This window comes from Falsibacillus albus, assembly GCF_003668575.1.
GTDB classification, from domain to species: Bacteria; Bacillota; Bacilli; order Bacillales; family DSM-25281; genus Falsibacillus; species Falsibacillus albus.
Genome location: NZ_RCVZ01000014.1, coordinates 1 through 57671 on the forward strand (window position 1 = coordinate 1; position 57671 = coordinate 57671).

A 57671-nucleotide genomic window follows, 5' to 3' on the forward strand; every position below is an offset into this window, starting at 1 on the left:
TTTGGAAAGTTAGTTACAACAAAAAAGCTTGTAGAGAAGAAATACCTCTTTCTCTACAAGCTGGGCATGCAGGATTTCCTGCATGCTTTTATTATGGATTTTCACACAGTTACTGTTTTAACTTTGGGGTGGCGGCAATAGCCAGGGAAGCATCAGGCGGATGATCGATTAAGTTCGGCACTTCCTCGAAATATGCTAGGAACTTTTCTTCGTGCGGTGTGCTGCTGCATACGTTTCCTTGTCCTGTGCCAACATCGAGCGACCTAACTTCCTGTATGGCCCGCGGAAAGTGAAGAATGACACGGAAATCAACAGCATTGTTTATCATAGCCTAAAAAAATATAGGTGAATTGTTCAATTTTCTGGCAGATCGAAGGGGAAACATGATTCAGGGGTGACTGGACGGCGCGGGCATAACTAATATCAGCCGAATTTTCAGATATATCGGCCGGCTTTCGGATATATCAGCCAAAATGATGACTATATCAGCCGATTTTTCAAATATATCGGCCGATCGACACCACGCGACATATTCCGCGGCTGCACCATTCGCAAAGCCATCATTAATAAGGGTAATTCCTCAGTTCAAAAATATTTTCATACTAGTGGTAGGATGGGCGAATAATAGGGTAAAGCGGTAATGCTGGATGATTCAAGCCGATGGCGTCAAGCTGGATTCGGAAAGAAAGTCGTGGAGGGTGCCTATGTCGCTGCAATTGATCGAAGCATATATTCCAAATAAATACCTTGAGCAGGTCGATGAAAAAGTCCAATCCTTTGATCATGTTTCCTATTGGAAAGGAGATCGTGCAGACGACAGAGTCCTGATAAGGCTGCTGGTCAACTCCCAGCAAACTGAGGAAATACTCGATTATTTAGAGAGTGTATCCAACCTCATTGACGGCTTCGAAGTGATTTTATTTCCTGTCCAAGCCTATATCACCAGGGAAACGGCAGAGAAAAAAGAAGAGGAAGAGGAAGATAAAAGCAAGGTAGAGAGGGCGAGCAGGCAAGAGTTGTATACGAAGATCGAAGCGAACTCCCATGTGGACATCGGTTATTCCATCTTTGTGGCCATTTCTGCCGTGGTCGTCACCATCGGACTGATTAAGAACAGTTCAGCGATCGTCATTGGGGGAATGGTGATTGCCCCGCTTTTGGGTCCAGTCATCGGAGTGGCATTCGCTTCTATTTTGGGAGATTTCAAACTGCTCCGAAGTGCCTTATTGACCGTCTTGACCGGGGTGATTTTATCCTTGATCGTTTCGATCGGGCTCGGCCTGTTCTTTGGAATCCCCACTCACAGCCAGGAGTTCATGTCGCGTACGAAGGTGTCGATCGAAGATATTGTCCTTGCCCTTGCATCCGGTGCTGCGGGCTCCCTGTCTACATTAAGGAAATTTCCAAGTGCCCTTGTGGGAGTGATGGTGGCGGTTGCCCTATTGCCGCCGATTGCAGTGATGGGGATGTCAGGGGCAGCGTTTCTATGGCCAGAAGCGATTCATGCCACATTGCTTCTTCTTGTCAATATCAGCTCCATCTTATTGTCTGCCGTGGTTGTATTTTCGCTGACAGGAATCCGGCCGCTTAAATACGATGAAGTTCAAAAGGCAAACAATTCACGGAAATATTCATTGATCTTTGTAAGCCTGATCGTCCTGTTGCTTTTAGTGGCAGTGATTTATAGCAACCATCTCTTGTAACTGTCCATTTAGTATAAACAACTTCAAAAAAATATGTTACATTAGTTGTATATAAAGGTTTTATAAATAACCATTGTCTTTCTCGGGAGGACAATTGTTTTTCAAACATTTTTATAAAAAATTAATCTGGAGGGATCAAACATGTCAAGTAAAGCATTAGATCAGTTTTTGAATGAGAATTTGAATGATTTAAAAGAAAGAGGACTTTACAACGAAATCGATCCTGTTGAATCACCAAATGGCCCTGTCATCAAGATCGGCGGGAAAGAATTGGTGAACCTATCTTCAAATAACTATCTTGGTCTTGCCACCAACGAGAGATTGAAGGAAGCTGCTGTGGAAGCAGTGAAAGAATGGGGAGTTGGTGCTGGCGCTGTCCGGACAATCAACGGTACCCTTGCATTACATACAAGACTGGAAGAAAAAATTGCAAAGTTTAAGTCCACCGAAGCTGCAATTGCCTTTCAATCAGGCTTCAACTGTAACATGGGTGCGATTTCAGCTGTCATGAACAAGCATGATGCGATTCTTTCCGATGAACTGAACCATGCATCCATCATTGACGGATGCCGCTTATCAAAAGCTAAGATCATCCGTTTCAACCATTCGGATATGGAAGACCTTCGTCAAAAGGCAAAGGAAGCGAAAGAATCAGGACAATACAATAAAATCATGGTCATCACAGATGGCGTCTTCTCAATGGATGGAGATGTCGCGAAGCTTCCTGAAATCGTGGAGATCGCAGAAGAATTCGATTTGATCACATATGTTGACGATGCACATGGTTCAGGTGTCCTTGGAAAAGGCGCAGGAACGGTCAAGCATTTCGGTCTTTCCGATCGTGTCGATATGCAGATGGGGACATTGTCCAAAGCGATCGGCGTAGTGGGAGGATATGTCGCAGGCAAACAAAACCTGGTTGACTGGCTGAAGGTCGCTGCCCGTCCATTCTTATTCTCTACTTCCTTGACACCTGCTGATGTGACAGCTTGTACAGAAGCTTTGAATATCCTTATGGAAAGCACAGAGCTTCATGATCGCCTTTGGGAAAATGGGAACTACCTGAAAAAAGGCTTAAAGGAGCTTGGTTTTGATATCGGTGACAGTGAAACACCAATCACGCCATGCATCATCGGCGAAGAAAAAACAACACAAAAATTCAGTAAGCGCCTATATGAAGAAGGCGTATATGCAAAATCCATCGTATTCCCGACAGTTCCAAGAGGGACAGGGCGTGTGAGAAATATGCCGACGGCTGCCCATACTAAGGAAATGCTTGATAGAGCGATTGCCATTTATGAAAAAGTAGGCAAGGAAATGGGCATTATCTAATTTTGTAACAGCATGAACGGTTTTTTAATACAGGAGGAAAAATGAAATGAAGAAAATTTTAGTGACCGGAGCACTTGGCCAAATCGGATCCGAATTGGTCATGAAATTGCGCGGAGTCTACGGCTCCGATAATGTATTGGCGACAGATATCAGGGAGACCGACAGTGATGTTGTCAAAAGCGGCCCTTTCGAAATTTTGGACGTAACGGATGCTGAAAGAATGCATGCATTGGCAAAGCAGTATGAAGTCGATTCCATTATCCATTTGGCTGCGCTTTTGTCCGCAACAGCGGAAGCAAAACCACTGCTTGCGTGGAATTTAAACATGGGTGGCTTGGTGAATGCACTCGAAACAGCACGTGAATTGAATTGCCAATTCTTCACACCGAGCTCGATCGGCGCCTTTGGACCGTCTACCCCGAAAAATAATACACCACAGGACACGATTCAGCGTCCTACAACGATGTACGGTGTGAATAAAGTATCTGGCGAGCTGTTGTGCGATTATTATTATCAAAAGTTCGGCGTCGATACGCGCGGCCTTCGTTTTCCTGGGCTTATCTCTTATGTAGCACCTCCTGGAGGCGGTACGACGGACTATGCAGTAGAAATTTATTATGAAGCGATTAAGAAGGGAAGCTATTCCTCATACATTGATAAAGGGACATATATGGATATGATGTACATGCCGGATGCCCTTAATGCGATCGTGGATTTAATGGAGGCAGATCCCGCCAAGCTCAAGCACCGCAATTCCTTTAACGTAACAGCGATGAGCTTTGAACCTGAAGAAATTGCACAGGCAATCAGAAAGCATATCCCATCTTTTGAAATGAGTTACGATGTCGATCCGATCAGGCAGGCAATCGCCGACAGCTGGCCGGATTCCATTGATGCATCGGCAGCCAAGGAAGAATGGGGATTCCGAACGGATTTCGATTTGGCAAAAATGACAGCAGATATGCTTGAAAAATTGAAAGCGAAGTAATAGGGAAGCCACCTTGTTTTGGTTTGTAGACAAAAGGGATCGAGAGAATGTCGTCTTCGATTCCTTTTGTCATTTTTTTAGCTCTCTTCTCAAAGATTGTTGTTTTTATCAGTTTTTCTTTGAAGCATCCTGCAGCGGACATTATGTTATATCGTTCTTTGGCATATTTCGACATATCTTATACAACAGAAGAGCTGGTTATTTTGAAATTTATTACCCGGAAAATGTGGTGGGCAATCCTTTTTTATTTCCGTTGCCGATAGGTTAAATAATTTTTCAGAATAATAAATAAAAATATTATCCATTGAACTAAAGTGTAACCTTACTTACAATGATAAATGTGGCTAATGTATGCACGATTTTATTTCAGTATTTCAATATACCTTATCTAGGGCGAGGAAGGATATTTGCCTAGCAAACCCTTTTCATTCCAATTTAGTGACGAATTAATGAAATATATGTGTCGAATTAGTGAGAATTTGATGATAAACCTTTGACACTTTTGTGAGATGCGTCACATAAAGTTTGTCCTCTGCTAGTATGGGTATAGTCGAAATAAAAAAGTATTTCACTCATTACTTATTTATATACAAACAAAAAGGTAGGTGACAAAATTGAGAAAGTTAGTCAAGCCTTTGGTGCTGCTTTCTATACTCATCACATCGGTATTCCTAGGCGGATGCAGCAAGATGACAATGTTCAATCCACAGGGACCGGTTGCAGAACAGCAGAAAGATCTTATCTTTTGGTCAATCGGCTTTATGCTTTTCATTGTTGCAGTCGTATTTATTCTCTTCTCAATTATCATCGTGAGGTATCGCGAGCGTAAACAACCGGAGGGCTATGAGCCGCCGGACGATCACGGAAATACGTTCTTGGAAATCATCTGGACCGTCATTCCGATCATCATCGTCATTGCACTTTCTGTGCCTACGGTGAAAACCATATATTCTTTGGAAAAACCTCCGAAGGCCACGGCTCACAAGAAGCCATTGGTTGTCAACGTAACTTCCGTTGATTGGAAATGGATCTTCAGCTATCCAGAGCAAAATATTGAAACGGTTAACCAATTGATCATTCCTGAAGATCGCCCTGTCAAATTCAAATTGACTTCTGCCGATTCCATGGCAGCATTTTGGGTTCCGGCACTTGGCGGCCAAGAATATAACATGGCAGGAATGCAGACTGACCTATATTTACAGGCTGACCACCCTGGCGTTTATAAAGGGCGGAATGCCAACTTTAATGGTGAAGGCTTCGCTGACCAGAAGTTTGACGTGAAAGCCGAAACTCAGGAGGATTTCGACCAATGGGTAAAAGATACTCAGAAATCGGCTCCGAAGCTTACCAAAAAACAATATGATCAATTAATGCTTGCAGGACATAGTAAACCAATGACGTTCTCTTCCACTCATTTACAATGGGTTGACCATGCGAAGATGAGTAATTCTGACTACGCAGAAAAAATAAGAGAACAAAACAAACAATCAAACGAGGCTAACTAGGGAGGAGGCACACAGCATGACTTGGGACAAATTTTTTGTCACTGGCGATCCATTGATCTATGGTGCGGATGTATCGATCATCATGACGAGCATCGCCATTGTGGCAGGCTTGACCTATTTCAAAAAATGGAAGTGGCTATGGACGAACTGGCTTACGACCGTTGACCATAAACGTTTAGGCGTCATGTACATTATTGCGGCAATATTGATGCTATTCCGCGGCGGTGTAGATGCGCTTCTTATGAGAGCCCAGCTCACTGTGCCGGGTTCGAAATTTCTTGAATCACAGCATTATAACGAAATTTTCACTACACACGGAACGATCATGATCATTTTCATGGCGATGCCGTTCTTAATCGGATTGATGAACGTTGTCGTACCTTTGCAAATCGGAGCGCGCGACGTTGCATTCCCATATTTGAATGCGTTGAGCTTCTGGACGTTCTTCTTCGGAGCGATGTTATTCAATATTTCCTTCGTTATCGGGGGATCCCCTTCAGCAGGATGGACGAGCTATGTGCCGCTTGCGGGTAACGACATGAGTCCTGGACCGGGGCAGAACTATTATTTATTAGGCTTGCAGATTGCAGGTATTGGAACATTGATGACGGGAATCAACTTTACCGTCACCATCTTGAAAATGCGTGCCAAAGGCATGGGCCTTATGAAGATGCCGATGTTCACATGGTCAACATTGATCACATGTGTCATCATCATCTTTGCATTCCCTGTCTTGACAGTTGCACTTGCTTTAATGACATTTGACCGTTTATTCGGAACACACTTCTTTACACTTGCAGATGGCGGAATGCCGATGCTTTGGGCAAACCTGTTCTGGGTCTGGGGACATCCGGAAGTGTATATCGTTATTTTGCCGGCGTTTGGTATCTTTTCGGAAATCATCAGTACATTTGCAAGAAAAACGCTGTTTGGATATAAAGCAATGGTCTATTCCATGATTGCCATTGCCGGACTTAGCTTCGTCGTTTGGGTCCATCACTTCTTTACGATGGGGGCGGGAGCAGCAGTAAACTCCTTCTTCTCCATTACAACGATGGCGATTGCAGTTCCAACCGGAGTCAAAATATTCAACTGGCTCTTCACCCTTTATAAGGGCCGAATACAGCTTACGACACCAATGCTCTGGTCGCTTGCATTCATTCCGAACTTCGTCATCGGCGGGGTAACAGGGGTCATGCTTGCAATGGCAGCAGCGGATTATCAATATCACAATACGTACTTCCTGGTGGCGCATTTCCACTACGTATTGATCTCTGGTACAGTTTTCGCTTGTTTTGCCGGATTCTATTTCTGGTATCCGAAAATGTTCGGACACAAGTTGAACGAAAAATTAGGGAAAATTTCATTCTGGCTATTCGTAGTCGGATTCAATGTATGTTTCTTCCCTCAATTCTTCTTAGGATTTGAAGGAATGCCGCGCCGTATCTTCACTTATGGTACTGACGACGGCTGGTTTAATTTAAATGTTGTTTCTTCTGTTGGAGCGGCCCTCATGGGACTTGGATTCCTCGTGATGGTTTACAGCATTTACTACAGCTACCGCTATGCTGAGCGTGAGAAAACAGGCGATTCTTGGGACGGACGTTCCCTTGAATGGGCTACTCATACACCGGTTCCACATTATAACTTCGCCGTTATTCCAGAAGTGACAGGTCTTGATTCATTCTGGAAAATGAAGAAGGAAGCAAAAGCGGAACAGAAAGAAAAAATCGAATACAAACCGATCCATATGCCAAGCAACTCAGGCAGGCCATTCATTATGTCAGCCATCTTCTTCTTTGCCGGCTTTGGACTTGTCTTCCAATGGTATTGGATGGGCATCGTCGGATTGATTGGAATCTTCCTTGGCTTGGCTCTGCGTTCATTTGAATACGATGACGGCTATTATGTGCCGGTCAGTGAAATAGAAGAAACGGAAAAAATTTCAGGGTAAAGGAGGCTCGAACAGAATGGAAATGGTACAAAATCACGACCCAAACACTCCACTGGAGTATCAGTCAGAGACTGGTCGTTTAAATATTCTGGGTTTCTGGGTCTTCCTTGGAGCTGAGATTGCCCTGTTCGGTACACTCTTTGCAACTTATTTTGCATTAATGTACCGGACGGGGAACGGTCCCACACCCGGAGAATTATTTGAAATAAAGGGAGTCATGATTGAGACTTTCTTGCTTCTTACATCAAGTTTCACATGCGGCATTGCCGTTCATGAAATGAGAAGGCACAACAAAAAAGGATTGATGATCTGGATGATCATCACCTTGCTGCTTGGTCTTGGATTCATAGGATTCGAGGTTTCCGAGTTCATCTCATATGTCCATGAAGGAGCAACCTTGAAAACAAGTGCCTTCTGGTCAGGACTGTTCGTTCTCGTCGGAACGCACGGTGCCCACGTTTCAGTCGGTATCCTATGGGTAAGTGCCGTGCTTATCCAAGTCGCTCGACGCGGGCTTGTACCTGCAACGGCCAAAAAAGTATTTATCACAAGCTTATATTGGCACTTCTTGGACGTTGTTTGGATTTTCATTTTCACAGGGGTTTATTTAACAAGGATGGTGATCAGTCATGGCTAGCCATTCAGAAAGTAGATTTCCTTGGAAGCATTTAGTCGGATTCATTTTTTCAATCGTTTTGACGTTGATTGCTTTGTGGGTGGGGCTGTACAGCGGCTTCTCCACTAAAATGATCATTACATTCATTGTCATCCTGGCGATCCTTCAAGCTATCATTCAGCTTTTCATGTTCATGCACGTAACGGAAAGCGAAAATGGCAAATGGCAAACAGGAACGATGCTATATGCGGCATTTATTGCCGTGGCAATCGTTGCAGGGACTATCTGGGTCATGTCGTTCGGTATGGGCTACATGGATCATAAAGATATGAAGGACATGAAAGGCCATGACAAAATGGAAATGAAGCATGATGACAGCGGCAATATGGATAACATGGATATGAATTAATCGATATTTAAAAAGGATCCCGCCTACAGATGATGAGGTGGGATCCTTTTTAATGTTTACAATTCTATTAGATGATTGATTTACGCAGGGGAGTGCGGACTTTCCTCTTCAATCAACATAACCCCATATAAAAAACCCAGTTTCAATGAACTGGGTTTTTGAATGTTATTCGATTGTAGGCATAGGATCCTTTATTCGTTGGCTCCGTAAGAATGGAGCAGCGTACAAATAGATGGCAGCAACATGTGCATATAGGAAGTTTGCGATAAATAGCGACCAAAGTACAATATGTCCAAGCATTCCCATTTCAGGAACAGCAATGTAATAAATGAAGGAAATCCATAAGGCTAGCACGAAGGGTGAGTGGATGATTGCCCACTTTTTATGCTCGGCCCATAAGAACAGTGGAGTAGCGGTTGCAACAAAGAGATACACCATAAAAACATCCATTACGTTTCACTCCTTTTAAAATAAAGCGTTTACAATTTTGTCGAAAAAAAGAACAATTTGTGAACGTTTTGTTACAATTTATTATAACACATTTAATAAAAATTACCAGAGGAAAATACAAAGATAATTCTGAAAATTAAATTCAGGAATTTTGTACCATGTTTCATAGCTGGAATTGAGAAATTATTCAAACCCGTGATGGGATAAACTCGATAAAAATGATATGATAAGGGGGATTAGGTACAGATTAGATGGGGGATGTATCTTATGCTGACAAAGAAAAAATGGCAATTATTAAGTTGTATCATCCTAATATTATGGATCAGTCAATTAATCTTAGGGAGCATCTCCTATAAAAGTTCATTTTTGACGACTACTTATTTGACACTTTCTATTTCATCCATTTTGATTGCTGGCTATATGATTTGGTCGGGCTATCAGTTCTTTATGAAATATCAGAAACTTGAGTGGGAAGAAAAAAGGCTTTCAACCTTGATTAATTCGATGCCGGATTTCGTTTGCTTTAAGGATGGAGAAGGAAGATGGCTAAAGGTAAACCAGTTCGGCATCGATTTATATGAACTGCATGGGATAGATTATAGAAGTAAAACAGACATCGAAATCGGTGAATTGACACCGTTCTTCAAAGATGCTTTTCATTACTGTGTAGAGTCTGACGAAGAAGCATGGCAATCGAGAACATTGACACGGACCGAAGAGTCATTCGTCATTCCTTCCGGAGAAGAAAAGACGTTTGACGTCATCAAGGTGCCATTGTTCCATAGGAGTGGGAAGAGAAAAGCATTGGTGACAATCGGAAGGGACATTTCGCAGCAAAAAAGCGCTGAAGCTATGCTGCTTAAGAAAGAAAAACTGTCCGTAGTGGGAGAGATTGCAGCAGGCATTGCGCATGAGATCAGGAACCCGCTCACAAGTCTGAGGGGTTTCATCCAATTAATGTATGAAACAAAGAGTGTGACAAAGGATTATTTGGAAATCATGTCTTCTGAAATCGATCGGATCAATCAAATTGTCAGTGAGCTGTTAGTCTTGGCTAAACCACAAAGCAAATCAAACGCTTTGTTTAACTTTCATGACGCACTGGATTATGTGCTGAATGTGATGAGGCACGAAGCGATGCTGAAGGGGATTGAATTAAAGCTCGAATCCAGCCAGGATGCACAAATTTTTGGCGATAAGAATCAAATCATCCAAGTGTTGATCAATATTGTCAAAAATGGCATAGATGCCATGGATAACGGCGGAACGATAGCCATCCAGGAGGAAATCGTCGGTAATGAATTAAAGGTGGTCATCATTGACGAAGGAATCGGCATACCGGAAGATCGGCTGAATCGATTGGGAGAACCTTTCTTTACCTTGAAGGAAAAGGGCATGGGGCTTGGATTGACAATCAGCAACAAAATCATCCATGACCATAAGGGCACTCTCGACATCAACAGCTGTCTGGGAGAAGGAACGACCGTGCAACTCTCACTTCCTGTATCATAAAGTTAATAGGAAAGTCGTAATGAAAGGCGCCTCTGTGCGTCTTTTTTTATTTTCGCAAATATCCCTACATTCTAAAAAATCTTTCAATTTGACTATATTTAAGCTAAAATTGGAAACAGATTGTCAGTATTTAGGGGGATGCAAATGAGAAAAGTACTAGACGTTGCCATACGGTTTGTCCTTTCCTGTACAGGGATTATCCTCATAGGTGCATTGCCGCCTTTTTTAGCTGGGCTGCAGCGGAAAACGCTGGATTGGGGGATTTATTGGGCATCTTTGAAAGAGATAGTATATTCCATCGTTCATGTGCAGGATGTGACCTATATGTACTTGCAGACGGAGAAGCCATTATTCCCTTTTATGCTTGAACCTGTAATGTATTCCTTGTCGGTGATGCTCGGCGCCTTTGTCCTTGCCTGCACGGCCGCTTTATTGATGACCATCATCACGATTTTGTTCAACTACCGCGTAAGAAGGTTCATAAAAATCATTTTCTACATATTTGAGTCGATTCCTGATATTTTGATCATTTTCATTGCCCAACTGTCTGTCATTTTTATCTTTCAAAAAAGCGGCATCCTGCTGATGGACATTGCGGCACTGGATAAACAGAAGATTTACTTGCTTCCGATCGTCTGCCTGTCGATTTTACCGACCGTTCAGCTATTCCGCCTGAGCATGATCGTTTTTGAAGAAGAGTTGAATAAAGACTATGTCCTGTTGGCAAGATCTATCGGATTAAAAAAACTTTTCATTGTCATTGTTCATATTTTCCGGAATGCAGTCATCAGCGTCTTCTTTCAATCCAAGAAGACTGTTTGGTTCATGCTTTCCAATCTATTTATCTTAGAGTATCTATTCAATATGGGGGGAGTCACCCTTTTCATGATGGAAAGCTTAAATCCAAAGATATTCACGATAACGTTGATTGCGTTCTTTATCCCTATATTCATCTTTTATACAGTCGGAGAGTGGCTCATTAAACGAAAAATAACAGGTGGTGAATCAATTTCATGAAAAGTGTATGGAAAAATCCATTTTTCTTGATAGGCTTCATTTTTATTGCCGGGGTATTGATTGCCAGCTTTATTTACTCAGGTATTACCAATGACCATATTCCTAAATATCGATTTATTTATGATGATAATGGGAAGATCATTGGCGGTTCTCCGCAGCCTCCAAGCTGGAAGTCGCCATTCGGCACCGACAAGGGCGGCTATGACATGTTTGCCAAAGCAATCGTGGGAGCGAAATACACGATTCTTTCTGCATTGGCGGTCGGTGTCGTCCGCATGGTCCTTGCTGTCCCGATAGGCTTATTCTTAGGCGTTTTCCTTAGAAGGAAGAAGAAATATATCAATGGGTTTGTGGATTCGTTCCATTATATCCCGTTGACCATCCTGGCTGTCTACTTATTGCGGCCGATCCTGCTGGAACCACAAGGGGGATTCACGACGACCATCTTTGAACGCATAGCGATGGAGGTAGTCATATTGGCAATCTTAACTGTGCCGATCATAGTGGTTGTCATCGGTAATGAAACAGGCAGGGTGGCTGAGCAGGAATTTGTACTCTGTTCCAAAACGCTTGGTGCTGGAAAGCTGCGGATTATCAGAAAGCATATCTTTCCGGCACTAAGGGAGAAGATATTCGTCATATTCGGTCAGCAAATGATGCAGACATTGATTGTCTTTTCCCATTTAGGCCTGCTCCAGATTTTCCTGGGTGGCACGCATATCAGCTATGATCCGTGGATGCCGGATCCGCCGCAGTCGATCACTTACGAATGGTCCGGCTTGATCGGCAATACGTATAAACTGCTGCAATGGATTCCATGGGTGCCGCTGACCCCGATCATCTGCTTTGCGTTGACGATGATTGCCGTTTCTTTCATGATAGAAGGCTATGTGCAAGCGACCACCGGGTATTCGCATTATTTTAAAAAAGGCAAAGGGAAAAAGCAGAAGGTGAAAGAATTGCCGAAGTTGGAACCTAGCCCGGAAGAATTTCATTTATATCAAAAATCAAGCTGAACCTTAAAAAATCCCAACCTGTTTTGTCAGGCTGGGATTTTATTGTCTTTAATATGAATAGCGGAGAGAGATGCTTTCAAAGATTGTTATTTTTAACAGTTTATCTGAAAAAATTCATCTTAGGGGGTTGATTGAAGCGGAATGTGCGAGACTCCAGAGGGCTCACCGCCCGCCCCTCGGAAAGCGAGGATCCTTCAGCAGAAATCACCTTATACAATTTTTGATGAGTAGCAACAAGCTTTACGAAATGGACCTTTAAAAAAGACGGTGCAATGCACTTTTAACCAGCGTCGACTATGTTTTTACACTTGAAAAGACAGTCTCTTCAGCCTGTTTTTTCTGATGTTTACACGAAATGAATACGGGTAAACCAAAAAAATAAGATTTCAAAGAAGAGTACATACGAGAAACGCTGAAAGTGGGATGCACCATCTAGGAGGAACAAAATGAATTCTATCTATTTATTGTCGGACTCACAGCTGCTGAAGGCATACAAACAAGCGAAAAAAGAGCGCTTATCTGATGAATTTATCCGCATCCTGGAAAAGGAAATCAACAAGAGAGACCTGGACATTAAACAGGATGGGCAACCTGAATCGTAAATTAGGATCTTGATGTCTTTTGATGAGAAGAATATAGATGCTTTACCCCATAGCCAGCAAAGATGATGGCAACCATCATGACACTGATCAGCAGTCCGATCCGCTGGTTTTTATGAAGAAGACCGCCAGAAATGGTCAATACAATCATTGCAATCCCCAGATAAGAAGTAAATGGGTATCCGAACATCAGAAAGCTTGCTTTATTCTCGTAGTGCGTCCTGTTTTTGATTTGGGAAGAAAGGATCATCACCCAGTTCAAGATCAGCATCACACCAGCTGACGTCACTAAATATTCATACACCTGATGCGGGAGGAAATAAGAAACAAGGATAAGGGCCGCTAAACCAGCAGCACTGAGTAAAAGCGATGCGAGAGGGACACCTTTTTGATTTCTTGCAGTGAATTTGCTTGGGGCATCCCCATCCTCGGCCAATGACACAAGGACATTCGTAATTGAAAAAAGTGCACCGACCATCGTCGAAAATGCGGCGCTGATGATAATGATATTAAAAATGGAATCCAAGTAAGGGATGCGAAAGGATGTTAAGGCTGTCACAAATGGACTTTCACTTTCATTGATGTCCTTCCAATTTACTAGCTTCATGGCAAGAAATATGGAACTTACATAGATAGCAAGTAAAACAAGCAGCATCATGTTTCCTGCTTTCGTAATGTCGCTCTTGTTCTTCAATTCGGTTGCCGCCACCCCCATTACAGCAATACCGCCAAAGGAAAAAAGAACAAAAATCAAAGATGCCCAAAGGCCAAGCCATCCATTTGCGAAAAAGGGAATGATGGATGCAGTTGAAGCAGCTGAGTGGATACTCAACGATTTTGGAATCAAGCCAAGCAAAACTGCCAGGCCGAAGAGAATGAAGATGACAAGCGTCGATAATTTGATCACCCCGAACATCGACTCGATTCTCCCGAAGTTGCTTGCACCAAGCAGGATGATCCCGATGCCAAGCAGCGAATAAATAATGGAGAACACCCATAAAGGAACATGCGGAAACCAAAATTGGGTGAAAATGGATAGGGCGGTGATTTCACTCGACATGATCAAAAGTCCTGCGACCCAATACATCCAGCCGCTCATAAAACCAAATAAAGGGCCGAATGCTTTTTTCGCATAGGTGCGAAACGACCCTGGCTGCGGATCGTGAACAGTCATTTCCGATAACGCCATAAAAACTAAATACGATGTAATGCCCCCAAAGAGATAGCCGATTAAAACTGCCGGTCCGGCCGTATGTATGGAAAGTCCCGTACCAAGAAAGAACCCCGCTCCGATAACGGAACCTATCCCGATCAGAGACAAGTTCCACCAGTTTAAAGCTCCGTCTTTCCCTTTTTTCATTTTTTGCTGCTGCGTATGTTTCACATGCTGTTTGACAGGATGATGCGGCTTCATTGGAATCAGCTCCTTGTCCAATTATTAATCATAGTGTTTGTCTAAACCCTTCTTTTTTATGTCGGCTGCATTCATAACGCTCTTTTCGTACAGTTACAGGTTGTGTAAGGTTGAATTCCGCTGCAGGATGCTCGCTTTCCGAGGGGCCTTACAGGATGTGAGGTCGTTCGATGTTGGCACACGACGTGCCGAACTTAATCGAACATCCGAACATCCGCCTTACTCGCCTCGCTTCTCTGCGGGGTCTCACCTGGCCCGCAGATCCCACCGGAGTCTCGCACCTTCCGCTCCAATCAACATTAATTGGTAAACAAGACGTTGAACTTAAATAGCAGCTGCCATCAACAAAGCGAGGAGGACAGCTGCTTTACAATTGCTACAAAAATAATAATCCGAGCGAAATGACGATTCCGCTGACCACTAAAATGATGCAGCAAAATCCCATAATATCTTTTGCTTTCAGCCCGGCGATCGCTAATGCCGGAAGGGCCCAGAATGGCTGGATAAGGTTGGTCCAGGCATCTCCCCATGCAACAGACATAGCGGTTTTGGGGATGGAAGCACCCAATGACTGAGCGGCTTCAAGTACGATCGGGGCTTGAACGGCCCACTGCCCGCCACCGGATGGAACAAAAAAGTTGACCAGCCCAGCGCTTAAGAACGTAAAGAAGTAAAAGGTAAAATCATTGGAAACAGACACGAATGCCTGTGACATCACTGCTGCCAGTCCGGAAGCTGTCATCATTCCCATGATCCCAGCATAGAAAGGGAATTGGATGATGATGCCGCTTGCCCCTTTGACTGCGGTGTTGACTGCGTGCAAAAAGCGCTTTGGCGTCCCATGGAAAAGGATTCCCAAAAACAAGAAGGCAAAGTTGACGATATTCAAGTTTAAATCAAATCCGCTTTGATAGAAATAATAGCTTAGAAATGCGAGACCGAGAAGGCCGGCAATCATGGAAACGATGAAACTGTTTTCGAGCCGGTCGGCAGGGGTGATTTGCCCCTCTTCGACGGCAGCAGCCTGGAAAGAGGATTCATCCTGCAATAATGCCGGATCGACAATGACGGTCTGCTCCTTTGCCGGCATCATAAATCGGTTTAAAATCGGCAGGATGATCAATAATGCCAGGACGATGATCAAGTTGAAAGGAGCGAAGATCGTTTCGCTCGTTGGGATGATGCCGATTTTATCCTGAAACGGATGCCCGGAAGTCGCGATGGACAATGGGATCGATCCCGACACACCGCCATGCCAGACGATGAACCCTCCGTAAGCGCTTGCAATCAATAGCCGATAATCAACTTGCTTAACTTTTTTGGCTAATTCCTTGGCAAATAAAGCGCCGATGACAAGACCGAATCCCCAGTTGACCCAAGAAGCCACGATGGAGACGATCGAAACAAGGACAATGGCAGCCCCTGGTGACTTTGCCAGGGAAGCCAATCCGCCCAGAATCTTTTTAAAGACCGGGCTGCTGGCAAGCACATGCCCTGTGACGAGCACGAGAACCATTTGCATGGAAAAAGCCAGCAATGCCCAAAATCCATCACCCCAAAAATGGACCATATCAATCGTGCTGCTGTCAGTAAAGATCAGCCCCAATCCAAACACGACAAAGGTAAGAATGATGACAAACAAGAATGGATCAGGCAAAAAACGCTGCATAACATGATTGGAAAATCTAATTAAACCTTTCACATAATTTCCCCCTTATAAAAATTCCCCTATAAATGTAAGACCATTATTAACTTTCGCCAATGATTTTCCAATTCCTCCCCAAAAATGTCGCCAACATTGAAAATAGGCTATGGACCTTGGTGCCTGGCACCTTGGTACATAGCCTATTTGGATTCCAGTTGATTGCTTAATTGATGGAGGTCGATGGATAGCTGGTCGCCGACTTCTTTTCCAAGAATGTCTGAATACCGGATATAGAGCACCTTCCAGCATTTTTTTATGTCTGGCAAAAGCTGTTCTCCTTTTTCGGTCGGGGAGATATAAACGAGTTTTCCCTCTTGTCGGCGGTCCACCAATTGCTTGACGATAAGTTTATCGACAAATCTTGTACACGTAGACGGAGCAATATGAAGCTTTTCGCTTAACTGCTTCTGTGTCATTCCCGGCTGGTCGATCACCGCCATGATTAAAAAAGCATACGTAGGTGAAAGTCCGATCGGGGCAAAAGCTTCTTCCGCCATTTTATTCATGATTCTTGAGAATCGATTGGCCGTAAAGTATAAACAGTTTGTAAAATAGGAATCCAGCATCTTTATCACCTCTCATAAATGATTGTACGTACAATGATTATAAGGCCTCTCCTAAAAAAACACAATTTCACAGGGCATATGAAAGGAAATAGCGACCGTTGATTTGATATGATGAGTAACAAGAAATGCAAAGGAGGTTGGATGATGTCATTGCCATTGCTTGAAAAAAAGTTAATAGAACAGGCTAATACAGAGAATGCCCCTGGAATGGAGAAATATATGAAAAACCATTTCCCTTTCCTTGGAATCAAAACACCTGAGAGGAAACAGATCTTAAAAGATTTCTGGAAGGAAACAGAGATTCACAAAGCTCCATTTGACCGGGATTTCCTTATTGCCATGTGGGAAAAAGATGAAAGAGAATATCAGTATATCGCGTTGGATTATTACGGAAAATACATAAAGAAAAGACCGAAGACGGATATAGACCTCATCAAATACTTATTGACGCATAAATCTTGGTGGGATACGGTCGATCCTCTTGCATCAAACTTTGCAGGACCGCTTGCAAAAAATCACCCCGATCTTAAGGAAACTTTAAAAGAATGGGCCAAGGACGACAATATGTGGCTTAGGCGAACGGCCATCTTGTTTCAACTGCGGTATAAATCGGAAACCGATGAAAAGTTTTTATATGAAACGATTTTAAAAAACAATCAATCTAAAGAGTTTTTTATTCAAAAGGCCATCGGGTGGGCTCTGAGGGAGTATTCAAAAACCAATCCGGATTCTGTCCGCTCCTTTATCGAGGGGCATCCCCTTGCTAATCTAAGCGTCCGCGAAGGCAGCAAATATATTTAAGTGCCAGAGCTTTAATTGATTTAAAGAGAACGAATATCCAGCCAAACTAAAGAAGAAGGTGTGTGCAGCATGAAAATTCATTGTATCGCAACAGACATGGATGGAACCCTGTTAAACTCTAAGCAAAAAGTGAGCGAAGCAAATAAACGTGCGATCATGGAAGCGAAAGAAAAAGGAATTCAAGTAATCGTTGCAACGGGAAGGTCTTATTCGGAAGCCCGTTTTCCTCTTGATGAAGCAGAAATAGAGTGTCCGATCATCTGCGTCAATGGAGCAGAGATACGGGATGAAAAAGGCGGCATCACCCATACAACCGGAATGGATTCTGCCATTTCTGCAGAAGTGGCCAATAAACTGCGGGATAAAGGGATCTATTTCGAAGTTTATACGAATCAAGGAACTTATACAGAGGATTATGAAAAAGGGATTGATATCATCATCGACATCTTTCAATCATCCAATCCACAGGTAAGTGAACATAAAATCAGGGAAGCGGCCAAAGAACGGTTTTCTAAAGGGCACATTAGCGTCATTGAGGATTATGAACAAATCTTCCATGAATCTTCCATGATTATATATAAGTTTTTGGCCTTTTCCTTTGATGACGATGCCTTGAGCTCTGCAAAGGAATTGCTGGATCAGGTGGAAGGCATTGCGGTCAGCTCTTCGGGTAGGGAGAACTTGGAAATCACCAATGTCCATGCCCAAAAAGGAATCGCCCTGGAACAGTTTACAAAAGAACAAGGCCTGGATATGTCTAAAACAATGGCCATTGGAGATAACTTTAATGATCTATCGATGATGAAAAAAGTCGGCCGTCCAGTTGCCATGGGGAATGCAGCTGAAGGAATAAAAGAATTCTGTGAATTCCATTCGGCGACCAATGAAGAAGATGGAGTAGCGAAAGCCATATTCGAAGTCTTGAAAATCAACGTATAAAAAGAGAGTGAAAGGTCGTTATTCATGTGCAAAAAAATCTCCTTCCTATGACATTGGCGGTCATTCTACTGTACAGCTGCAGTCAGCAATCTGACCCGGATCATAAGATTCCTGCCAAAGTAGTAAGCAGGATTACGGAGGTCAAAAGTGAAGTCATAGCAGATCATTTATCGACTCCATGGTCGATCGACAACACCGATGGAATATTTTATATTTCCGAAAGGACCGGTTCGATTGCCAGAATAGAGAATGGACAAGTCCGGCACGAGCAGGTGAATATGGAAAAAAAGCTGTCCAATTCTCCGGAAGCAGGATTGCTTGGGTTTGTCCTTCACCCGAAATTTCTAAAAAATGGCCAGGCATATGCTTATTATACGTATGCCGAACCAAATGGGACAGAATATAACAGAATTGTGCTCCTGCAGCATGACGGTCGATCATGGAAGGAGAGCAAGGTGCTCGTCGACCGCATACCAAGCGGGACCTATCACCATGGTGGCAGGCTGAAAATCGGTCCTGATGGAAAGATATATGCGACGGTAGGGGATGCGACCATTCCTGAATTGGCCCAAGAAAAAACATCTTTAGCAGGAAAGATCCTCAGGTTGAATCTCGATGGAACGATTCCTGCTGATAATCCGGATCCACGATCCTATATGTATTCTTACGGCCACCGGAATCCTCAAGGTTTGGCATGGGATGAAAAAGGGGATTTATTCAGCACGGAGCATGGCCCCCAAGGACATGATGAAATCAATTCTATCCGAAAAGGCCAAAATTACGGGTGGCCAGTCATTGTCGGCAAGGAAAAGAGGGAAGGGCTGATTTCTCCTTTATATGAGTCCGGTCCGCCACCTTCCATTGCGCCATCAGGTGCTGCTTATGCGGAAGACAAATTGTTCTTTGCCACGCTGGCAGGAGAAAGCATCAAAATGTATAACATAGATACGGGGGAGGTCACGACTGTTTTAACAGGGTTTGGCCGTATCCGTGATGTTTGGATTGATAAAGATCAGCTTTATTTCGTTACGAACAATACAGATGGGAGAGGCAGCCCCGCTCCAGATGATGATAAGCTCGTCCGTGTACCGTTTGCGGCATTGATCGAACAGGAAGCGAAATAGTGTAGAAGACCACTGAGTATGAAAAGTGAGAAGTAGGGAGGCTCACTTTCAAGGGGTGTTTGCTCGAAGCAGACATGACTGTATTTTTGGGGGATTGGTCATCAAACGATGTCATTGATGCCCGATATGGCCGTATTTTGAAGAAAGCGGTCACCAATCTGCGCCATTGGAGCCCGATATGGCCGTATTCCGAGGAAAGCGGTCACCAATCTGCGCCATTGGTGCCCGGCATGGCCGTATTCCGAGGAAAGCGGTCACCAATCTGCGCCATTGGAGCCCGATATGGCCGTATTCCGAGGAAAGTGGTCACCAATCTGCGCCATTGGAGCCCGACATGACCATATTTAGAAGGAAGTGGTCACCAACCTGCGCCATTGGAGCCCGACATGGCCGTATCTCAATGAAAGCGAGCAACTTGCAGCGGAAACCAATATTACTCAAATATCAAAAAAAGAGCCGTTCCATCAAGTGCCAGGCACTGAAGGAACGGCTCTTTTTTACTCTGCATTGATTCCATTCATGATGAAGGAAATCATGCGGTTGATTTCTTGCTCATCGTCCCAGTCGAAATCAGGGGCTATCATATACCTGGCCATAAGGTAGCCGATTACGGTCGATCCGATCAATCGAAGGGAAGATTCGGCCGGCATCTTTTTGATTTGCCCTTTTGCCTGATAATGTTCGAAGACAATGGTGAAGCGGTCAAAAATTTTCTTTCCGATATTCTTCATGAACTGTTCTTTTAATTCAGGGTGAAAAGGGATTTCCTGAATTAAAATTTTGATCATGGTCATATTATCCTTTGCAAACTTGCGGCGATTCTCGATGACCGCACGCAAGAAATCTTCAAATCTATCATAGTCTGTGTTTAATACTTTGCTGATGTCATTGATGATGAAAGGGGCAATCAGCTTGGTCATCGTCGGTGCTACGATTGAAAGAAGCAGTTCTTTTTTTGTTTTATAATGGCGGAAGATTGTCCCTTCGGCCACACCTGCTTTTTTGGCGATTTCATTGGTTGATGTTGAGGCATAGCCTTTTTCTGAAAAGATCTCGACGGCCGCCTCCAATATTTTCTTTTGCTTCTCTGTGACCTGCTCCTGGTCATCCAATAATAAATCCAATATATTATGATCTTCAGGCATGTATATCTCCTCGTTCTGTTAGGCTGTTTTCACCGCTGTCCTTACACAGGCAGCCTTTTCTACCTTCATTGTACTACATCCTGCACTGCGAACCTAATCCATTCATAACGGGATAGTGCTACACTTTTCGGTATGTTTTTAAAGCAGCGATATTTAATAAAATGAACAAGATCGAAAAGCCTGCCAATATCAATATGTCGTACGAAATATCTCCGACAGAGAACCCCCTGATCATAATATTTTTAAGGGCATCTGCTGCATAATAGAGCGGGGTGATTGGCCCGATCCAGCTAAGCCAATCCGAAATCGTATCCAGGTTGAACAACCCCGAGAAAAACACTTGGGGAACGACGACCAATGGGATGAACTGCATCATCTGCAATTCATTGCGGGCAAATGCAGAGAGCAGGATCCCCAATGTCAATGCCGTAAAGGAAAGAAGGAGGATGATGAGCAGCACATTGAAAAAGCTGCCGACCATCATCATCTTCAATACGTAAATCGCATACCAAGAAATGAGGGTTGCCTGAACAATCGTAAATACACCGAATCCCAATACATAACTGATGACCATTTCCCATATGCGCAGCGGGCTTGCCAAAAGTCTTTCAAGAGTTCCTGAAGTCCGTTCACGAAGGAAAGACACCCCACTGATCAAAAACACGAAGAAAAAGCAAAAAAATCCGAGAAGTACGGGACCAAATGAATCAAACTGTCCCATATCCTTGCTTCCATATACATAGTCGATCTTCAGCTTAGGTGCTGCAGCTGTGCCGCTTTGGGATGAAGCGAGCGCTTCTTGTGCTTTTTTCATCACGAGCTGATTGACCGTTGGATCGCTTCCTTCCACGACAAGCTTCGGTTTTTGATCAAGTTGCACAAAGCCATCCAGCTTTCCATCTTTCACAGCCTTTCGAGCTTTTGCTTCAGAATCATATACCTTGAAGTCATCATGCTTTATCATCTTTTCCTGCTGGGGCTGGGAAAAGACCATTCCAACCTTCGGATCATACTTATCGCTGTCAAAAACAAGCCATAACATGGTTAATATCAATAGCGGCGCCAATAGGATCAGTGCCAGGGTTCTTTTATCCCGGATGACTTGTTGGATGATCCTCAATACAAATGCACTAATTCTCAATTTGAACACCTCCAACTGTTAAGAAGACTTCTTCAATTGAAGCAACTCCATGTTTTTCTTTGATATTACGGGGTGAATCGTTGGCGATCAGCAGCCCATCCCGAATCAACCCCAATTTATCACAGCGTTCAGCCTCATCCATGACATGGGTCGTGACGAAAATCGCCGTGCCTTCTTTTTTCAATTGCTGGAATTGATCCCAGATGCTTTTGCGAAGGACGGGATCGATTCCTACTGTAGGTTCATCAAGAATCAGCAGTTTTGGCTGATGCAGCAGGGCGATGGCCAATGATAGTCTTCTTTTCATGCCGCCGGAGTATTGCAGGATTGTCTTGTGGAGATCGTTTTGCAAACCGACAATTTCCATGACAGATTGGATCCGGTCCTTTTTCGCTTTACCTTTTAATCCATATAGGGCAGCAAAAAATTCTAAGTTTTCCTTAGCGGTCAAATCGGTATAAAGCGCATCTGATTGTGCCATATAACCGATGTCGATGAGCGGAGTGATGGATGGCATTTGAGTGTTGTTCACAATCATTTCGCCGGAGGCTGCCTTTTCAAGCCCCATCATCATTTTGACCAGCGTTGTTTTTCCCGATCCAGATGGCCCAAGAAGACCGTAGATTTCACCTTCCTGGACCTCAAGCGAAATGTCTTTCAACACCTCATGCGATCCAAAGCTTTTGGAAACGTTTTTTGCATTCACTCTAATTTGCTTCATAGATTTCACGCTCCTACGTGAATGAGATTTTAAGTAGTGAGTAATCACTCATTTTTAGGATAACGGTTCTGGGTGCATTTGTAAAGTGAGTAATCACTCATTAATTCGACAAAATAAAGGGAGCTTACAAAAGCAAGCTCCACAGTCTGGTTTATTTTACTTGATCGTTTTCCCATTGATAGTCCCAGAAGCGTTCATATTGGAACCTTTTCATCACTTCGGGATCTTTTTTGAGCCATTTTTCTTCCATTTCCGCAAGCATCCATGCTGTTTGCGAGTTATGGGCTTTCATGGCATCCAGCTTCGTGTCCAACACATGGCTGATGTCATTCACGACGTTCGGTGCGCCCAATTCTTCTTCACAGCCTTTGGAAAATGCGACGCAGTGAAGCTTTGGCCGTTTGTCTTCTTGTATTTTCCTGACGGCTCTAACGACTGCACGGGCGGTCGCTTCATGGTCAGGATGGACGGAATAGTTGGGATAGAAGGTGATGACGAGTGATGGATCAAGCTCTTCAATCATATCGGACACCATGTTGGTCAACTTTTCATCATCTTCGAATTCGACTGTCTTGTCGCGCAGTCCCATCATGCGGAGATCTTGGATACCCATGACCTCAGCTGCCTTCAATAATTCTTTCTTTCTGATTTTCGGAAGGGATTCCCTTGTGGCGAAAGGGGGATTGCCCAAATTCCTTCCCATCTCTCCCAGGGTCAAACAAGCATATGTGACAGGCGTTCCGTGTTTCACATGCGTGGCAATCGTCCCGGACACTCCGAAGGCTTCATCATCGGGGTGGGGGAAAACGACTAGTACTTGACGTTCTTTCTCCATAACATCTTGCTCCTTTCTGATTGTATTATTTTTTGTTGATTTCCGGTGCGTAGGAACTCACACCTTACGCTCCATCAAAACATTAATCGCTTATCATTTTTATTAAAAAGACGGCTGTTTTTGTAAATTCATTGCTATTCATCAAAGGTTGTGTAAGGTTGATTTTCACTGCAGGATGAGCGCTTTCCGAGGGGCCTCATACGAAGTGAGGTCGTTCGATGTTGACACACGACGAGCCGAACTTAATCGAAAAAATCCGCCTTACCTCTCCTCGCTTCGCTGCGGGGTCTCACTTGTCTAGCCCCTAGGCAAAGCCCTGCAGCCTTTCCACCTGGCCCGCTGTCCCTCGGGAGTCTCGCACCTTCCGCTCCAATCAACAACATAGAAAGGATGGTTGATAAAAACCAACAATCTTTTTTCGAATCGGCTCTGATCCAGCCGGTTCCGCTTTTCTATTGTCCATCTCCACCGGCTAGAGGCTGTGAGATTTCCCTCAGCACGCTTACGATAAGTCATCCTCGGTTCGCCTGAGGCTCATCGTGATTCCTTTATCTCGCGGTGCTTCAGTCCAATCTCTTCTCCTCTGATCCAGCCGGTTCCGCTTTTCTTATTCAAAAGGGGTTTGGCTGATTTCCAATGCTACGGCCAGTTTGCCGTCAAATCCGTGGCCAGCAAGTAGGAGGCGACCTTCTTCGTCTTCTTCAAAGTGGGTGAGGCCCTCTGCATAGATCCAGCCGATTTCAAGCTTCAATCCTGCCCGGAAAGGTCCATCGCCTACGATTTTTCCGTGCTCATAAGTAACCTGTGCGTTGCGAATATAGGCTCCTGCAGAGAAAAATTCTTCATTGAAGTGGGATGCATAAGCTCCGTTTGTCGTTTCCAAATGTATATAAACAGGTTTGCCTGCGAAACGGTCGATGTATGGTTGGACAGCGTCGATCGTAATTGGTTCCATCTGTTGTTCCTCCTTTATCAAACGAAATCATATCGAATTTATAATATATCTTACTAAACTTCACATCTGATTGCTAAAAGTATGTTTTGGATCGGCAGAATTCATAAATAAAAGGCTGTCCCATTCCTTCAGGACAACCTTTTGGATGTTATTTATCTTTCCCCAATTGCTATTCTTGCATGCGGTTGTATGCGCCGTGCATGACTGGACCTACATATTCATTCAATGGAAACCCATGTTGGATGGCAGCCGTAACAAAATTTTTCGCTTCTTTGACAGCGCCGTCAACAGTCAGGCCATTTGCCAAGTTGGCTGTAATGGCAGCTGCAAACGTACATCCTGCACCATGGTTGTTGGATGTATCCACTTTCTCTGCTTCCAAGATCGTGAATTCCTGTCCATCAAAGAATAAATCGATGGCCATATCATGCTGTAGCTGTTTACCGCCTTTGATGACAACATTTTTGGCGCCAAGTTCGTGTATTTTTTTCGCTGCGGTTTTCATGTCGTCAATCGTTTTCAGGGGACCGTTTTGAGCCAATTGGCCAGCCTCGAATAAATTCGGTGTGACCACAAGTGCTCTCGGCAATAAAAATTCCCTCATCGCATCCGTTGTTTCAGGATGAAGGACTTCATTCTCACCTTTGCAGACCATGACTGGATCGATGACGACTTTCTTCAGTCCGAATTCATCGATTTTGCGTGCGGCAAGTTCAATGATTTCAACCGTTCCGAGCATTCCCGTCTTCATCGCATCGATGTCAACGGAGAGAATCGTTTCCAATTGCGCTTCGACTGTGCTTGTTTCTTGTGGGAATACGTTATGATGCCAATGATTCTTTGGATCCATGGAAACAATGGTGGTCAATGCGGACATCCCGTAAACACCATGTTCCTGGAAGGTTTTTAAATCAGCTTGGATTCCCGCGCCTCCGCTTGAATCAGATCCTGCAATCGTTAACACTTTTTTCATACTCATTTAAGTATCCTCCTTTATATGACTGTACATCTATCGGCAATTGTTTATCATTAGTATAAGCTCTTTTTTAAGGATATCCGATTCCATAAATAATGACAAATCTTATATGAGTTTAGGAGGTGTTCCGTGTGAAGTTGTCAATGGTGATTACGGCAGGGGGGCAATCATCCAGGATGGGAAGCAGGAAGGATCAGCTGTCCTTTCGTGGGAAATGCTTGCTGGATTTGTTAATTGATCGGTTTAAAAGTATTAGTTCCGAACTCATCATTGTGGCAAATGAACCGGTTGTAATGTTCGAGCCGATGATCAAGGTCATTGAGGATGTGGAATGTTTTAAAGGAAAAGGTCCACTGGCGGGCTTGTACAGCGGGATGACGGAGGCTGTGAATGATTATATTGGTCTGATTGCCTGTGACATGCCATTTGCCTCAGCGGAGCTTGTTCAATTCATGGCAGCGAAAATGGAGGAGGAACAGTTGGATGCGGTCGTTCCATCTTTCCAAAATAGGCTCCATCCACTGTTGGCGGTCTACCATCGAAGGATTGCAGAAAAAATCGAACAACTATTAAAAGAAGATCAACGCAGTATCAAGGCGCTACTGGCAGAGATCCACTATAAAAAAATTTCCCCTGATGAGCTTCCTGACTCGATTTCTCGAGAGATTGCGTCTATTCTATTTAATATGAACACGCCGGAGGATTATCACATGGCTAAAATGATGATGCAGAAAAAGGGGGATGAGCATGAATTATGTGATCACGACGGAACCAATCAGCATTGAAACGGTTGTTCAAAAAGTGGTTCGTCCTGAAGCAGGGGCCATTACGACTTTCATCGGCACTGTACGGGAAATGACGGCAGGAAAAAGGACACTTTATTTGGAATATCAAGCGTATGCAGCGATGGCTGAAAAAATGCTGAGGCAAATTGGCGAAGAAATCAGCGATAAGTGGCCGGATGCGCGGACAGCCATTTCGCACCGAATCGGCAGATTGGATATCACCGATATCGCGGTGGCAATTGCCATATCGACTCCGCATCGTGCCAGCGCGTATGAGGCAAACCGTTATGCAATTGAAAGAATAAAAGAAATCGTCCCCATTTGGAAAAAGGAGCATTGGGAAAATGGAGAGGAATGGATCGGCAATCAACAAGGAACAAAAAGATATGAATCTGGAAAACCTGAGGTGAACGAAGATGGAAATTAAAGTATTATTGTTTGCCCATCTACAGGAAGAAGCAGGGCAGGCAGAGCTAATTGTCGACTTGGACGGATCATCGGTGCAGGACTTATTGCAGCAATTGGGAGCTGTCTTTGAATTTTCTGGACTTTCACAAGCCATGGTCGCAGTCAACGAAGAATTTGCGGATGACGCCACAATTTTGAATTCTGGCGACGTTGTGGCCCTTCTCCCACCTGTAAGCGGCGGATGAGGCGAGCATCCTGCAGCGGAAATCAACTTTTTACACCACTTGATGAATGGAAGCAAACTTTGACCAAAAAAAAACGATGAAGGAGGGAATCAAGGTGGATAGGTATTCCAGACAAATCCGCTTCAGGCCGATCGGAGAGTCCGGTCAGCAGCAGCTTGCAGAGAAGCATATCCTTATCGTCGGGGCTGGCGCACTCGGTTCGAGCACTGCAGAAATGATGGTGCGCAGCGGGATCGGGAAAATTACGATCATTGACCGTGATTACGTTGAGGAAAGCAACCTTCAACGGCAGCAGCTTTTCTCGGAGGAAGACGTGGAAATGAAGTGGCCAAAGGCGGCAGCTGCAGAAAAAAGACTGAAGGAAATCAATGGTTGGGTCGACATCGATTCCATCGTTGGGGAAGCTGACAGCATGATGTTACAAAACCTAGTCGCAGGCGTCGATTTGATCATTGATGGAACGGATAATTTTGAAACGAGATTCATCATCAATGACATTGCCTTTAAAAACGATATACCATGGATCTATGGCGGATGTGTAGGAAGCTATGGCATGTCTTTTGTCATGATCCCGGGAAAGACGCCATGCCTGCAATGCTTGCTGCGGAAAGTTCCCACACAGAACCAAACGTGTGAGACAGCCGGAGTCATCGCGCCAATCGTACAGATGGTCGCTGCTCATCAGGCTGCAGAAGCGTTGAAGATCCTTACGGGGAATACGGAAGACATCTCTTTAGGATACAGGACATTTGATTTGTGGCGGGGCCAATATATGAATATTAAAACAGACACCATGCACAATGAACATTGTGCAACATGCGGTGTTGATGCCTCATATCCATTCCTGCAAAAGGAGAATCAGACGAAAACGACTGTATTGTGCGGAAGGAGTACGGTGCAGGTCCGTCCACACGAGAAGAAAACCATATCCCTGCAGGAACTGGCGCTGCAGGCGAAAAAAGCCGGGATCACCGTCAGTGGAAATCCTTATCTTTTATCCTTTGAACTGGACGACCAAAGGATGGTCATATTCCATGATGGGCGTGCGCTTGTCCATGGAACATCGGATGAAGCTCTTGCAAAGAAGCTTTATCAGTCCATTTTGGGATAAGAAAAAAGCTGCCTATCAACCAGAAATCGTTGTTGGGCAGCTTTTTTACCATGAATGCTGATGCATCAATAGGTTTTCGTATTATTCATTTCGTGCGCTTCCTTCGTGGCGACAAGGACTAAATGTCCTTTATCCAGCTCGGCTTCATATTTATCCGCTTCGACCTGTGTTAAGCCAAGAGATCTCATTTTTGAACGAAGCTCATCGCCTCTGGATTTGAATAGATTTCCGAAGGATTCAAAGATGCCTTGTTCCCTCATCCCGATTTCACCTGTATCGGTTGCTTCGGACATGTCCTCAGATCGATCGCGGTTATGGGCAAAGATAAAGATTTCTTCCTGTCCGTAGCCTTCACTTTTAAACGCCTCCACCAAGTTCACTGCTTCGACTCCATTTTGGACGACTTCTACTTTATACATATGATTAAATCCTCCTCATCATCTTTCGTTGGTATATTATTGGAAAATCTTATTACATATATAACCCAATGTATCGACAGCTAAAACGTGAAATGGAATAATAGTAGCGGAATGAGCATTTTGACACAGTCCATCGAAAAACAGAAAAATAGCCTTTTGGAATCAACAAACAACGGCAAACGTGGTATGGTAGTGAAAGAATATTTTACAGAGGCTGAGGTTGCTTGGAGCACCCTGCAGCGGAAATCAACTTTACACAACCTATAATGAATAGCAACAAACTTTATGAAAGGCTCTTTTCCCAAACTTTGTTGCTTTAACAACTAAAATAGGATGGTCCATTGAATTTTTTATCTTTAAAATGGCATCACAAGCGAGAAATGAGCCGGGATCCTATATATCAACGCGCTAAACATCTATTTACACGTTAAAATCGGCAGTAAGATTTTAACAACAATCTTTACGAATCAGCCTTACGAAAAGAGTATGACAAAAAAGGGGAGACGCATTGATGAAAAAAATCCTCCATAATGACTGGCAGCCTCTTCTGGAAGAGGAATTTCAAAAAGAATACTATTTACAGCTAAGAGCGTTTTTAAAGAGTGAATATTCCAATGAAATCATCTATCCGCAGCCAAAGGATATTTTTAATGCCCTTCATTTCACCCCTTACGAGAATGTCAAAGTGGTCCTCCTGGGGCAGGATCCCTATCATGGACCGAATCAGGCGCATGGACTCAGCTTCTCCGTTCAGCCTGGAGTCGCTGTACCGCCTTCGTTGAGAAATATTTACAAGGAATTGAACGATGATTTGGGCTGTGAAATTCCGGATCATGGTTATTTGAAAAAATGGGCAGATCAAGGTGTTTTGCTATTGAACACAGTTTTGACCGTTAGGGAGGGACAAGCCCATTCCCACCGCAAAAAAGGGTGGGAACGATTTACAGACCGGGTGATTTCCATCTTGAATGATAGGGAAGAGCCGCTCGTATTTTTGCTTTGGGGGCGTCCTGCGCAGCAAAAACTGAAATTAATAGATTCACAGAAACATTTTATTGTTCAGTCTGTCCACCCAAGTCCACTCTCTGCCAACAGGGGGTTTTTTGGAAGCCGGCCATTTTCCAAAATCAATGATTATTTGGCAGGAAAGGGACAGGAACCGATAGATTGGGAGGTACCAATGCTAAACACCTTTTGACAAATCCATCCATGTTTCACGTGAAACATGTCGATGATTAAACGGGGGAAAATGAGTGAGGGAAGAAAAGGTCAACTGTTTCCAATGTCGATATTTTTTCGTTACATGGGATCCTAAAACACCGAGGGGATGCAAGGCCTATGGGTTCAAGACTGCACAGCTTCCATCAAGGGTAGTGGAGCAGTCTTCCGGACAGGCATGCTTGAAATATGAAAAAAAATCAGTTAGAAAAACCGACTTTTAGGAAAGAATGGTTTGTACACGAATATGAACAATTCATGGCATCTTCGCCATTCTTCAATCATAAAGAAAATAAAATTGTATAATAGTGGAGTGAAAAGACGATGAGTATTTCTTATCCGGCTCTTTTGAAAAAACTCGAACAAGAGCTTTATTCAGCCAAAGAATCACAAGGTTCGCCGCAAATGCGCGAACACATCTATTCGATGAAGACGTTGTGCGAGGTGATTCTTGAGGAAGGACAGGAAGTCCAATACAACAAAAAGCCAATGTCTCAGCCAATGCCAAATCAAATGCAGGCTCAGCAGCAGCCGTCCAGGAGCGTCCAAGTCGATCAGTCAGAGCCGATAAAAACTGACGACGGTGCAAATGGTGATTCGATTTTTGATTTTTAATAGGATGTTGCTGACGTGAAAAGGGGGGTAGAACTAAAAAATGATCAAGGCCTTTATTATCATTGGTGCGATTAATGCATTTTTATCCGTCGCGCTTGGTGCGTTTGGAGCACACGGACTCGAAGGGAAATTATCACAAAAGTATATGGATATTTGGCATACAGCAGTCCAATATCAAATGTTCCATGCCTTGGGAATCATCGCAGTGGGTGTAATCGCCGGCAGCGTCCCTGCAAGTTCATTGCTTTCATGGTCCGGTTGGATGATGGTGATTGGCATTATCCTATTCTCAGGCAGCTTGTACGTACTTAGTTTGACAAAAATAAGCGTCCTGGGGGCCATCACTCCACTTGGAGGATTGGGATTCCTCGCAGGATGGGTATTGTTGATCGTATTTGCAGCAAAGACATTGTAATAAAACGCATTGCTAAACAAAGTAAGCATAAAAAAGAAGCAGGTGAACAGCCTGCTTTTTTTCGTGGGTTTTTATCGAGGCGAATATGAAGACATTCCCCCGCCTCCGCCAAACGGATATTGGTATTCAATCTCTTCATCAAAGGTGATGTAGTCAAGATAAATCATCGGAAGGAGGTAGCGTGTGCCGGTCTGGGGGTCGCTGATGATCAAATGGTCGCGCCCTGCAGCTTCGATGATCCCTTTGAATGTTTTTTCTTTTTTGTTCTCAAAGGTCATATAAACGGTTGCAAGTTTCCCTTTGTTGAGTCGGAGGATGTTCTCAATGTAGGACTCCTCCACAGGAAGCATGCCAGGGACATTTTGGCTTTTGGACGGAGCATTCGTTGGCATTGGAACCTGCATTTGCTGTTGGCCACCGTAGCCCTGAGGATAGGATCCTCCATAATAAGGCTGCTGTGAATAACCTGATTGGCCGGACTGCGGACTTCTCACATCGTACCCATACAAATTTGGGTTGTAGTTTTGTTGGCTCAAATGAATCCCTCCTAAATGAATGGATAGCTTTTCTCTGAAAGCGGTTTTCGAAAGTGGTGTTGTTTTCAAACGTATAAAGTTGATTGGAGCAGAAGGTGCGAGAGTAAGGAGGGCTCACCACCCGCCTCTCGGAAAGCGAGCATCCTTCCGTGAAAATCAACCGTACTCAATCTTAAGAAAAGCAACAAGCTTTACGAAAACAGCAATTTTGAAAAAAATATTTCGCTGCTTCAGCAGCAAGATTTCGGAACGTCTTTAAAAAACACTCGGACAATTTCCTTGGGTCGGTTGAAAGAAACAATGAGATTTATATTGTCCTGAATTTGGCTGATTGTACCATTGCGCGGGACACCCTCCAGAAGGTTTGAAGAACCATAAAGAGTAGGTAGCGGGATTGTAGCGGGAACCGTTGATCGTTTTCCTGGCCAAAGAAATCTCCTTACCTCGGGCACGCTGATAAAAATATCCTTTCTGGGTAGACTCAAAGCCTCCAGGACTTTGATAAACCATTTTTTGAATGCTTGTTATATCCTTGAAATCCAAACAGTCTGCCATGACGCGATTGACCCCTACATTTCCCACCATCAGCTCCCCAAGCTTGCCATCACCTTCAGCTTCGGCCCGCATCAGCCTTGCCAAAAGCTTTACTTCTGCTTCCGTAAAGGGAATGACAGCCATCATCCCACCTCTCTCTTTCGTGGTGCATTGGCTAGTTTTCACTATTTCATGTGTATGTACCTTTGCGAAAAGATATGCCAATAAATGAAGAAGCCTATTATTAGTTGGAAAAGGGACCATTGCATTTTGTTGATCGGAGTGGAAGGTGATTCTTTGATTAATGGCAGAAAACTCTATGAAAAGTGCAAAAAAAACAGTCCGGCAATGGCCGGACTGAGGAAGGCGATTTATACGTGCAGGAATGAAGCAATTTTATCTTCATTCAAAATGTTTCCGACGAAGAAGGTTCCGAACTCACCGTAGCGGGCGCTTACTTCATCAAAACGCATTTCATATACAAGCTTTTTAAATTGGAGAACGTCATCTGCGAAGAGTGTGACGCCCCACTCGTAATCATCAAATCCGACGGAGCCGGTAATCACTTGCTTCACTTTGCCGGCATATTGGCGGCCGATCATCCCGTGGCTTCTCATCATGCTCCTTCTTTCCTCCATCGGGAGCATGTACCAATTATCGTTTCCTTGCCTTCGCTTATCCATCGGGTAGAAGCAGACATGGTTTGCCTTTGGAAGGATAGGATAGAGACGGGAACGCACATGAGGGTTCTCATATGGATCTTCGTCGGATGGCAAGTAGTTGCTTAATTCTACAACAGAAACATAGGAATAAGCAGGGATTGTATATTCAGCAATTTTCAGCTTGTTGAATTCATTTTCCAGCACATTCAACTCTTCCATTGTCGGACGAAGGATCATCAGCATAAAGTCAGCTTTTTGACCGACAATCGAGTACAGGGCATGGCTGCCTTTCTCATTGTCCTGAACTTCATTCAACTTATCAAGGTAACGATGGAATTCCACGATTGCTGCTTGTCGCTCATCGCTTGAGAGCGTTTTCCAAACGGCCCAGTCCATCGTACGAAAATCATGAAGGGAATACCAACCGTCTAACGTTTGAGCTGCTTCGCTCATTGAAATCACTCCAATTCTGTTCTAAAAGATTCCATTTTCACTATATCATAGTTTGGCCAAGGATATTATGTACAAAACCCGAATGTTTCACATCCGATGGAAATCGAAGAATAGTGCACATGAAACAGGAGAAGATAGGGTAATAGGATAGAAGGAAGTGGAGTAATATTTCGAAAAAAAAGACTTTTTATATGGAAGCGGTAACAGCTTGGCTTAACCTTGAAATTTGGTTGCAGTCGGTTATGCTAAATGAAGAATGTGATTGAAGGAGGATGTCAACAGTGAGTGATTTATTTACTGGCTTAAAAAATAAAGTATCTGATAAAGATGTCAAAATCGTATTTCCTGAAGGGTTGGACGAACGCATCCTGACTGCTGCAGGACGTTTGGCTTCAGAAGGGATATTAACCCCGATCCTGATCGGCAATAAAGAAGATGTCCTTAACAAGGCTTCCGAATTGAACGTAACTATGGACGGAGTCGAAATCTATGATCCAAGCAACTATGAAAAAATGGACGAGCTTGTCGCGGCATTCGTTGAGCGCCGCAAAGGGAAAGCGACGGAAGAAGATGCCCGAAAAATCCTTTTGGACGAAAATTACTTCGGCACAATGCTTGTGTACAACAAGCTTGCTGACGGATTGGTGAGCGGCGCTGCCCATTCTACGGCAGATACTGTCCGCCCTGCACTGCAGATCATCAAAACAAAAGAGGGTGTCAAGAAAACCTCTGGCGTATTCATCATGGTGCGCGAAGATGAAAAATACGTGTTTGCCGATTGTGCCATCAATATTTCACCAGACAGCCAGGACCTTGCAGAAATCGCAGCGGAAAGCGCCAAAACTGCAGAAATGTTCGATATCGAACCGCGCGTGGCTATGCTGAGCTTCTCAACGATGGGCTCTGCAAAATCACCTGAGACAGAAAAGGTTGTCAATGCGGTGCAAATCGTTAAAGAAAGCAATCCAAACATTGTTGTGGATGGAGAGCTTCAATTCGACGCAGCATTCGTTCCATCTGTCGGAAAGAAAAAAGCGCCAAACTCTGTCCTTCAAGGCGATGCAAACGTATTTGTATTCCCTAGCTTGGAAGCAGGGAATATCGGCTACAAGATTGCACAGCGTCTAGGGAACTTTGAAGCAGTCGGCCCGATCCTTCAGGGATTGAACGCCCCTGTGAACGATCTGTCCCGCGGATGCAACGAAGAAGATGTTTACAAGCTTGCTTTGATCACAGCAGCTCAATCTTTATAAATATAAACTTAGGGGAAGAACGAATTGGCTGTGGCCGTTGCGTTCTTCCTTTTTTTAATGTCGCATGTTTCTCAAAGGTTTTTGCTTTATCAGGTGATCACAGGAATGAACCTCTAATTGTTGTCGGTTGGAGCGGAAAGGAACGGCCCCTATTTTCAGCCTACCATTCATCCGTTGATGAATATTTTCTTTTTCCGGAAGTTGCGCAAAGCCAGTGGGCGAGACCCCGCAGCGAAGCGAGGAGTGATTAGGCGGATGTTCGATTAAGTTCGGCACGTCGTGTGCCAACATCGAACGACCTCACTTCGAGTGAGGCCCCTCGGAAAGCGAGCATCCTGAAGCGGAAATCAACTATATACAACCTTTAATGAAAAGCGATAAACTGTGCGAAAAGATACGAAAAGAGCCAAATCACAGAAGAGTTTGCTTAAAGGATTTAAACCACACCATGAATTAAGTGGATGTGTTATCGATATCTGCGAAAATGCCATTTTTCTTGCGGCCAACCGATTATGCTATAATAGTGGGACTGAATTGAATTAGACAGGAACATAAAGGAGAACAACAGAATGAATGCGATATCCCTACTCAAACAGAAAGAATGGAGAATCATTGACCAATCAAGCCTGGGGCCATTGTTCGGCGCCCTGCAATCCTTTGCGATGGATGATACATTATGCACCTCCGTCGGGGGAGCGAATTCGCCATCCGTTGCACGATCTTGGGTCCACCATCGAACGGTCGTACTTGGCATCCAAGATACGCGGCTTCCATTCTTACAGGAGGGATTGGATCATTTGAAAAGCAGGGGCTTCCGTTACATCGTTCGGAACTCCGGCGGCCTGGCGGTGGTGCTTGACGCAGGTGTGTTGAACATTTCTCTGATTTTCAAGGATTCTGATAAAGGAATTGATATCAATAGGGGCTATGACGCGATGTGGGAGCTGATCCAGCACATGTTTGCCGATTTCCCCCAAACCATCGAGGCAAAGGAAATCGTCGGCTCCTACTGTCCGGGCAGCTATGATCTCAGCATAAACGGTAAAAAGTTTGCGGGCATCTCGCAGCGGCGTTTGCGCAACGGGGTCGCAGTCCAAATCTATTTATGCGTGAATGGAAGCGGACAAGAGCGGGCAAAAGTCATAAAGGATTTTTATGATTTGGCAAAAAAAGGCGAGCAGACAAAATTCGAATATCCCTTAGTAGAACCGGAAGTGATGGCTTCCCTATCGGAATTGTACGGAGTCGAGCTGTCCGTACCGGATGTCATGCTCCGCTTTTTGAATACGCTGAAGGGATTGAGTGATAATATTTATGCAAGCCAGCTTGCCGGAAAAGAACTCGATTGGTACGAAGGATATTATCAAAGGGTCATTGCAAGGAACGAAAAAGTACTCGACGACGAATCAGCTGGAAGTGTGATCTAACCATACGGGAGAATAGCTGATAGGACGGAAATCTGTCCGATTTCAGCTGACAATCGGTCGAGCCGCCTCGCTTCGCTGCGGGGTCTCGACTCGACCGTTAGGAGTCTACCAGGTTTCCATCTAATCAACGCCCACCCCTCGGAAAGCGGGCATCCTGCAGCGGAAATCAACAATCGGATAAAAAATGGAGTACAGACTTCAAGAGTCCGTACTCCATTTTTGTTTCTATTTGTTATTCTGCAACCTTTTCCAAATTGCCATTGCGATCCATTTTGAATTTCGTCTGCGGACGTTCTTCTTCTTCGAACAGAACAAGCTTCCTTGCCCGATTCATGATCTTCATCAATGTTTCATAATCTTCCTGCATCGTGACCGAATTGTTTTCAAGGTCGTCTATTTTATCTTCTAACTCACTGTTTCTCCTCATCAGTTCGGCGTTTTCACGCTTCAATCTCTCATTCTCATTTTTAAGAATATCGGACTGGTAGTTCGAGACAGTCATTTGCTGTAAATACGCAATGACTTTTTCCAGTGACAGGGTACCAGGGGCCGATGCTGCTGGTGCAGGTGCCTTTGCCTGATAACTCATCATAGGAGCCTGTGGAGCTGGTGCTGCAGTCTCCTTGGCTTCGTATTGCGGTTCCGCAATAGGTGTTCCCTCCAATAAAATTTCCTCTGCTTCCTCTGATTCCAAATCTATTTGGTCGAGTACCTCCATGGATGGGGTCGGAGGTTGATAGAGTAGTTTTTTCTTGCCGCTTTGTTCCTTGCCCAGCAAGCGATGACGCTGCTTTCGCTGTTTTTTGGCCAATTGCAGGGCTTTCTCATATTGATGGCGAACAACTGCATTCCAGCGGAATCCGCAGGCTGCCGAGGTGCGGTTCAACTTATCCCCTACCTCTTCGAATGCATTTAACTGGGTGCTTCCTTCACGCACGTGGCGCAACACGGTCTCTGCCAATAGTAAATCATTTTCTTCTGTCCAGGCGTCTTGACGTGTTTTCATATTCTCAACTCCCTCATTCAATATCAAACTTGCTTTCTTAAGAAAAGTTTGGACAATTTTGATTCGTTTTATACCAATATGGGAAAAAAGATGATAGTTTCCCAATGTGAATTTGTCTGACGGCGGTGCATCAATATGGGTATGGGACTTGGTGAGGAATAGGATGAAGCTGGAAGAGGGAATCCCTTGCAAACCCGTCCGTTTGAATGTAAAATACCCCTTAGCAATTAGAATTAAGGACGAAAGGATTGTCGGACAATGGCAAACGAATTTCGAGTTTGCGATGACTGTCAAGCAGTGAATTTGAAGACACTTATTCCTAAATTAAAGAAAATCGATCCGGATGCAAATATAGATGTCGGCTGCCAATCCTATTGTGGCCCCGGCCGCAAGAAGACCTTTGCATTTGTAAACAATCGCCCCTTGGCAGCATTAACCGAAGAAGAACTTATGGAAAAAGTGAAGAATAAGCTGAAAAAGTGAGATGAAGTCGCCTTATCCGAAAAGGGAAGGTGATTTTTTATTGACCCTGGGAAGCTGATAAAACACCATATATCTGAAAATATTTTTTATTCAGAAAAATACGCGTCGTTGTTAGATATTTGTCGGCTCCCCTCATTTTTTGCCAGAATTTGAGATGCCCTCAATGGGAAAACTTTGTATAATAGAAACACACGCTGATTAGGAAGAGGGTAAAATATGCAATATTCCAAACAAAAACTAAGCGAGGAAAAGGTATTTAAAGACCCTGTTCATCGATACATACATGTACGTGATCAAGTCATATGGGATTTGATCGGGACAAAGGAGTTCCAAAGGCTGAGACGGATCAAACAGCTCGGAACGACCTATTTGACCTTTCATGGTGCAGAACATAGCCGGTTCAATCATTCTTTGGGAGTTTATGAGATTATTCGCCGGATTGTCGATGATGTGTTCGAAGGGCGTCCGGAATGGAATGACGATGAACGGCTTTTATCACTTTGTGCCGCATTGCTTCATGATTTGGGGCATGGGCCATTTTCCCATTCCTTTGAAAAGGTCTTCCACCTTGACCATGAACATTTCACACAGCAGATCATCCTCGGGGATACGGAAGTAAATGGAGTTTTGATGAAAGTGCACAAAAGCTTTCCGAAAAAAGTGGCGGAAGTCATTGCAAAAACATATGAAAATAAGCTCGTCGTCAGCTTGATATCAAGCCAGATCGATGCGGACCGGATGGATTACCTGCAACGGGATGCCTACTTCACAGGGGTGAGCTATGGACACTTCGATATGGAGCGGATCCTGCGCGTCATGCGTCCCCGTGAAGATCAAGTGGTCATCAAGTACAGCGGGATGCACGCGGTCGAGGATTACATCATGAGCCGCTATCAAATGTACTGGCAGATTTATTTCCATCCCGTCACACGGAGTGCGGAGGTCATTTTAACGAAGATCCTTCATCGTGCAAAGGATCTATATCATACCGGCTATAAGTTTAAGCATGAGCCGATCCACTTTTATTCATTGTTCAAGGAGCAAGTGACGCTAGAGGATTATTTGAAGCTGGATGAAGCGGTCATCATGTTTTATTTTCAGATTTGGCAAGAGGAGGAAGATCCGATCCTGCGTGATTTGAGTGAGCGGTTCATGAATCGCAATCTCTTTAAATATGCCGAATTCGACCCTGCCAAGGAATATAAGAAGCATAGCGAACTAGAGGCATTATTCAAAAAAGCGGGCATCGATCCTGAATATTATTTGGTGGTCGATTCGTCTTCAGATTTGCCGTATGACTTTTACCGTCCGGGGGAGGAAGAGGAGCGCCTGCCGATCCACCTGCTGATGAAAAACCAGGAATTAAGGGAGCTTTCCCGGGAATCCGATGTCGTCGATTCCATATCGGGTAAACGAAGGACAGACCATAAGTTGTATTATCCAGCGGATTTGCTGTTCGATGATTCCACGAAAAGAAACACGAAGAAGCAAATTCGATCCATACTTGAATTATCATAAAGGATTTAAATGACAACAAGACGGATTCTACAGTGTAATTTTAGGAGTAGGAGATGACGTAACATTGTTGAAAGAACACGCTAAATTAATGAGTGCATTTGCGGCTTCAGGGGAAATCATCGGACGGAAAAAGCTGCAGAAAATGATTTTCATTGCCAAGAAGATTGCCTTTCCTTTTCAGGAAAAATTCCAATTTCATTTCTATGGGCCATATTCCGAGGAGTTGACGCTAAGGATCGAGGAATTGTGCAATATGGGCTTCATCCATGAAGTAAAGGAAAAAAAGGGCGGCTATTATCAATATAAATATTCCGTAACGGAAGAAGGAACGGATTTTTTGAAGATGTATGAGCTTGAAATGCCTAAGCTCGAATCGGTGTTATTGAACATGAATGAACAGAATGCGAGATTTTTAGAATTGGTGTCGACGGTGCTGTATTTCAATGATCTTTCCAAGGAAGAAGTACAGGAAAAGGTATTCACGTTGAAACGGAAGCAGCGCTATACAGAAGAAGAAATCGATCAGGCATATCAATACATCCAGCAGCTCGCGCAAATCGCACAGCCTGTGCATTGAGATAGGCCCTGTACCCCTGGTGACAGGCACCAGGGGGCAGGGCTGTTTTTTTTATTCTGCGTCGCTCAGGCGTTTGCCGCCTACCCCGTAATGGCTTTTGCTCATTTCTTCAATGAAGACGACGATTTTTTCTTTAGAAGCACCTGTCGTGTCGCTTACGGCATCGGTCACTTTTTCGACTAAGGCTTTTTTCTGCTCATCTGAGCGGCCTTCGAGCATTTTGACTGTTACGTATGGCATAGGGAATCTCCTCTCTTTCATATCAAGTTCATGAAAAGTGTATTCCTTTTCACTCGGTCAGGCAAGTGAACATTTTTTAGGATATACAAGGTGTATAGAAACGTTTAAAGAGACATACTTATTTAATGAGATTCGGTTCACGTGATGAAAGGCGCTTTCTTTTGTATACTAGAACACAGAGGTGCAAAGATTGCGTGTGTGGACACGTTGATTTTCGTATTTTACTATAGGGTAAAAAGGAGCTTACATTAGTGGGATTATTTTCTCTATCAATCCAAGACATTTCAATATTAGCAGCGGTTTTGCTGATCGCTTTTACAGTGCATGAATTTGCACATGCGTTCACAGCCTATAAATTTGGCGACATGACGGCGAAAAAACAGGGCCGCCTGACGTTGAACCCCATCAGCCATTTAGATCCGCTCGGGACGATCTTCATGTTCATCGCCGGTTTCGGATGGGCAAGGCCGGTGCCGGTCAACCGACACTTCTTTAAACAGCCCCGGCTGGCCAGCATCATTGTCGCACTGATGGGGCCATTGAGCAACTTCCTCATGGCGCTGATCGGATATGCCATCTTATATTTTATTGTCATCAACGGACACGCCATGCAGCTGCCGAGCCTGGTCATGAATTTTTTCCAGCAGTTCATCAGGATCAATTTGGTCTTATTTGTGTTCAATCTGCTCCCATTCCCTCCATTGGACGGGTATCGGATCGTGGAAGATTTAGTATCGCCTAGCTTCAGGCCAAAGCTGACGCAATACGAACAGTATGGAGGCTTAATATTTTTGGTCCTTGTCCTCATTCCGCCGTTGAATGCAGTGACGATTTCACCGATCATCCATGTCGTGCCAAACTATTTCATCCAAAGCTTCCAAACATTATTTTCATTATTTTAGTGGAAGTGGCTTTATTAAAGAATATGGTTGATTTAAGTCATTTCGGGTGTTGATTGGAATGGAAGGTGCGAGGCTCCGGAGGGATCAGCGGGCATTTAGCGGAAATCACCCTTGCACGAATTTTTACGAATAAAAGTCTTTAAAATAAGCAGCAATAGGATAATGCCGAAAGGAGACGTTCATTCATGGAACAAGGAAAGAAAAAGAAGGTCGGTTTCAATATTATTAAAAATGATCCGACAGACGGCCATAAGGGCTATGGAATCGGCGCCCTGAGCCTGGAGAACGTATCGCCGGTGATCATCGACGTTGAAGAAGGGGACGCCCACGTCGATATTGGGGCCATGCACGCAAGGAGTGCAGTTGAAAAAGGAATCAAATTCACGCCGAATAAAGAGGATTCCCCTGGTGCCAAACCGTATTGGCTCGTTTGGGTGACGATTGACCGCAAGGAAGAGGGTCCATATTATGCCGGGGTCACCGCTTGCGAAATGACTGTAAACCGGGAAATCCGCCGAGGCTATAAATCCCTTCCCGAACATGTGAATTTAATGGATAAGTCATTGAAGCGAAAGATCGTGGTCGATCACATGGATCAAAGGTCAAAAGGCATTTTGAAGGAATTCTTAAGCAAGCATGATGAAAACATCTGGATCAACTCCAGTGAAGAACTGAAAATGGGCTTGGAATAGAAAGCTGTCAATTCAAAATGACAAATTCTCACAATAATATGTACGAATTGTGACAGTTTTTTGAATTTACTTTGTACATCTTGCTGTTAGCCGGGAAAAAAAGTAAAATTTTAAGTACAGTTCGCACAAGTAAAATTAGGACACGAAAAACCTCGAGGCCGCACACCTCGAGGTTTTTCATATTTGGTGCCTGTCACCAAAGGACAGGGCTACCATGGAAAAATTCGTTTGTACCATGGTTTTTTCTTTTTTGGAGCAGGTTTGTGCTGGTGTTTCTCTTCAATCGGTTTGCCTGTATGGACATCGCAGTATTCCGTCGGCTCCGTGCCTTCCTTGAAATAGGTCAGCCTCGATACCGGACAATCTTTCGTCGCAAGCTTCCCATTATCAGGGTCTACTTGGACGGCTACGACCCCTTTAGGCGGCTTGAAGGCTTGGATCGGTTCGTCTTTCAGCGCCCTCTCCATAAACCTGATCCAGATGTTCTTTGCATAAAGCTTGTCGGCAGTGAGCGTGATCGGATTCCCTTTGTCATAGCCGGTCCATACTCCAGCGGTCAGCTGCGGGGCGAACCCGATCATCCAGCTATCTGAGTCGGTCGTTCCGGATTTCCCGGCATACGGCCTGGACATTTGGCTGATGATGCTGGTGCCTGTGACACTGGCATAATCATTTAATTTAGGATCGAACATGCCGGTCATCATTTGCGAAAGCACAAAGTCCGTATCCTTCTCGAGCACCTGATCATGTGCCTGCTCGTCTGAATAGATGACATTTCCTTTATAATCCTCGACTCTGGTAATGAAGGTAGGTTCAACCTTCTTGCCCCCATTTGAGATCATGCTGTAGGCACCGACCATTTCATCCACTCTTACCCCTGAAGTACCGAGCGCCAAGGATGGTACTTTTGCCAGCTTTGTTGTAATCCCGAATTGCTTCGCGGTATCGACAAGCGTACCTTCTCCCAGAAAAATGTTTGTCTTCACTGCAAACACGTTATCCGACAGGGCAAGTGCCTGGGCCAACGTTATTTCATCATTGGCATAGTTGTTATTGAAGTTATGCGGCGTATAGTCTGGCCTGCCGTCGTCGAATCGGAATGTGGTCACTTCACTGCGCATCGTGGTGGAAGGAGTGAATCCTTTTTGCAAGGCAGCATAATAGAGCAAAGGCTTCATCGTTGATCCTGGCTGCCGGACGGCTTGAACCGCCCGATTATATGGGCTTTTTTCATAATCCCTTCCACCAATGAGGGCCGTCACGTATCCATTGGTCGGGTCCATCGCGACAAATCCGAGTTGAATGTCCGATTGATCGGAAATGGTTTCCTTCATTACTTCCTCGGCGATCTGCTGCTGTTTCTTGTCCAAGGTAGTGTATACCCGCAAGCCCCCAAGTTCGATGGTTCGCTCATCCAATCCAACTTTGGTTTTGAGTTCATGCTTGACCACATCATTAAAATAAGGCGCAATGGCAGCGTGCTGTGCAGGGAATTTACCGTAAAACTGTAAATGCTCCTGTGCAGCGGCATGCAACTGGGATTTCGTGATGTAGCCAAGCTTGTTCATCGTTTGCAGTATGATTGCCTGCCTCTTTTTCGCTTTATCAAAGGAAATGAAAGGCGAGTAGATGCTTGGGCCTTTAGGGATTCCGGCCAGCATGGCAGATTCCCCTAAGGTGAGGTCCTTGGCATCTTTATTGAAATAATAGCGGCTGGCCGCCTCCACTCCATATGCGCCATGGCCGTAATAAATTGTATTTAGATAGCCTTCGAGAATTTTATTTTTTGAATAGTTCATTTCCAGGCGAAGTGTATAGAAGGCTTCCGTCAATTTCCTGTTCCACGTTTTATCGCGGGTAAGATATAAATTCCGGGCATACTGCTGGGAAATCGTGCTCGCACCCTCCACCTTCGACATCGCTTTTACATCAGCGAGAGCGGCGCCTGCGATGCGTTTGAAATCAAATCCATGATGCTCATAGAAATTCTTATCTTCAATGGCAATCGTGGCGTCCCTTAAATAAGGGGAGATGTTTTCATACCTCACCCAATACCGCTTCTGTCCATTATTGCTTTCGCCGATGACCGAGCCATCATTCGCGTAGTACAGGGACGACTGAGGTACCGAGAGTGGTGGGGGCCCCTGGATTTTGGCGAACATCAGCACGCCGGCGACCAGAATCAAGCCCACCGCGGTGAAAAATCCCCCGATTATGATAAATGCCCTCAAATACTTCATCGTCTTCCGAAACCTTATTCGAGCGATCTCCAAACCCACTCACCCCGCTTTTTGTATTTTTAGGCCCAGCCCCTTTGGTGACAGGCACCAAAGCGCACAGCCGTCTCCGCGTTTCTACTAGTATGTTTATTTCGGTTTGCTTTTAAACGCGTTTCTATGAAAAAATAAGGCTGATTTCTTAAAGATTGTTGTTTTTAATAGTTTTTCTGATGAAAATTCATCATAGGGTGTTGATTGGAGCTGGAGGCTCAAAGCCCGCCCCTTGGAAAGCGAGCCTCCTGCAGCGGAAATCAACCTTGTACATACTTTACGAAAAGAGCTGAAAATAAAAATTTTTTCTTGCAATTTTGCTAGATTCAACTATACTTTTTGTGATGTTTGTATTTATGATGTTAGGGAAGGATAACAGTAAATGTCGTGTGCGCTCGCACAGGATATTTCATATACAGAAGCCTGACGATACTGAAGTGAAAGGAAGAGGATAAAAATGAGCGGAATTTGGTTTACAGAGAAGCAAACGAAAGATTTTGGCATTACGATGAAAGTGAATCGCACTTTACATACAGAGCAAACGGATTTTCAAAAGCTGGACATGGTTGAAACAGCAGAGTGGGGGAATATGCTCCTTTTGGATGACATGGTCATGACCTCCAAGGTTGATGAGTTCGTCTACCATGAAATGGTGGCGCACGTTCCATTGTTCTCACATCCAAACCCGGAAAACGTCCTTGTCGTTGGCGGGGGAGACGGCGGTGTCATCCGTGAAGTCCTTAAGCACCCAAGCGTGAAGAAAGCAACGCTTGTTGAAATAGACGGGAAGGTAATCGAATACTCGAAAAAGTATCTTCCGGAAATTGCCGGCGATTTAGAAGATGAAAGAGTGGAAGTAAAAGTCGATGACGGATTCTTGCACATCGCCCAAAGCGAAAACGAATATGATGTCATCATGGTTGATTCCACAGAGCCGGTTGGTCCTGCCGTGAACCTTTTCACGAAAGGCTTCTATGCGGGGATTTCAAAAGCGTTGAAAGAAGATGGAATCTTCGTGGCACAGACGGACAACCCTTGGTTCAAAGCGGATTTGATCCGCGAAGTGCAGCGTGATGTAAAAGAGATCTTCCCGATCACAAGATTGTATATTGCCAACATACCGACCTACCCAAGCGGCATGTGGACGTTCACAGTCGGGTCCAAAAAGCATGATCCACTTGAAGTAAGCGACGACCGCTTCCATGAAATCGAAACAAAGTACTATACAAAAGAACTTCACAAAGCGGCATTTGCCCTTCCTAAATTTGTGAAGGACCTTACAGTATAATCGCTTTATATTGAAGGGGTCAGACCCGGGTCTGGCCCCTATTATTTGACCAAAAACTATAAAAAGGATGATATAAATGCGTTTTGACGAAGCATATTCAGGCAATGTGTTCATTCGAAGCCATAAAAATTACGAAGACAGCCAGGCGGTACTTTACGGAATGCCGATGGATTGGACGGTCAGCTATCGTCCGGGATCCCGTTTCGGCCCGACCCGCATCCGCGAAGTGTCGATCGGTCTTGAGGAATACAGTGCTTACCTGGACCGGGAGCTTGAGGAAGTCCGCTATTTCGACGCAGGCGATATCCCGCTGCCATTCGGCAACGCCCAGCGCAGTCTGGACATGATCGAAGAGTTTGTCGAAAAATTATTAAACGACAATAAGTTTCCGCTTGGCATGGGCGGCGAACACCTTGTTTCTTGGCCAGTCATGAAAGCTGTATCAAAGAAGTACAAGGATTTGGCGATCATCCATATGGATGCCCATACCGATCTGCGCGAGGAGTATGAAGGGGAGCCGTTGTCCCATTCAACACCGATCAGAAAGATTGCCGAGCACATCGGACCGGAAAATGTCTACTCATTCGGAATTCGTTCAGGAATGAAGGAAGAGTTCCAATGGGCAAAAGAAAACGGCATGCACATCTCCAAATTTGAAGTGCTTGAACCGTTGAAAGAAATTCTTCCTAAACTTGCAGGCAGACCGGTCTATGTCACGATCGATATCGACGTCCTTGACCCTGCACATGCACCTGGGACGGGAACGGTTGACTGCGGAGGAATCACGTCCAAGGAACTATTGGCTTCCATCCATGAAATCGCACGTTCACAAGTCAATGTCGTCGGTGCTGATTTAGTCGAAGTGGCGCCGATCTACGACACGTCTGAACAGACAGCCAATACAGCCAGCAAGCTCATCCGCGAAATGATCCTTGGCTGGATTAAATAATATTTTTTATAAGAGGGTGACAGGCACCATCCAGAAAATGGATGGTGCCTGTCACCCATTGCATTTTCGTGAAATTATTTTTATACTTATTAAGTTATACAAGTCGTAAAAGGATGTGGATGCTTTGGCAGCAGCGAGAGCAGAACAAATACCTATTAAAATCGAGCTGACGACGAAAATTCAGCATGATAATGAACAAGAAACCTATGAACTGACCGCGTTTGGTCAATACTACCAAAAAGACAATGCGGTTTATTTAAAATATGATGAGGTCCAGGAAGAAGGAACGGTCCATACGATCGTGAAAATTTCTGGGAATGAAGCCGTCATTCTGCGCAGCGGAGCCCTCAAGATGAGGCTGAGCTTCCTGAATGGGAAACCGAAGAACGGATCTTATGAAAGCCCTTATGGAACGTTGATGCTTATTTCGAAAACGAGTGAGCTCAAGCACTCTCAAGAAAAAGAGAAGGCAGTCGACGGTCGGTTCCAATTAAAATACCAGCTGATTCTGCAAGGATCATCTGTAGGTGTATACGAAATGAACATCGATTACAAGGAGGAACAAGAACGGTTATGAACATAGTAGAGCAGGTTCAGGAATTATTGAAAGACGAAATCAAGGCTGCAGTCTTGAAGGCAGAATTGGCGACAGAGGAACAGATCCCGGAAGTTATCTTGGAAACGCCGAAGGAAAAAACGCATGGGGATTATTCCACGAACATGGCAATGCAGCTGGCGAGAGTGGCAAAGAAAGCTCCCCGTATGATTGCGGAAGATATCGTCAATCACTTTGATCTTTCAAAGGCATCCATCGAAAAAATCGAAATCGCAGGTCCAGGGTTTATCAACTTTTACATGAACAATAGCTATTTGACGAACTTGATTCCTACCGTTCTCCGTTCAGGCGATGATTATGGCCGGTCTGACGCTGGGAAAGGCCAAAAAATCCAGGTCGAATTCGTTTCGGCAAACCCGACGGGAGACCTTCACTTGGGACATGCCCGCGGAGCGGCTGTCGGAGATTCCCTATGCAACGTGCTTGAAAAAGCAGGATATGATGTAACGCGTGAATATTACATCAATGATGCCGGCAATCAAATCCACAATCTTGCTGTTTCCGTTGAAGCCCGCTACTTCCAGGCGCTTGGCCTTGAGAAGGACATGCCGGAAGACGGATATCATGGAGCGGATATCATCGAAATCGGCAAGACTTTGGCACAAGAACACGGAGACAGATTTGTCCACACGGATGAAAAAGAACGCTATGAATTTTTCCGTGAATATGGATTGAAATATGAGCTTGCCAAGCTGCAAGATGACTTGGAAGATTTCCGTGTGCCATTTGATGTATGGTATTCCGAAACGTCCCTTTATAAAAATGGGAAGATCGACGATGCCCTCAAGACGCTTCGCGAAAATGGCCATGTGTTCGAGGAGGGCGGTGCTACATGGTTCCGCTCCACGACCTTCAATGATGACAAGGATCGCGTCCTGATCAAGAACGATGGCTCCTATACGTATTTAACGCCGGACATTGCGTACCATAAAGACAAATTCAACCGCGGCTACGACAAGGTCATCAACATTTGGGGAGCCGACCACCACGGCTACATCCCTCGTATGAAGGCGGCAATCGAAGCACTTGGTTTCAATCCTGATAACCTGGAAGTTGAAATCATTCAAATGGTGCAATTGTATAAAGACGGCGAGAAAATGAAGATGAGCAAACGGACAGGAAAAGCTGTCACCTTGCGTGAATTGGTCGAGGAAGTTGGCCTCGATGCAGTCCGCTACTTCTTCGCAATGCGCAGCGGCGACACGCACCTGGACTTCGATTTGGATCTGGCCGTTTCCCAATCCAATGAAAATCCAGTCTACTATGCACAATATGCACATGCGCGCATCTGCAGCATCTTGCGCCAAGGCGAAGAAGCGGGCTTTACCGCTTCAGACGATGCAGACTTCAGCTACATTAAGGCTGAAAAAGAAATGGAAGTACTGAAAAAAATGGGTGAATTCCCACAGGTAACGGCAGAAGCGGCTGAAAAACGCATTCCGCACCGCATTGCCAATTATATCAATGATTTGGCTGCTGCGTTCCACAGCTTTTACAACGCGGAAAAGGTCCTTGATCCAGAACAACCGGAACAAACAAAGGCCCGCTTGGCATTGATCAAAGCTGTGCAGATCACCCTTAAGAATGCACTTGCATTAATCGGGGTTGCAGCACCGGAAAAAATGTAATATGTTCATACGAAAACCGGAATCCTTCAGGGGATTCCGGTTTTTTATATGAGATTTATATAAAAATACTCGAGTTTACCAGGTCCGAAAACAGATGCCCATCAAATTGATTGTTGCTGGCGACGGTCACCAGCTCCGAAATCTGATTCCCGTCAATATGATTTTTGCTCGTTATGGTCACCAGAACCACAATCTGGTTCCCCTCAAAACGATTTTCGCTCGGGATGGTCACCAGAACCACAATCTGGTTCCCCTCAAAACGATTTTCGCTTGTGACGGTCATCAGAACCACAATCTGGTTCCATGAAAAACATGTAAAAATGCTTTTATCGATTATTCGACACTTTCCGACTAAGTTCGTCACCCTCTCTTCAGCACTGAATAATCATCCTAAGTATGATTCCCGATGGATGCTTGAAAATAAGGAGAGCAAAGTTGATAATAATATGGAAAACTTTAGAATAAATTCAAGGAACAACACCGTAATTTCACGATTAAAAGGGGAATGATGAAATGAAAGTTGTAGCTCTTGCCTTGCTGACCGGCTTTATCGTCGGCTTCATTTTTGCCGTATTCCGGCTGCCGATCCCGGCTCCACCTGCACTGGCGGGGATTACGGGCATCGTCGGCATTTATTTGGGATTTAAAGTATATGAGTGGATTTTGCCCATGATCCAGGATCTGCTGAAATAAATAAGGTATGCCCCTTGGTGCCTGTCACCAAAGGGGCATACCTTGTTTTAATATAGTTCTGCATAGTGGAAGCGGTCGAATTTTATGTATGAGCCTTTTACATCAAAGGAAACGGGTGTATCAAATAGGGGGCCGTCATAGACAAATGTATGGAATTCCCCGTTTTCACCGCATGGATCGACTTGGTCGGGGAGGGAGTCCAAGAAGGCTTGATTGTACTCGGCGCCGGTAAAAGAAGGATCAAGCTGATCACTGTCGACGCAAATGATGGTTGCTTTAAAGCCGGCATTCAAAAAGGCCTGGCTGCTTACCTCACTCGTCATCCCCCAAAGTGGGAAAATCGGCTGCAGACCTGTATCGGCAAGATTCTTTTCACGGTACTTCCTGATATCTTCAAGAAATAGGTCGCCGAATGCCATATATTCATGGCCGGATTGGACAAGGTTCTGAATCTCATTTTTCATCACTTTTTCATACACATCATTGGAGACTTTTTCGTCGAACCAAATCTCTTTTAGTGGAATCCCCAAAGAAGAAACCTGCTTCTGCAGCAGATGATGGGGGATGTCATGCATCAATACCTTTTCACTCTTGGCATTCAGTGTCGTTAAAAGTGAGGAAACATTGAATTCGCCGCTCTTCAGCAGGTTATACAGCATCAATGTGCTGTCGCGGCCGCCGCTCCAAGAAACACAAACTTTTTTCATTATGGCCATCGCTCCTTTTCTGCAAGTTTACCATACAGAAAGAACCGAATCCCTCACCATTTTAAAACCGAGCCAGTCAGACGCTTGACACCTCGGATTCCTGCGACATCCTCAATCAATTTCAGCATGGCCAAATCCTTGTTTTTAGCCTCGATCATAATATCGAAATCCTTGCCATATTCCTTGGCCATTGTTAAAAATGGACGGACGAAATCAAGAGAAACATTGTCCGCATGGGAGCGGAATGTTTTTTCAGATTTTGGGGAAGAAAAGTGGACCTTCGGAACAGTTGCTTTCTGACTCCATGTATCATAGATCCTCGGCCAAAGAAGTGAAAGCTCTTCCTCGCAAGGGTTGGCGAGGTGATGATGATAATCGAGTATCATGGGAATGCCCTGTTTTTCACATGCCAGCAGCGTCTCTTCGGCATTATATGTTTTATCGTCATTTTCTAGGGTCATGATTTTCTTGATTTTGTCGGGGATCCTGGTCAGATTTTCATGAAAGCGGACGAGGGTCGTTTCTTTATCCCCGTATGTCCCGCCGATATGGATATTGATGATGCCTTGGTCGGCGACATCCATCGCTTCAAGCATCCGGTAGTGGTAGTCCATATCCTTCAACGCATTCTCCGTCACCTCATCCCGCGGGCTTGTAAACAAAGTGAACTGGTTCGGATGGAAGCTCACTCTTATGTCAAAAGCCTTGATCAGCTGCCCGAGTTCCTTCCACTCCTTTTGGAAGGGAGTGATGAAATCCCACATCACTTCAGGGTGTGTGGCCAATGGAACCAGTGAACTTGAAAGGCGGTAGAGGGATACTTGGTGGGCGGCATTGTAAAATAGGATCCGCTTTGTATTGTGAAGATTTTCTGCGGTCACTGCCAATAACTTTTCTTTCCGCTCGGATTCAGGAAGCTTTTGATAACGTGCAAAGGTTAATGTTTTTGACGGACTGGCGTTCCAGAGAGCCAAAGCATTTGCTACATAGCCAAATCGAATCTGCACAACAGACCTCCTATTAAAAAAGAGTAGTAGATTTTCACTCCAGGATGCTCGCTTCAATTAGTTATTTCAATAATGAGTTGGAAGATATTTTTAGAAAACAGCCTGAAAAAAATCCTAAAGCAGTGTTTGGATGGACTTTGCAAGAGCTTCTTTCAAGACGGCTTTTTTTCGCAGCTGCTTGAGCTCATCAAAGGTCAACTGGTGGGAATCGCCCATGTCCTTATCCATCACTTCCATTACCCGTCCAATGAATACTGGATCATAAATAAAACAGTTCATTTCATTATTTAATAAAAAGCTTCGGCGATCAAAGTTTGCCGTGCCGATGTCACACATTTTCCCGTCAATGATCAATACTTTAGCGTGATAAAATCCATTCAGAAACTGATGGACCAAAGCCCCGCGCTTGATGACCTCCCATAGATAGGGATAGGAAGCTTCCTTTACTAGCGGATGATCGGCCTTTTCAGGAACGATGACCTTTAGTGTCACGCCGCGGTCCATCGCAGACAGCACTTCTTTGAATACCTTCTTGGTCGGGATGAAATACGGCGTCCCGATATAAAGCGATTGCTTGGTCTCGCGAAGCAATCGGCAAAGCTCTTCCTCCATTCGGACACCCTCTGAAGGGAAATGCATATGTTCGGTGCTCCCTTTGGGCATTACGCTGAAATCAGGATGTCGATAATCATCCTTTTGCTTGGAAGAACGCTTCCAATCGATGAGGAACTCTTGATGGAGGTCTTCCACACCTTCCCCCTCCATTCGCAAATGATAATCGCGCCAAGGGGATAGCTTTGGCTTATCATCGATGTATTCCTTCCCGACATTGTAGCCGCCAAGGTAGCCGATCTTCCCGTCAATGACGGTGATTTTGCGGTGGTTGCGCTGTTGGAGAGAAAAAAAGAAGTAGGGGAAATAGGGTCTGTTGCAGAATTCGAATCGTACCCCTGCATCCTGTGCTTTTTTTAGCGCACCTTTATCGATTTTGTGTCCCCCGATGTAGTCCACGAGCAATTTGACTTCCAGGCCCTGTTTCGCTTTTTGTTCGAGCAGTGCCAGGAAAGAGCGGCTGAAATCATCGTCCTTGACGATGTAAAAAAGAGTATAGATCTGTGTCGTGGCTGCTTTGATATCAGCAAACATCAGTTCAAAAAGCTCCGGTCCGCTCGCAATGATGTCCATGCTGCTGGACCGTTTTGGATAGGTTCTTACTGCGGCCGTCTTAATGTATTTTTTTAGTCCGAGTTCAAAATCAAGAATCAATAGCAAAATAAGTACGATCAGAATTCCGATTATGATTCCGCTGATTGCTAGCCATCCCATGGGCCGAACCTCACTTCTATGTAAAGGTAGTGTCAATTGATTATATTGGCATAGTAAAAAACTTTATTCGTTTAATCCCGCTTGGTATCTGCTGCGAAACAGTGCGGGATGTAAAACTGTACCTATATTAGAATTCCCCAACAACGAAAGGAACAAACAGAATAATGTCGAATTGTAATAAAAGAATGGGAAAACATTTTTAGAAATGTGTTGACTGAATGCTCATTCATTATATAATGGAACTATACAGCGTTATCAGAAAATTTATTTCTTTTTAAAAGTTTGAACAACGGGGATTTACAGTAAAAATAGCTGAAAGGGGAGATCTACGGAGATGAATGGGCTGCTTTGGGTTAATCTTATTGCATTTCTTCTTGTAACCGCTTACGCAATCAGTTTGTTTGTGTATGTCGTCAAAACGAGAATCCAATATATCAAACTCGGAAAAAAAGTCGAGTTCGATAACAATGTCAAAGAGCGCTTGAACAAAATCTGGGTGAATGTGTTCGGCCAGAAGAAATTATTGAAGGATAAAAAGAGCGGATCGATTCATGTCATGTTCTTTTATGGATTTTTACTCGTCCAGTTTGGGGCGATCGATTTTATTTGGAAGGGGATTAATCCAGGATCGCATCTACCGCTGGGACCGTTGTATCCTGCTTTTACATTCTTCCAGGAAATTGTGACATTGGTCATTTTATTCGCGGTTTGCTGGGCGTTTTACCGCCGCTATATCGAAAAGCTTGTCCGTTTGAAGCGCGGATTCAAATCAGGTCTGGTGCTTTTATTCATTGGAGGGCTTATGCTTTCCGTCTTGATCGGAAACGGGATGAGCATCATTTGGCACGGCGAGGAGCTGTCATGGACTGAGCCCGTGGCGTCCTTGGTCGCGACGGTATTCGGAGCGATTGGAAAAACGGCTTCCATCACGATTTTCTATTTTGCCTGGTGGGTGCATTTGACGTTCCTTCTCGGGTTCTTGGTTTACGTACCACAGTCCAAGCATGCCCACTTGCTTGCAGGACCTGCGAACGTTTATTTTAATCGCCTTGAAAACGTCGGGAAATTGAAGCCGATCGATTTTGAGGATGAATCACAGGAATCGTTCGGTGTCGGCAAGATTGAAGATTTCACGCAGCTTCAGTTGATCGATCTGTACGCATGTGTAGAATGCGGCCGATGCACGAATATGTGTCCAGCGACCGGAAGCGGAAAAATGCTTTCGCCGATGGACTTGATCGTGAAGCTTCGCGATCATTTGACGAACCACGGTGCGGTTGTCACATCCAAACAGCCATGGGTGCCGACCTTTGCTTTCTCCAAAACGAAAGGCAATCAATTGGCGCTGGCCAGTGCCGGCCAGGGGGCTGAAGAGGCTGCTGCAGGATTATCCTACAGTCCAAGCTTGATCGGCGATGTCATCACGGAAGAAGAGATCTGGGCATGTACGACATGCCGCAACTGTGAAGATCAATGCCCGGTCATGAATGAACACGTCGATAAAATCATCGACCTTCGCCGCTATCTTGTACTGACGGAAGGGAAGATGGATGCAGATGCCCAAAGGGCGATGCAGAATATCGAACGTCAAGGAAACCCGTGGGGATTGAACCGCAAAGAGCGCGAGAATTGGCGCGAAGCACGCGAAGATGTCCATGTGCCGACAGTGAAAGAAATGAAAAAAGCCGATGAATCATTTGAATATTTATTCTGGGTAGGCTCCATGGGTTCATTTGATAACCGAAGCCAAAAAATCGCGCTATCGTTTGCCAAGCTGTTGAATGAAGCGGGTGTGAAGTTCGCGATTCTCGGCAACAAGGAGAAAAACTCAGGAGATACGCCGCGCCGTTTAGGAAATGAATTCTTGTTCCAGGAGCTGGCCACGCAAAATATTGCGGAGTTTGAAAAGAACGAAGTGAAGAAAATCGTGACGATCGATCCGCATGCCTACAACATCTTTAAAAATGAGTATCCGGATTTCGGACTCGCCGCAGAAGTTTACCACCATACAGAGCTGCTAGCGAAGCTGGTGGAAGAGGGGCGCCTTAAGCCTAAGTTTGAAGTCAATGAAACGATCACGTTCCATGACTCCTGTTATTTGGGCAGATATAACGAAGTCTACGATCCGCCGCGTGAAATCCTAAAATCAATCCCTGGCGTGAAATTGATCGAAATGGAGCGCAACCGGGAAAAAGGAATGTGCTGCGGTGCAGGAGGCGGCTTGATGTGGATGGAAGAAGATACAGGCCACCGCGTCAATGTTGCACGGACGGAGCAGGCTCTCTCCGTCAATCCATCGGTCATCAGCTCAGGCTGTCCTTACTGCTTGACGATGCTTTCCGACGGAACAAAAGCAAAAGAAGTAGAGGAAAGCGTCAGCACATATGATGTAGCCGAGCTTCTCGAAAAAGCCGTGTGCGGGGACGGCAGCAAAGAAACCCTCGTATCCTAAAAGAAAGCCAGCCCTGCCCCTTTGGTGACAGGCACCGGGGGGTGGGGCTGTCAAATACAATTGAATGTGTAGTAGGATGTGAAAATGTTTGAATTTTTTATAAAATATTTCAATTCCTACTATTTTTCTTGTAGAATAGAAGTATATGAAGCGTTTTCAATATGGGGGCAATTTGTCCCTTTCTTTTTTAACCTATGTCGAGCGAGCGTTCAGTCAAGATTTTGTAAGCGTTTACCTAAAGTGTGTTTAATGACAGGAAAAGGAGAGATTCTTTATGGGGAAAACAGTCATTATCAGCGGTGCACGTACACCATTCGGAAAGTTGGGGGGCGGCTTGAGTTCCATGACCGCATCTGAACTGGGCGGCATCACGGTCGCAGAATCATTGAAAAGAGCTGGGGTACAGCCTGATCAAGTGGAGGAAGTCATCTTGGGTTCGGTGCTCCAAGGCGGCCAGGGACAGATCCCTTCCAGACAGGCTGCGCGCCATGCCGGGTTGCCGTGGGAAGTAAAGACGGAAACGATCAATAAAGTCTGCGCATCCGGAATGAGGAGCGTCACATTGGCGGATCAAATCATTCGTGCGGGCGATGGCGAAGTGATCGTGGCAGGCGGAATGGAATCGATGTCCAATGCGCCATATGTTCTTCCGAAAGCGAGATGGGGCTTCAGGATGGGTGACTCAACGGTGAAGGATTTAATGATTCACGATGGATTGACTTGCTCATTTAATGGGGTACATATGGGCACCTATGGGAATTCGACGGCAAGAGAGTTTGAGATTACGAGAGAGCAGCAGGACGAATGGGCGCTTAGAAGCCATCAGCGTGCGGTCAAGGCGATGGAAGAAGGTGTTTTTGCCGAGGAAATCGTACCTGTCAGCATTCCGCAAAGAAAAGGCGATCCGATTGTCGTAAGCCAGGATGAGGCGCCAAGAAAGGATACATCGATTGAAAAGCTTGCGAAGCTTTCATCCGTGTTCGACCACGATGGGACCATCACGGCAGGGAATGCCCCTGGTGTCAATGACGGGGCGGCAGCGATGCTGTTGATGAGCGAGGAAAGGGCAGCGAAGGAAGGAAAGACGCCACTAGCGACAATTTTGGCACATACTGCCCTCGCGGTGGAAGCAAAGGACTTCCCGCAGACCCCAGGACTTGTCATCAATGAGCTTTTGAAGAAAACAGGTAAATCATTGGATGAAATCGATTTGTTTGAAATCAATGAAGCATTTGCAGCGGTTTCCTTGGCAAGCAGCAAAATTGCCGGGCTTGACCCGGAGAAAGTGAATGTCAATGGCGGGGCAATAGCATTGGGGCATCCGATCGGTGCATCTGGAGCACGCATTATATTGACGCTTGCCTATGAGCTGAAAAGACGCGGCGGCGGATTCGGAATCGCAGCGATTTGCAGCGGCGGCGGCCAGGGAGATGCCATCATGATTGAGGTTCCGAAGTCGGAGTGAGCCTGGATTTTGAATCGAATTTTAATAAATGAGTCTTGCTTGGAAAAAAAGCATGACCAAAGGAAGTTATCGAAAAAGGCGTTGATTGGAGCAGAAGGTGCGAGAGGCGCCGAAATCAACCTTGAACAGCCTATATGAAAATAACCTTTGAAAAACGTGTACCACTACCATTGGGGAGGAAGACAAAATGAATATCAAAAAAGTGATGGTCATCGGTGCCGGTCAAATGGGCTCCGGAATCGCGCAAGTCTGTGCACAGGCCGGCTATTCGGTCATTTTGAATGATTTAAAAGAGGAATTCCTGGAGCGGGGAATGGGAGTCATTACGAAGAACCTTTCCCGCAGCGTGGAAAAGGGACGCATGACCGAGGATGAAAAGAATGCCGCAATATCCAATCTGACGAAGTCGACGGATCTGCAGGATGCCGAAAACGTGGATATCGTGATCGAAGCCGCAGTTGAAAACATGGAGATCAAAACGAAGATCTTCGCACAGCTCGATGAAATAGCACCAGCCCATGCCATCCTTGCATCGAATACATCGTCACTGCCGATCACTGAAATAGCGGCAGCAACCAAGCGGCAAGAACAAGTCATCGGTATGCACTTCATGAATCCGGTGCCGGTCATGAAGCTTGTCGAAATCATCCGCGGCCTTGCGACGACGGATGAAGTATATCAGGCCATCGAGGACATGACGAAGTCGCTTAAAAAAGTACCTGTGGAAGTGAACGACTTTCCGGGCTTCGTCTCCAACCGCATCTTGATGCCGATGATCAACGAAGCCATCTACACGTTGTATGAAGGAGTCGCAACCGTGGAGGCGATCGACGAAGTGATGAAGCTCGGCATGAACCATCCGATGGGGCCGCTCACATTGGCTGATTTTATCGGACTCGATACGTGCCTGTACATCATGGAGACGCTTCATGAAGGCTTCGGGGACGACAAATACCGTCCATGCCCGCTCCTGCGCAAATATGTCAAAGCCGGCTGGATCGGGAAAAAATCGGGCAGAGGATTCTATAGCTACAGCTAAGCGTTAGCTGGCGTACGGGTCGTGTAAAGGTGAGTCGAATGGTGTCGATTGGCCGATATCTACTCCATTTTGGCTGATATATCAAAAAAACGGCTGATATATTATCGAATTTGGCTGATATATTAAAAAATTGACCGATAAATCTACTATTTTGGCCGATATCCGAACTCAATCAGATCAATCCAACTTGAAATGGCTGATTTCGAGACTAAAATGAGGATCTTTTCACCAAATTGATCCAAGCCCGTTTAAAAAGATAAAAAAACGAACAAAGGGATGTTGCGTCACCAAGCTTGTCAGCAACAGGAGGGAGAAACATGGATTTACGATTAACAGAAGAGCAGAACATGATGCGGAAAATGGTCCGTGATTTTGCTGAAACGGAAATAGCTCCATTCGTTGAAAGAATGGAGGCAGGGGAATTTCCGCGGGACATCATCAAGAAGATGGCTGGATTGGGCCTGATGGGAATCACGTCGCCTGAAAAATACGGCGGCGCGGAAATGGATTTCCTCTCATACATCATCGCGATCCATGAATTGTCAAAAGTCAGTGCGACTGTCGGGGTCATCCTTTCCGTCCACACATCGGTCTGCACGAATCCGATCCTATATTTCGGAACGGAAGAACAGAAGCAAAAGTATGTCACCAAGCTTGCGTCAGGTGAATATTTAGGGGCATTTTGCCTGACGGAACCGAGCTCGGGATCGGATGCTGCCAGTCTTAAATCAAGGGCAGTAAAAAAAGATGATCATTATATCATCAACGGCTCGAAGGTGTTCATCACCAATGGGGGAGAAGCCGATGTGTACATCGTGTTCGCTTTGACGAATAGAGAGGAAGGCAGCAAGGGGATATCCGCATTTATCGTGGAAAAAGGCACCCCGGGACTTGTGATCGGAAAAGATGAGCATAAGATGGGGTTATATGGATCACGTACGGTTCAGCTCACCTTTGAAGATATGAAAGTACCAGTGGAAAACCTCCTCGGTAATGAAGGGGAAGGCTTTAGGATCGCGATGGCCAATCTCGATGTCGGACGGATCGGAATTGCGGCGCAAGCGTTGGGGATCGCGGATGCCGCATTTGAAAAATCCGTTGAATATGCGAAGGAACGCCAGCAATTCGGTAAGCCGATCGCTGCCCAACAAGGGATCGGCTTCAAACTCGCGGACATGGCAACGAGCGTGGAAGGGGCAAGACTCTTAGTCTATCAGGCTGCAGAACTTCGGGCAAAAGGCGAGCCATGCGGCAAGGAAGCTTCGATGGCCAAACTGTTTGCATCAAGGGCGGCTGTCGAGGTATCCAC

At 44.8% G+C, this 57671-nt stretch carries 59 protein-coding genes (1 of these 59 running past the window's edge); 38 read left to right on the top strand and 21 right to left on the bottom strand.

The window, feature by feature from the left end:
- Positions 1-647: 647 nt before the first annotated feature.
- From D9X91_RS17095 to qoxD, 7 genes are all read left to right on the top strand, one after another.
- Positions 648-1703: a TIGR00341 family protein gene (locus D9X91_RS17095; protein WP_233569833.1), complete on the top strand. Its 1056-nt coding sequence runs from the start codon at positions 648-650 to the stop codon at positions 1701-1703.
- A gap of 141 nt (positions 1704-1844) precedes the next feature.
- Complete coding sequence (locus D9X91_RS17100) at positions 1845-3035, top strand: glycine C-acetyltransferase (protein ID WP_121681873.1); 1191 nt, start codon at positions 1845-1847, stop codon at positions 3033-3035.
- A 46-nt stretch (positions 3036-3081) separates the two neighbouring features.
- Complete coding sequence (locus D9X91_RS17105; protein ID WP_121681874.1) at positions 3082-4023, top strand: L-threonine 3-dehydrogenase; 942 nt, start codon at positions 3082-3084, stop codon at positions 4021-4023.
- 614 nt (positions 4024-4637) lie between these two features.
- Positions 4638-5528: a cytochrome aa3 quinol oxidase subunit II gene (qoxA, locus tag D9X91_RS17115; protein ID WP_121681876.1), complete on the top strand. Its 891-nt coding sequence runs from the start codon at positions 4638-4640 to the stop codon at positions 5526-5528.
- 16 nt (positions 5529-5544) lie between these two features.
- Complete coding sequence (gene qoxB / locus D9X91_RS17120) at positions 5545-7482, top strand: cytochrome aa3 quinol oxidase subunit I (RefSeq protein ID WP_121681877.1); 1938 nt, start codon at positions 5545-5547, stop codon at positions 7480-7482.
- A gap of 16 nt (positions 7483-7498) precedes the next feature.
- Positions 7499-8119 carry a cytochrome aa3 quinol oxidase subunit III gene (gene qoxC, locus D9X91_RS17125; protein WP_121681878.1) on the top strand — a complete coding sequence of 207 codons (621 nt, stop codon included), beginning with the start codon at positions 7499-7501 and terminating at the stop codon, positions 8117-8119.
- Positions 8112-8507: a cytochrome aa3 quinol oxidase subunit IV gene (qoxD, locus tag D9X91_RS17130; protein ID WP_121681879.1), complete on the top strand. Its 396-nt coding sequence runs from the start codon at positions 8112-8114 to the stop codon at positions 8505-8507. The genes qoxC and qoxD overlap by 8 nt, the downstream gene beginning before the upstream one ends.
- Positions 8508-8672: 165 nt before the next feature.
- On the opposite strand, the gene D9X91_RS17135 is transcribed toward qoxD, so the two are convergent.
- Positions 8673-8957, bottom strand: a complete 285-nt coding sequence (locus tag D9X91_RS17135; RefSeq protein ID WP_121681880.1) for a spore morphogenesis/germination protein YwcE — start codon at positions 8955-8957, stop codon at positions 8673-8675.
- 267 nt (positions 8958-9224) lie between these two features.
- Between D9X91_RS17135 and D9X91_RS17140 the strand changes: the two genes are divergently transcribed.
- From D9X91_RS17140 to sda, 4 genes are all read left to right on the top strand, one after another.
- On the top strand, positions 9225-10469 hold the full coding sequence (locus D9X91_RS17140) for an ATP-binding protein (RefSeq protein WP_121681881.1): 1245 nt from the start codon (positions 9225-9227) through the stop codon (positions 10467-10469).
- Between the two features lie 144 nt (positions 10470-10613).
- Entirely contained in the window at positions 10614-11486 is an 873-nt protein-coding gene (locus D9X91_RS17145; protein WP_158598352.1) for an ABC transporter permease subunit, read from the top strand.
- Positions 11483-12502 carry an ABC transporter permease gene (locus D9X91_RS17150; RefSeq protein ID WP_121681883.1) on the top strand — a complete coding sequence of 340 codons (1020 nt, stop codon included), beginning with the start codon at positions 11483-11485 and terminating at the stop codon, positions 12500-12502. Before D9X91_RS17145 ends, D9X91_RS17150 begins: the two co-directional genes overlap by 4 nt.
- A 446-nt stretch (positions 12503-12948) precedes the next feature.
- Positions 12949-13104 (top strand): sporulation histidine kinase inhibitor Sda, encoded by a 156-nt coding sequence (gene sda, locus D9X91_RS17155; RefSeq protein WP_121681884.1) that lies wholly within the window; start codon positions 12949-12951, stop codon positions 13102-13104.
- A 1-nt stretch (position 13105) separates the two neighbouring features.
- On the opposite strand, the gene D9X91_RS17160 is transcribed toward sda, so the two are convergent.
- The 3 genes from D9X91_RS17160 to D9X91_RS17170 form a co-directional block, all read right to left on the bottom strand.
- Positions 13106-14515: an amino acid permease gene (locus D9X91_RS17160; protein ID WP_121681885.1), complete on the bottom strand. Its 1410-nt coding sequence runs from the start codon at positions 14513-14515 to the stop codon at positions 13106-13108.
- 376 nt (positions 14516-14891) lie between these two features.
- Positions 14892-16217 carry a short-chain fatty acid transporter gene (locus D9X91_RS17165; protein WP_121681886.1) on the bottom strand — a complete coding sequence of 442 codons (1326 nt, stop codon included), beginning with the start codon at positions 16215-16217 and terminating at the stop codon, positions 14892-14894.
- Between the two features lie 143 nt (positions 16218-16360).
- Positions 16361-16786: a MarR family winged helix-turn-helix transcriptional regulator gene (locus D9X91_RS17170; protein WP_121681887.1), complete on the bottom strand. Its 426-nt coding sequence runs from the start codon at positions 16784-16786 to the stop codon at positions 16361-16363.
- A gap of 144 nt (positions 16787-16930) precedes the next feature.
- On the opposite strand from D9X91_RS17170, the gene D9X91_RS17175 reads away from it, so the two are divergent.
- From D9X91_RS17175 to D9X91_RS17190, 4 genes are all read left to right on the top strand, one after another.
- Positions 16931-17587, top strand: a complete 657-nt coding sequence (locus D9X91_RS17175) for a DNA alkylation repair protein (protein ID WP_121681888.1) — start codon at positions 16931-16933, stop codon at positions 17585-17587.
- A gap of 69 nt (positions 17588-17656) precedes the next feature.
- Positions 17657-18526, top strand: coding sequence for a Cof-type HAD-IIB family hydrolase (locus D9X91_RS17180; RefSeq protein WP_121681889.1), 870 nt, complete (start codon positions 17657-17659; stop codon positions 18524-18526).
- Positions 18527-18552: 26 nt separating this feature from the next.
- Entirely contained in the window at positions 18553-19650 is a 1098-nt protein-coding gene (locus D9X91_RS17185) for a PQQ-dependent sugar dehydrogenase (RefSeq protein WP_121681890.1), read from the top strand.
- A 59-nt stretch (positions 19651-19709) separates the two neighbouring features.
- Positions 19710-19988 carry a hypothetical protein gene (locus D9X91_RS17190; RefSeq protein WP_199738134.1) on the top strand — a complete coding sequence of 93 codons (279 nt, stop codon included), beginning with the start codon at positions 19710-19712 and terminating at the stop codon, positions 19986-19988.
- 159 nt (positions 19989-20147) lie between these two features.
- Here the strand turns inward: D9X91_RS17190 and D9X91_RS17195 are convergent, their stop codons facing one another.
- From D9X91_RS17195 to pdxK, 6 genes are all read right to left on the bottom strand, one after another.
- On the bottom strand, positions 20148-20795 hold the full coding sequence (locus D9X91_RS17195; protein ID WP_121681892.1) for a TetR/AcrR family transcriptional regulator: 648 nt from the start codon (positions 20793-20795) through the stop codon (positions 20148-20150).
- Positions 20796-20913: 118 nt separating this feature from the next.
- Positions 20914-21936 carry an ABC transporter permease gene (locus D9X91_RS17200; RefSeq protein ID WP_121681893.1) on the bottom strand — a complete coding sequence of 341 codons (1023 nt, stop codon included), beginning with the start codon at positions 21934-21936 and terminating at the stop codon, positions 20914-20916.
- Complete coding sequence (locus D9X91_RS17205; protein WP_121681894.1) at positions 21926-22657, bottom strand: ABC transporter ATP-binding protein; 732 nt, start codon at positions 22655-22657, stop codon at positions 21926-21928. The genes D9X91_RS17200 and D9X91_RS17205 overlap by 11 nt, the downstream gene beginning before the upstream one ends.
- Before the next feature lie 151 nt (positions 22658-22808).
- On the bottom strand, positions 22809-23492 hold the full coding sequence (gene bshB2 / locus D9X91_RS17210) for a bacillithiol biosynthesis deacetylase BshB2 (RefSeq protein ID WP_121681895.1): 684 nt from the start codon (positions 23490-23492) through the stop codon (positions 22809-22811).
- A 607-nt stretch (positions 23493-24099) separates the two neighbouring features.
- Positions 24100-24447 (bottom strand): YojF family protein, encoded by a 348-nt coding sequence (locus tag D9X91_RS17215; RefSeq protein ID WP_121681896.1) that lies wholly within the window; start codon positions 24445-24447, stop codon positions 24100-24102.
- A gap of 169 nt (positions 24448-24616) precedes the next feature.
- Complete coding sequence (pdxK, locus tag D9X91_RS17220) at positions 24617-25426, bottom strand: pyridoxine/pyridoxal/pyridoxamine kinase (RefSeq protein WP_121681897.1); 810 nt, start codon at positions 25424-25426, stop codon at positions 24617-24619.
- Positions 25427-25554: 128 nt separating this feature from the next.
- Here pdxK and mobA point away from each other — a divergent pair, with 128 nt between their 5' ends.
- The 4 genes from mobA to D9X91_RS17240 all read left to right on the top strand — a co-directional run bounded on the left by mobA (position 25555) and on the right by D9X91_RS17240 (position 27972).
- Complete coding sequence (gene mobA / locus D9X91_RS17225; protein ID WP_121681898.1) at positions 25555-26208, top strand: molybdenum cofactor guanylyltransferase; 654 nt, start codon at positions 25555-25557, stop codon at positions 26206-26208.
- Complete coding sequence (locus tag D9X91_RS17230) at positions 26171-26635, top strand: molybdenum cofactor biosynthesis protein MoaE (RefSeq protein WP_121681899.1); 465 nt, start codon at positions 26171-26173, stop codon at positions 26633-26635. Before mobA ends, D9X91_RS17230 begins: the two co-directional genes overlap by 38 nt.
- Positions 26625-26861, top strand: coding sequence for a molybdopterin converting factor subunit 1 (gene moaD / locus D9X91_RS17235; protein ID WP_121681900.1), 237 nt, complete (start codon positions 26625-26627; stop codon positions 26859-26861). Before D9X91_RS17230 ends, moaD begins: the two co-directional genes overlap by 11 nt.
- Before the next feature lie 94 nt (positions 26862-26955).
- A complete protein-coding gene (locus tag D9X91_RS17240) occupies positions 26956-27972 on the top strand; it encodes a ThiF family adenylyltransferase (protein ID WP_325050533.1) in 1017 nt (338 codons plus the stop codon).
- A 65-nt stretch (positions 27973-28037) separates the two neighbouring features.
- Here the strand turns inward: D9X91_RS17240 and D9X91_RS17245 are convergent, their stop codons facing one another.
- Positions 28038-28391, bottom strand: a complete 354-nt coding sequence (locus tag D9X91_RS17245) for a general stress protein (protein ID WP_121681901.1) — start codon at positions 28389-28391, stop codon at positions 28038-28040.
- Between the two features lie 511 nt (positions 28392-28902).
- On the opposite strand from D9X91_RS17245, the gene D9X91_RS17250 reads away from it, so the two are divergent.
- The 3 genes from D9X91_RS17250 to D9X91_RS17265 all read left to right on the top strand — a co-directional run bounded on the left by D9X91_RS17250 (position 28903) and on the right by D9X91_RS17265 (position 30639).
- A complete protein-coding gene (locus tag D9X91_RS17250; protein WP_121681902.1) occupies positions 28903-29589 on the top strand; it encodes a uracil-DNA glycosylase in 687 nt (228 codons plus the stop codon).
- Positions 29590-29933: 344 nt separating this feature from the next.
- Entirely contained in the window at positions 29934-30224 is a 291-nt protein-coding gene (locus D9X91_RS17260; RefSeq protein ID WP_121681904.1) for a YwdI family protein, read from the top strand.
- A 43-nt stretch (positions 30225-30267) separates the two neighbouring features.
- Positions 30268-30639: a DUF423 domain-containing protein gene (locus tag D9X91_RS17265; RefSeq protein ID WP_121681975.1), complete on the top strand. Its 372-nt coding sequence runs from the start codon at positions 30268-30270 to the stop codon at positions 30637-30639.
- A gap of 71 nt (positions 30640-30710) precedes the next feature.
- On the opposite strand, the gene gerQ is transcribed toward D9X91_RS17265, so the two are convergent.
- The 3 genes from gerQ to hemQ form a co-directional block, all read right to left on the bottom strand.
- The gene (gene gerQ / locus D9X91_RS17270) at positions 30711-31175 is read right to left on the bottom strand and encodes a spore coat protein GerQ (protein ID WP_407644205.1); all 465 of its coding nucleotides are present in this window, start codon (positions 31173-31175) and stop codon (positions 30711-30713) included.
- Positions 31176-31430: 255 nt separating this feature from the next.
- Entirely contained in the window at positions 31431-31853 is a 423-nt protein-coding gene (locus tag D9X91_RS17275; RefSeq protein ID WP_121681905.1) for a cell wall hydrolase, read from the bottom strand.
- 227 nt (positions 31854-32080) lie between these two features.
- A complete protein-coding gene (hemQ, locus tag D9X91_RS17280; RefSeq protein WP_121681906.1) occupies positions 32081-32824 on the bottom strand; it encodes a hydrogen peroxide-dependent heme synthase in 744 nt (247 codons plus the stop codon).
- A gap of 281 nt (positions 32825-33105) precedes the next feature.
- On the opposite strand from hemQ, the gene pta reads away from it, so the two are divergent.
- Both pta and D9X91_RS17290 read left to right on the top strand, forming a co-directional pair.
- Entirely contained in the window at positions 33106-34077 is a 972-nt protein-coding gene (gene pta, locus D9X91_RS17285) for a phosphate acetyltransferase (RefSeq protein WP_121681907.1), read from the top strand.
- Between the two features lie 569 nt (positions 34078-34646).
- On the top strand, positions 34647-35504 hold the full coding sequence (locus D9X91_RS17290; protein WP_121681908.1) for a lipoate--protein ligase family protein: 858 nt from the start codon (positions 34647-34649) through the stop codon (positions 35502-35504).
- A 232-nt stretch (positions 35505-35736) separates the two neighbouring features.
- Here the strand turns inward: D9X91_RS17290 and D9X91_RS17295 are convergent, their stop codons facing one another.
- Positions 35737-36510, bottom strand: a complete 774-nt coding sequence (locus D9X91_RS17295; RefSeq protein ID WP_121681977.1) for an RsfA family transcriptional regulator — start codon at positions 36508-36510, stop codon at positions 35737-35739.
- Positions 36511-36768: 258 nt separating this feature from the next.
- Between D9X91_RS17295 and D9X91_RS17300 the strand changes: the two genes are divergently transcribed.
- From D9X91_RS17300 to D9X91_RS17310, 3 genes are all read left to right on the top strand, one after another.
- Entirely contained in the window at positions 36769-36993 is a 225-nt protein-coding gene (locus D9X91_RS17300) for a DUF1450 domain-containing protein (protein WP_121681909.1), read from the top strand.
- 216 nt (positions 36994-37209) lie between these two features.
- Complete coding sequence (locus tag D9X91_RS17305; protein ID WP_121681910.1) at positions 37210-38511, top strand: HD domain-containing protein; 1302 nt, start codon at positions 37210-37212, stop codon at positions 38509-38511.
- A gap of 64 nt (positions 38512-38575) precedes the next feature.
- Positions 38576-39088, top strand: coding sequence for a YwgA family protein (locus tag D9X91_RS17310; RefSeq protein WP_121681911.1), 513 nt, complete (start codon positions 38576-38578; stop codon positions 39086-39088).
- Between the two features lie 51 nt (positions 39089-39139).
- On the opposite strand, the gene D9X91_RS17315 is transcribed toward D9X91_RS17310, so the two are convergent.
- Positions 39140-39328, bottom strand: coding sequence for a 2-hydroxymuconate tautomerase (locus tag D9X91_RS17315; RefSeq protein ID WP_121681912.1), 189 nt, complete (start codon positions 39326-39328; stop codon positions 39140-39142).
- A 251-nt stretch (positions 39329-39579) separates the two neighbouring features.
- Between D9X91_RS17315 and D9X91_RS17320 the strand changes: the two genes are divergently transcribed.
- A complete protein-coding gene (locus tag D9X91_RS17320; protein WP_121681913.1) occupies positions 39580-40230 on the top strand; it encodes a site-2 protease family protein in 651 nt (216 codons plus the stop codon).
- A gap of 185 nt (positions 40231-40415) precedes the next feature.
- Entirely contained in the window at positions 40416-40922 is a 507-nt protein-coding gene (locus D9X91_RS17325; protein WP_121681914.1) for a YwhD family protein, read from the top strand.
- 209 nt (positions 40923-41131) lie between these two features.
- Here the strand turns inward: D9X91_RS17325 and D9X91_RS17330 are convergent, their stop codons facing one another.
- Complete coding sequence (locus tag D9X91_RS17330) at positions 41132-43162, bottom strand: transglycosylase domain-containing protein (protein ID WP_121681915.1); 2031 nt, start codon at positions 43160-43162, stop codon at positions 41132-41134.
- Positions 43163-43649: 487 nt separating this feature from the next.
- On the opposite strand from D9X91_RS17330, the gene speE reads away from it, so the two are divergent.
- From speE to argS, 4 genes are all read left to right on the top strand, one after another.
- Positions 43650-44480 (top strand): spermidine synthase, encoded by an 831-nt coding sequence (speE, locus tag D9X91_RS17335; protein WP_121681916.1) that lies wholly within the window; start codon positions 43650-43652, stop codon positions 44478-44480.
- Positions 44481-44556: 76 nt separating this feature from the next.
- Positions 44557-45429 (top strand): agmatinase, encoded by an 873-nt coding sequence (gene speB, locus D9X91_RS17340; RefSeq protein WP_121681917.1) that lies wholly within the window; start codon positions 44557-44559, stop codon positions 45427-45429.
- A 124-nt stretch (positions 45430-45553) separates the two neighbouring features.
- Positions 45554-46006 carry a DUF1934 domain-containing protein gene (locus tag D9X91_RS17345; RefSeq protein WP_233569834.1) on the top strand — a complete coding sequence of 151 codons (453 nt, stop codon included), beginning with the start codon at positions 45554-45556 and terminating at the stop codon, positions 46004-46006.
- Positions 46003-47673, top strand: a complete 1671-nt coding sequence (gene argS, locus D9X91_RS17350; RefSeq protein WP_121681919.1) for an arginine--tRNA ligase — start codon at positions 46003-46005, stop codon at positions 47671-47673. Before D9X91_RS17345 ends, argS begins: the two co-directional genes overlap by 4 nt.
- A 55-nt stretch (positions 47674-47728) precedes the next feature.
- On the opposite strand, the gene D9X91_RS17355 is transcribed toward argS, so the two are convergent.
- Entirely contained in the window at positions 47729-47956 is a 228-nt protein-coding gene (locus tag D9X91_RS17355) for a hypothetical protein (RefSeq protein ID WP_148709086.1), read from the bottom strand.
- 230 nt (positions 47957-48186) lie between these two features.
- Between D9X91_RS17355 and D9X91_RS17360 the strand changes: the two genes are divergently transcribed.
- A complete protein-coding gene (locus D9X91_RS17360; protein WP_121681921.1) occupies positions 48187-48366 on the top strand; it encodes a XapX domain-containing protein in 180 nt (59 codons plus the stop codon).
- Between the two features lie 47 nt (positions 48367-48413).
- On the opposite strand, the gene D9X91_RS17365 is transcribed toward D9X91_RS17360, so the two are convergent.
- From D9X91_RS17365 to D9X91_RS17375, 3 genes are all read right to left on the bottom strand, one after another.
- Positions 48414-49073, bottom strand: a complete 660-nt coding sequence (locus D9X91_RS17365) for a Dph6-related ATP pyrophosphatase (protein WP_158598353.1) — start codon at positions 49071-49073, stop codon at positions 48414-48416.
- A gap of 53 nt (positions 49074-49126) precedes the next feature.
- The gene (gene uvsE, locus D9X91_RS17370) at positions 49127-50080 is read right to left on the bottom strand and encodes a UV DNA damage repair endonuclease UvsE (protein ID WP_121681923.1); all 954 of its coding nucleotides are present in this window, start codon (positions 50078-50080) and stop codon (positions 49127-49129) included.
- Between the two features lie 114 nt (positions 50081-50194).
- Complete coding sequence (locus tag D9X91_RS17375) at positions 50195-51406, bottom strand: phospholipase D-like domain-containing protein (RefSeq protein ID WP_121681924.1); 1212 nt, start codon at positions 51404-51406, stop codon at positions 50195-50197.
- 334 nt (positions 51407-51740) lie between these two features.
- On the opposite strand from D9X91_RS17375, the gene D9X91_RS17380 reads away from it, so the two are divergent.
- The 4 genes from D9X91_RS17380 to D9X91_RS17395 all read left to right on the top strand — a co-directional run.
- Entirely contained in the window at positions 51741-53858 is a 2118-nt protein-coding gene (locus tag D9X91_RS17380; RefSeq protein WP_121681925.1) for a heterodisulfide reductase-related iron-sulfur binding cluster, read from the top strand.
- A 274-nt stretch (positions 53859-54132) separates the two neighbouring features.
- A complete protein-coding gene (locus tag D9X91_RS17385; RefSeq protein ID WP_121681926.1) occupies positions 54133-55323 on the top strand; it encodes an acetyl-CoA C-acetyltransferase in 1191 nt (396 codons plus the stop codon).
- A 187-nt stretch (positions 55324-55510) separates the two neighbouring features.
- A complete protein-coding gene (locus D9X91_RS17390; protein ID WP_121681927.1) occupies positions 55511-56362 on the top strand; it encodes a 3-hydroxybutyryl-CoA dehydrogenase in 852 nt (283 codons plus the stop codon).
- A gap of 317 nt (positions 56363-56679) precedes the next feature.
- Positions 56680-57671, top strand: partial view of an acyl-CoA dehydrogenase gene (locus tag D9X91_RS17395; protein WP_121681928.1) — the 5' portion only. The gene runs 145 nt beyond the window's last position; the window shows 992 of its 1137 coding nt (coding positions 1-992); it begins with the start codon at positions 56680-56682; the stop codon falls past the right edge of the window.

Bases quoted from the DNA above. Each gene is read 5' to 3' on its own strand.
- D9X91_RS17095 (WP_233569833.1), top strand. From the start codon at position 648: ATGATTCAAGCCGATGGCGTCAAGCTGGATTCGGAAAGAAAGTCGTGG.
- D9X91_RS17100 (WP_121681873.1), top strand. From the start codon at position 1,845: ATGTCAAGTAAAGCATTAGATCAGTTTTTGAATGAGAATTTGAATGAT.
- D9X91_RS17105 (WP_121681874.1), top strand. From the start codon at position 3,082: ATGAAGAAAATTTTAGTGACCGGAGCACTTGGCCAAATCGGATCCGAA.
- qoxB (WP_121681877.1), top strand. From the start codon at position 5,545: ATGACTTGGGACAAATTTTTTGTCACTGGCGATCCATTGATCTATGGT.
- qoxC (WP_121681878.1), top strand. From the start codon at position 7,499: ATGGAAATGGTACAAAATCACGACCCAAACACTCCACTGGAGTATCAG.
- qoxD (WP_121681879.1), top strand. From the start codon at position 8,112: ATGGCTAGCCATTCAGAAAGTAGATTTCCTTGGAAGCATTTAGTCGGA.
- D9X91_RS17135 (WP_121681880.1), bottom strand. From the start codon at position 8,957: ATGGATGTTTTTATGGTGTATCTCTTTGTTGCAACCGCTACTCCACTG.
- D9X91_RS17140 (WP_121681881.1), top strand. From the start codon at position 9,225: ATGCTGACAAAGAAAAAATGGCAATTATTAAGTTGTATCATCCTAATA.
- D9X91_RS17145 (WP_158598352.1), top strand. From the start codon at position 10,614: ATGAGAAAAGTACTAGACGTTGCCATACGGTTTGTCCTTTCCTGTACA.
- D9X91_RS17150 (WP_121681883.1), top strand. From the start codon at position 11,483: ATGAAAAGTGTATGGAAAAATCCATTTTTCTTGATAGGCTTCATTTTT.
- sda (WP_121681884.1), top strand. From the start codon at position 12,949: ATGAATTCTATCTATTTATTGTCGGACTCACAGCTGCTGAAGGCATAC.
- D9X91_RS17160 (WP_121681885.1), bottom strand. From the start codon at position 14,515: ATGAAGCCGCATCATCCTGTCAAACAGCATGTGAAACATACGCAGCAG.
- D9X91_RS17170 (WP_121681887.1), bottom strand. From the start codon at position 16,786: ATGCTGGATTCCTATTTTACAAACTGTTTATACTTTACGGCCAATCGA.
- D9X91_RS17175 (WP_121681888.1), top strand. From the start codon at position 16,931: ATGTCATTGCCATTGCTTGAAAAAAAGTTAATAGAACAGGCTAATACA.
- D9X91_RS17180 (WP_121681889.1), top strand. From the start codon at position 17,657: ATGAAAATTCATTGTATCGCAACAGACATGGATGGAACCCTGTTAAAC.
- D9X91_RS17195 (WP_121681892.1), bottom strand. From the start codon at position 20,795: ATGCCTGAAGATCATAATATATTGGATTTATTATTGGATGACCAGGAG.
- D9X91_RS17205 (WP_121681894.1), bottom strand. From the start codon at position 22,657: ATGAAGCAAATTAGAGTGAATGCAAAAAACGTTTCCAAAAGCTTTGGA.
- bshB2 (WP_121681895.1), bottom strand. From the start codon at position 23,492: ATGGAGAAAGAACGTCAAGTACTAGTCGTTTTCCCCCACCCCGATGAT.
- D9X91_RS17215 (WP_121681896.1), bottom strand. From the start codon at position 24,447: ATGGAACCAATTACGATCGACGCTGTCCAACCATACATCGACCGTTTC.
- pdxK (WP_121681897.1), bottom strand. From the start codon at position 25,426: ATGAGTATGAAAAAAGTGTTAACGATTGCAGGATCTGATTCAAGCGGA.
- D9X91_RS17230 (WP_121681899.1), top strand. From the start codon at position 26,171: ATGAATTATGTGATCACGACGGAACCAATCAGCATTGAAACGGTTGTT.
- moaD (WP_121681900.1), top strand. From the start codon at position 26,625: ATGGAAATTAAAGTATTATTGTTTGCCCATCTACAGGAAGAAGCAGGG.
- D9X91_RS17245 (WP_121681901.1), bottom strand. From the start codon at position 28,391: ATGTATAAAGTAGAAGTCGTCCAAAATGGAGTCGAAGCAGTGAACTTG.
- D9X91_RS17250 (WP_121681902.1), top strand. From the start codon at position 28,903: ATGAAAAAAATCCTCCATAATGACTGGCAGCCTCTTCTGGAAGAGGAA.
- D9X91_RS17260 (WP_121681904.1), top strand. From the start codon at position 29,934: ATGAGTATTTCTTATCCGGCTCTTTTGAAAAAACTCGAACAAGAGCTT.
- D9X91_RS17275 (WP_121681905.1), bottom strand. From the start codon at position 31,853: ATGGCTGTCATTCCCTTTACGGAAGCAGAAGTAAAGCTTTTGGCAAGG.
- hemQ (WP_121681906.1), bottom strand. From the start codon at position 32,824: ATGAGCGAAGCAGCTCAAACGTTAGACGGTTGGTATTCCCTTCATGAT.
- D9X91_RS17290 (WP_121681908.1), top strand. From the start codon at position 34,647: ATGAATGCGATATCCCTACTCAAACAGAAAGAATGGAGAATCATTGAC.
- D9X91_RS17295 (WP_121681977.1), bottom strand. From the start codon at position 36,510: ATGAAAACACGTCAAGACGCCTGGACAGAAGAAAATGATTTACTATTG.
- D9X91_RS17300 (WP_121681909.1), top strand. From the start codon at position 36,769: ATGGCAAACGAATTTCGAGTTTGCGATGACTGTCAAGCAGTGAATTTG.
- D9X91_RS17305 (WP_121681910.1), top strand. From the start codon at position 37,210: ATGCAATATTCCAAACAAAAACTAAGCGAGGAAAAGGTATTTAAAGAC.
- D9X91_RS17315 (WP_121681912.1), bottom strand. From the start codon at position 39,328: ATGCCATACGTAACAGTCAAAATGCTCGAAGGCCGCTCAGATGAGCAG.
- D9X91_RS17325 (WP_121681914.1), top strand. From the start codon at position 40,416: ATGGAACAAGGAAAGAAAAAGAAGGTCGGTTTCAATATTATTAAAAAT.
- D9X91_RS17330 (WP_121681915.1), bottom strand. From the start codon at position 43,162: ATGAAGTATTTGAGGGCATTTATCATAATCGGGGGATTTTTCACCGCG.
- speE (WP_121681916.1), top strand. From the start codon at position 43,650: ATGAGCGGAATTTGGTTTACAGAGAAGCAAACGAAAGATTTTGGCATT.
- speB (WP_121681917.1), top strand. From the start codon at position 44,557: ATGCGTTTTGACGAAGCATATTCAGGCAATGTGTTCATTCGAAGCCAT.
- argS (WP_121681919.1), top strand. From the start codon at position 46,003: ATGAACATAGTAGAGCAGGTTCAGGAATTATTGAAAGACGAAATCAAG.
- D9X91_RS17355 (WP_148709086.1), bottom strand. From the start codon at position 47,956: ATGACCGTCACAAGCGAAAATCGTTTTGAGGGGAACCAGATTGTGGTT.
- D9X91_RS17360 (WP_121681921.1), top strand. From the start codon at position 48,187: ATGAAAGTTGTAGCTCTTGCCTTGCTGACCGGCTTTATCGTCGGCTTC.
- D9X91_RS17365 (WP_158598353.1), bottom strand. From the start codon at position 49,073: ATGAAAAAAGTTTGTGTTTCTTGGAGCGGCGGCCGCGACAGCACATTG.
- D9X91_RS17375 (WP_121681924.1), bottom strand. From the start codon at position 51,406: ATGGGATGGCTAGCAATCAGCGGAATCATAATCGGAATTCTGATCGTA.
- D9X91_RS17380 (WP_121681925.1), top strand. From the start codon at position 51,741: ATGAATGGGCTGCTTTGGGTTAATCTTATTGCATTTCTTCTTGTAACC.
- D9X91_RS17385 (WP_121681926.1), top strand. From the start codon at position 54,133: ATGGGGAAAACAGTCATTATCAGCGGTGCACGTACACCATTCGGAAAG.
- D9X91_RS17390 (WP_121681927.1), top strand. From the start codon at position 55,511: ATGAATATCAAAAAAGTGATGGTCATCGGTGCCGGTCAAATGGGCTCC.